Source organism: Levilactobacillus fujinensis, from assembly GCF_003946335.1.
GTDB lineage: Bacteria > Bacillota > Bacilli > Lactobacillales > Lactobacillaceae > Levilactobacillus > Levilactobacillus fujinensis.
Genome location: NZ_RHNX01000001.1, coordinates 115343 through 173013 on the forward strand (window position 1 = coordinate 115343; position 57671 = coordinate 173013).

The 57671-nt window shown below is 47.4% G+C and carries 59 protein-coding genes and 1 tRNA gene (2 of these 60 running past the window's edge); 30 read left to right on the plus strand and 30 right to left on the minus strand.

The features are described from left to right. Positions 1–171, plus strand: the final stretch of a protein-coding gene (locus EKM89_RS00495) for an N-acyl homoserine lactonase family protein (protein ID WP_125685197.1). 651 nt of this gene lie to the left of the window's left edge; the window shows 171 of its 822 coding nt (coding positions 652–822); its start codon lies beyond the left edge, outside the window; the stop codon is at positions 169–171. On the opposite strand, the gene EKM89_RS00500 is transcribed toward EKM89_RS00495, so the two are convergent. The 4 genes from EKM89_RS00500 to EKM89_RS00515 form a co-directional block, all read right to left on the minus strand. Beyond that, positions 158–718 (minus strand): TetR/AcrR family transcriptional regulator, encoded by a 561-nt coding sequence (locus EKM89_RS00500; RefSeq protein ID WP_164510459.1) that lies wholly within the window; start codon positions 716–718, stop codon positions 158–160. The genes EKM89_RS00495 and EKM89_RS00500 overlap by 14 nt on opposite strands. A gap of 365 nt (positions 719–1083) precedes the next feature. Next, the gene (locus tag EKM89_RS00505) at positions 1084–2640 is read right to left on the minus strand and encodes an MFS transporter (protein ID WP_125685199.1); all 1557 of its coding nucleotides are present in this window, start codon (positions 2638–2640) and stop codon (positions 1084–1086) included. Further along, positions 2633–3208 (minus strand): PadR family transcriptional regulator, encoded by a 576-nt coding sequence (locus tag EKM89_RS00510; protein WP_125685200.1) that lies wholly within the window; start codon positions 3206–3208, stop codon positions 2633–2635. Before EKM89_RS00510 ends, EKM89_RS00505 begins: the two co-directional genes overlap by 8 nt. A gap of 302 nt (positions 3209–3510) precedes the next feature. Further along, positions 3511–4089, minus strand: a complete 579-nt coding sequence (locus tag EKM89_RS00515; protein WP_125685201.1) for a TetR/AcrR family transcriptional regulator — start codon at positions 4087–4089, stop codon at positions 3511–3513. Positions 4090–4410: 321 nt separating this feature from the next. Here EKM89_RS00515 and EKM89_RS00520 point away from each other — a divergent pair, with 321 nt between their 5' ends. Then, a complete protein-coding gene (locus EKM89_RS00520) occupies positions 4411–6321 on the plus strand; it encodes an ABC transporter ATP-binding protein/permease (RefSeq protein WP_125685202.1) in 1911 nt (636 codons plus the stop codon). A gap of 154 nt (positions 6322–6475) precedes the next feature. On the opposite strand, the gene EKM89_RS13965 is transcribed toward EKM89_RS00520, so the two are convergent. Then, a complete protein-coding gene (locus tag EKM89_RS13965) occupies positions 6476–6625 on the minus strand; it encodes a hypothetical protein (protein ID WP_164510460.1) in 150 nt (49 codons plus the stop codon). A gap of 157 nt (positions 6626–6782) precedes the next feature. Here EKM89_RS13965 and EKM89_RS00525 point away from each other — a divergent pair, with 157 nt between their 5' ends. Next, positions 6783–7016, plus strand: coding sequence for an AbrB/MazE/SpoVT family DNA-binding domain-containing protein (locus EKM89_RS00525; RefSeq protein WP_125685203.1), 234 nt, complete (start codon positions 6783–6785; stop codon positions 7014–7016). Positions 7017–7204: 188 nt separating this feature from the next. Here the strand turns inward: EKM89_RS00525 and EKM89_RS00530 are convergent, their stop codons facing one another. From EKM89_RS00530 to EKM89_RS00540, 3 genes are all read right to left on the minus strand, one after another. After that, complete coding sequence (locus EKM89_RS00530) at positions 7205–8068, minus strand: aldo/keto reductase (protein WP_225421775.1); 864 nt, start codon at positions 8066–8068, stop codon at positions 7205–7207. A gap of 73 nt (positions 8069–8141) precedes the next feature. Then, positions 8142–8507, minus strand: coding sequence for a MerR family transcriptional regulator (locus EKM89_RS00535; RefSeq protein ID WP_125685204.1), 366 nt, complete (start codon positions 8505–8507; stop codon positions 8142–8144). Positions 8508–8907: 400 nt separating this feature from the next. After that, complete coding sequence (locus EKM89_RS00540) at positions 8908–9783, minus strand: LysR family transcriptional regulator (RefSeq protein ID WP_125685205.1); 876 nt, start codon at positions 9781–9783, stop codon at positions 8908–8910. A gap of 265 nt (positions 9784–10048) precedes the next feature. Between EKM89_RS00540 and EKM89_RS00545 the strand changes: the two genes are divergently transcribed. Then, on the plus strand, positions 10049–10687 hold the full coding sequence (locus EKM89_RS00545; protein ID WP_125685206.1) for an NAD(P)-dependent oxidoreductase: 639 nt from the start codon (positions 10049–10051) through the stop codon (positions 10685–10687). Positions 10688–10831: 144 nt separating this feature from the next. Here EKM89_RS00545 and EKM89_RS00550 read toward each other — a convergent pair whose 3' ends face one another. The 11 genes from EKM89_RS00550 to EKM89_RS00600 form a co-directional block, all read right to left on the minus strand. Continuing rightward, positions 10832–11194, minus strand: coding sequence for a nuclear transport factor 2 family protein (locus tag EKM89_RS00550; RefSeq protein ID WP_125583886.1), 363 nt, complete (start codon positions 11192–11194; stop codon positions 10832–10834). Positions 11195–11319: 125 nt separating this feature from the next. Further along, a complete protein-coding gene (locus EKM89_RS00555) occupies positions 11320–12159 on the minus strand; it encodes an SDR family oxidoreductase (protein WP_125685207.1) in 840 nt (279 codons plus the stop codon). 16 nt (positions 12160–12175) lie between these two features. Continuing rightward, the gene (locus EKM89_RS00560) at positions 12176–12799 is read right to left on the minus strand and encodes an NAD(P)H-binding protein (RefSeq protein WP_125685208.1); all 624 of its coding nucleotides are present in this window, start codon (positions 12797–12799) and stop codon (positions 12176–12178) included. Positions 12800–12906: 107 nt separating this feature from the next. Beyond that, complete coding sequence (locus tag EKM89_RS00565) at positions 12907–13248, minus strand: cyclophilin-like fold protein (protein WP_125583889.1); 342 nt, start codon at positions 13246–13248, stop codon at positions 12907–12909. 252 nt (positions 13249–13500) lie between these two features. Then, positions 13501–15084, minus strand: a complete 1584-nt coding sequence (locus EKM89_RS00570; RefSeq protein ID WP_125685209.1) for a cation:proton antiporter — start codon at positions 15082–15084, stop codon at positions 13501–13503. A 298-nt stretch (positions 15085–15382) separates the two neighbouring features. Continuing rightward, positions 15383–15940 (minus strand): DapH/DapD/GlmU-related protein, encoded by a 558-nt coding sequence (locus tag EKM89_RS00575; protein ID WP_125583891.1) that lies wholly within the window; start codon positions 15938–15940, stop codon positions 15383–15385. After that, entirely contained in the window at positions 15940–16701 is a 762-nt protein-coding gene (locus tag EKM89_RS00580) for a carboxymuconolactone decarboxylase family protein (RefSeq protein ID WP_225421776.1), read from the minus strand. Before EKM89_RS00580 ends, EKM89_RS00575 begins: the two co-directional genes overlap by 1 nt. A 373-nt stretch (positions 16702–17074) precedes the next feature. Further along, positions 17075–17668, minus strand: coding sequence for a TetR/AcrR family transcriptional regulator (locus tag EKM89_RS00585; RefSeq protein ID WP_125685211.1), 594 nt, complete (start codon positions 17666–17668; stop codon positions 17075–17077). 48 nt (positions 17669–17716) lie between these two features. Beyond that, the gene (locus tag EKM89_RS00590; protein WP_191988735.1) at positions 17717–19198 is read right to left on the minus strand and encodes an MFS transporter; all 1482 of its coding nucleotides are present in this window, start codon (positions 19196–19198) and stop codon (positions 17717–17719) included. A gap of 114 nt (positions 19199–19312) precedes the next feature. Then, the gene (locus EKM89_RS00595; RefSeq protein WP_125685213.1) at positions 19313–19978 is read right to left on the minus strand and encodes a flavodoxin family protein; all 666 of its coding nucleotides are present in this window, start codon (positions 19976–19978) and stop codon (positions 19313–19315) included. A 27-nt stretch (positions 19979–20005) separates the two neighbouring features. Next, positions 20006–20869 carry an aldo/keto reductase gene (locus EKM89_RS00600; protein ID WP_125685214.1) on the minus strand — a complete coding sequence of 288 codons (864 nt, stop codon included), beginning with the start codon at positions 20867–20869 and terminating at the stop codon, positions 20006–20008. 349 nt (positions 20870–21218) lie between these two features. Here EKM89_RS00600 and EKM89_RS00605 point away from each other — a divergent pair, with 349 nt between their 5' ends. The 17 genes from EKM89_RS00605 (at position 21219) to EKM89_RS00685 (ending at position 36467) form a co-directional block, all read left to right on the plus strand. Beyond that, positions 21219–21962, plus strand: a complete 744-nt coding sequence (locus EKM89_RS00605; protein ID WP_125685215.1) for an SDR family oxidoreductase — start codon at positions 21219–21221, stop codon at positions 21960–21962. A 137-nt stretch (positions 21963–22099) separates the two neighbouring features. Then, entirely contained in the window at positions 22100–23116 is a 1017-nt protein-coding gene (locus EKM89_RS00610; RefSeq protein WP_125685216.1) for an NAD-dependent epimerase/dehydratase family protein, read from the plus strand. Positions 23117–23215: 99 nt separating this feature from the next. Beyond that, positions 23216–24586 (plus strand): NAD-dependent succinate-semialdehyde dehydrogenase, encoded by a 1371-nt coding sequence (locus tag EKM89_RS00615; RefSeq protein ID WP_125685217.1) that lies wholly within the window; start codon positions 23216–23218, stop codon positions 24584–24586. Between the two features lie 274 nt (positions 24587–24860). Next, the gene (locus tag EKM89_RS00620) at positions 24861–25703 is read left to right on the plus strand and encodes an aldo/keto reductase (RefSeq protein WP_125685218.1); all 843 of its coding nucleotides are present in this window, start codon (positions 24861–24863) and stop codon (positions 25701–25703) included. 279 nt (positions 25704–25982) lie between these two features. Next, on the plus strand, positions 25983–26591 hold the full coding sequence (locus tag EKM89_RS00625; protein ID WP_125685219.1) for a flavodoxin: 609 nt from the start codon (positions 25983–25985) through the stop codon (positions 26589–26591). A 332-nt stretch (positions 26592–26923) separates the two neighbouring features. Further along, positions 26924–27337 (plus strand): MerR family transcriptional regulator, encoded by a 414-nt coding sequence (locus EKM89_RS00630; protein ID WP_125685220.1) that lies wholly within the window; start codon positions 26924–26926, stop codon positions 27335–27337. A gap of 204 nt (positions 27338–27541) precedes the next feature. Further along, positions 27542–28387: an alpha/beta hydrolase gene (locus EKM89_RS00635; RefSeq protein ID WP_225421781.1), complete on the plus strand. Its 846-nt coding sequence runs from the start codon at positions 27542–27544 to the stop codon at positions 28385–28387. A gap of 111 nt (positions 28388–28498) precedes the next feature. Then, positions 28499–29149 carry an NAD(P)H-binding protein gene (locus tag EKM89_RS00640; protein ID WP_125685222.1) on the plus strand — a complete coding sequence of 217 codons (651 nt, stop codon included), beginning with the start codon at positions 28499–28501 and terminating at the stop codon, positions 29147–29149. A gap of 28 nt (positions 29150–29177) precedes the next feature. Beyond that, positions 29178–29594, plus strand: a complete 417-nt coding sequence (locus EKM89_RS00645) for a cupin domain-containing protein (RefSeq protein ID WP_125685223.1) — start codon at positions 29178–29180, stop codon at positions 29592–29594. A 12-nt stretch (positions 29595–29606) separates the two neighbouring features. Further along, positions 29607–29930 (plus strand): carboxymuconolactone decarboxylase family protein, encoded by a 324-nt coding sequence (locus EKM89_RS00650; protein ID WP_125685224.1) that lies wholly within the window; start codon positions 29607–29609, stop codon positions 29928–29930. Between the two features lie 13 nt (positions 29931–29943). Further along, on the plus strand, positions 29944–30945 hold the full coding sequence (locus tag EKM89_RS00655) for an alpha/beta hydrolase (protein WP_125583810.1): 1002 nt from the start codon (positions 29944–29946) through the stop codon (positions 30943–30945). 122 nt (positions 30946–31067) lie between these two features. Continuing rightward, on the plus strand, positions 31068–31862 hold the full coding sequence (locus EKM89_RS00660; RefSeq protein ID WP_225421782.1) for an alpha/beta hydrolase: 795 nt from the start codon (positions 31068–31070) through the stop codon (positions 31860–31862). Positions 31863–32006: 144 nt separating this feature from the next. Then, positions 32007–33593: a cation:proton antiporter gene (locus EKM89_RS00665; RefSeq protein ID WP_125685226.1), complete on the plus strand. Its 1587-nt coding sequence runs from the start codon at positions 32007–32009 to the stop codon at positions 33591–33593. 113 nt (positions 33594–33706) lie between these two features. Then, positions 33707–34165 (plus strand): flavodoxin, encoded by a 459-nt coding sequence (locus tag EKM89_RS00670; RefSeq protein ID WP_125685227.1) that lies wholly within the window; start codon positions 33707–33709, stop codon positions 34163–34165. A gap of 68 nt (positions 34166–34233) precedes the next feature. After that, positions 34234–35262, plus strand: coding sequence for an alpha/beta hydrolase (locus EKM89_RS00675; protein ID WP_125685228.1), 1029 nt, complete (start codon positions 34234–34236; stop codon positions 35260–35262). 135 nt (positions 35263–35397) lie between these two features. Continuing rightward, positions 35398–36030 carry an NAD(P)H-binding protein gene (locus EKM89_RS00680; RefSeq protein WP_125685229.1) on the plus strand — a complete coding sequence of 211 codons (633 nt, stop codon included), beginning with the start codon at positions 35398–35400 and terminating at the stop codon, positions 36028–36030. Between the two features lie 17 nt (positions 36031–36047). Next, positions 36048–36467: a MerR family transcriptional regulator gene (locus tag EKM89_RS00685; protein ID WP_125685230.1), complete on the plus strand. Its 420-nt coding sequence runs from the start codon at positions 36048–36050 to the stop codon at positions 36465–36467. A gap of 120 nt (positions 36468–36587) precedes the next feature. On the opposite strand, the gene EKM89_RS00690 is transcribed toward EKM89_RS00685, so the two are convergent. Together EKM89_RS00690 and EKM89_RS00695 are read right to left on the minus strand one after the other, a co-directional pair. Beyond that, positions 36588–36659, minus strand: a tRNA-Arg gene (locus EKM89_RS00690). A gap of 46 nt (positions 36660–36705) precedes the next feature. Next, positions 36706–37032 carry a hypothetical protein gene (locus tag EKM89_RS00695; protein ID WP_125685231.1) on the minus strand — a complete coding sequence of 109 codons (327 nt, stop codon included), beginning with the start codon at positions 37030–37032 and terminating at the stop codon, positions 36706–36708. 135 nt (positions 37033–37167) lie between these two features. Here EKM89_RS00695 and EKM89_RS00700 point away from each other — a divergent pair, with 135 nt between their 5' ends. The 3 genes from EKM89_RS00700 to EKM89_RS00710 all read left to right on the plus strand — a co-directional run bounded on the left by EKM89_RS00700 (position 37168) and on the right by EKM89_RS00710 (position 39438). Next, positions 37168–37626 (plus strand): MarR family winged helix-turn-helix transcriptional regulator, encoded by a 459-nt coding sequence (locus tag EKM89_RS00700; RefSeq protein ID WP_125685232.1) that lies wholly within the window; start codon positions 37168–37170, stop codon positions 37624–37626. A 28-nt stretch (positions 37627–37654) separates the two neighbouring features. Continuing rightward, a complete protein-coding gene (locus tag EKM89_RS00705) occupies positions 37655–38305 on the plus strand; it encodes an NAD(P)H-hydrate epimerase (protein ID WP_191988736.1) in 651 nt (216 codons plus the stop codon). 578 nt (positions 38306–38883) lie between these two features. Next, positions 38884–39438 carry a M15 family metallopeptidase gene (locus EKM89_RS00710; RefSeq protein WP_125685234.1) on the plus strand — a complete coding sequence of 185 codons (555 nt, stop codon included), beginning with the start codon at positions 38884–38886 and terminating at the stop codon, positions 39436–39438. A 95-nt stretch (positions 39439–39533) separates the two neighbouring features. On the opposite strand, the gene EKM89_RS00715 is transcribed toward EKM89_RS00710, so the two are convergent. Further along, a complete protein-coding gene (locus EKM89_RS00715; RefSeq protein WP_125685235.1) occupies positions 39534–40160 on the minus strand; it encodes an LVIS_2131 family protein in 627 nt (208 codons plus the stop codon). Between the two features lie 149 nt (positions 40161–40309). Between EKM89_RS00715 and EKM89_RS00720 the strand changes: the two genes are divergently transcribed. Beyond that, positions 40310–41266: a linear amide C-N hydrolase gene (locus EKM89_RS00720; protein WP_125685236.1), complete on the plus strand. Its 957-nt coding sequence runs from the start codon at positions 40310–40312 to the stop codon at positions 41264–41266. 149 nt (positions 41267–41415) lie between these two features. Next, positions 41416–41889 carry a C40 family peptidase gene (locus tag EKM89_RS00725; protein ID WP_125685237.1) on the plus strand — a complete coding sequence of 158 codons (474 nt, stop codon included), beginning with the start codon at positions 41416–41418 and terminating at the stop codon, positions 41887–41889. Between the two features lie 1104 nt (positions 41890–42993). Here EKM89_RS00725 and EKM89_RS00730 read toward each other — a convergent pair. Beyond that, a complete protein-coding gene (locus tag EKM89_RS00730; RefSeq protein ID WP_125685238.1) occupies positions 42994–44973 on the minus strand; it encodes a S9 family peptidase in 1980 nt (659 codons plus the stop codon). Positions 44974–45168: 195 nt separating this feature from the next. Between EKM89_RS00730 and EKM89_RS00735 the strand changes: the two genes are divergently transcribed. Beyond that, positions 45169–46098: an oxidoreductase gene (locus EKM89_RS00735; protein WP_125685239.1), complete on the plus strand. Its 930-nt coding sequence runs from the start codon at positions 45169–45171 to the stop codon at positions 46096–46098. 181 nt (positions 46099–46279) lie between these two features. After that, entirely contained in the window at positions 46280–46567 is a 288-nt protein-coding gene (locus EKM89_RS00740; protein ID WP_125685240.1) for a hypothetical protein, read from the plus strand. Between the two features lie 662 nt (positions 46568–47229). On the opposite strand, the gene spx is transcribed toward EKM89_RS00740, so the two are convergent. Beyond that, on the minus strand, positions 47230–47628 hold the full coding sequence (gene spx, locus EKM89_RS00745) for a transcriptional regulator Spx (RefSeq protein ID WP_048734088.1): 399 nt from the start codon (positions 47626–47628) through the stop codon (positions 47230–47232). Positions 47629–48175: 547 nt separating this feature from the next. Between spx and EKM89_RS00750 the strand changes: the two genes are divergently transcribed. After that, positions 48176–50275: a Na+/H+ antiporter gene (locus tag EKM89_RS00750; protein ID WP_125685241.1), complete on the plus strand. Its 2100-nt coding sequence runs from the start codon at positions 48176–48178 to the stop codon at positions 50273–50275. 383 nt (positions 50276–50658) lie between these two features. Further along, on the plus strand, positions 50659–52230 hold the full coding sequence (locus tag EKM89_RS00755; protein WP_125685242.1) for a bifunctional metallophosphatase/5'-nucleotidase: 1572 nt from the start codon (positions 50659–50661) through the stop codon (positions 52228–52230). A gap of 124 nt (positions 52231–52354) precedes the next feature. Here the strand turns inward: EKM89_RS00755 and EKM89_RS00760 are convergent, their stop codons facing one another. From EKM89_RS00760 to EKM89_RS00785, 6 genes are all read right to left on the minus strand, one after another. Beyond that, a complete protein-coding gene (locus EKM89_RS00760) occupies positions 52355–53140 on the minus strand; it encodes a DUF6895 family protein (RefSeq protein ID WP_125685243.1) in 786 nt (261 codons plus the stop codon). Continuing rightward, a complete protein-coding gene (locus EKM89_RS00765) occupies positions 53131–53310 on the minus strand; it encodes a hypothetical protein (RefSeq protein WP_125685244.1) in 180 nt (59 codons plus the stop codon). The genes EKM89_RS00760 and EKM89_RS00765 overlap by 10 nt, the downstream gene beginning before the upstream one ends. 58 nt (positions 53311–53368) lie before the next feature. Continuing rightward, positions 53369–53788, minus strand: a complete 420-nt coding sequence (locus EKM89_RS00770; RefSeq protein WP_125685245.1) for a hypothetical protein — start codon at positions 53786–53788, stop codon at positions 53369–53371. An 18-nt stretch (positions 53789–53806) separates the two neighbouring features. Continuing rightward, positions 53807–55534 carry an ABC transporter ATP-binding protein gene (locus EKM89_RS00775; protein WP_125685246.1) on the minus strand — a complete coding sequence of 576 codons (1728 nt, stop codon included), beginning with the start codon at positions 55532–55534 and terminating at the stop codon, positions 53807–53809. 172 nt (positions 55535–55706) lie between these two features. Next, positions 55707–57311, minus strand: a complete 1605-nt coding sequence (gene rny / locus EKM89_RS00780; protein WP_125685247.1) for a ribonuclease Y — start codon at positions 57309–57311, stop codon at positions 55707–55709. Positions 57312–57493: 182 nt separating this feature from the next. Then, on the minus strand, positions 57494–57671 hold the end of the coding sequence (locus EKM89_RS00785) for a YoaK family protein (RefSeq protein WP_382333228.1). The gene runs 506 nt beyond the window's last position; only the last 178 of its 684 coding nucleotides appear in the window; the start codon falls outside the window, past its right edge; it ends in the stop codon at positions 57494–57496.

Sequence of the window (57671 nt, forward strand, 5' to 3'; positions counted from 1 at the left end):
TATGCTCAAACCGCCATCGATCACCTTTATACGCCGGGAATCGTCATCAATCGTCCACAGGCCCTACAATCAGTTGCTTGGGTTCAGCAAAAATCTCGCGAGCCACAAATACTAGAAACGCTGACTAATCACGATCCCCAGGTTTCTCCCCACACCATTACTTTGGATTGAATTCGTTGGTGAGTAGCAGATTAAAGCTTTCGTTCATAAAAAAGCTGATTTGATCATCCAACCCATTTTCAAGCTCATAACAAATATAGGTCATAGCACTAGTCGCATATATTTCTTGTAGATAGGCTAATGGTACCGGTAGTGTCACTGTCCTTTGATTTAAGTACCCCAGTATAGAGGACCGTAATATTTGTTGGAAACTTTGGGTTAAATCGGCAGTACTGACGTGAATCCGCAATAACACTTGCAACTCATCTTTATATGGCAATAATGCCGTAACCAATGTTGTTAAAGATTGTTTTTCCAGAAAATCATCTTGTCGTTGCGTCATGATTTTCTGAAATCTGGTCGTATATATCATAACTTGCTTTTCTAGCCAATCAAATTTATCCAAATAATACTGATAGAAAGTAGAACGTCCAATTTGTGCTTCCTGACAAATCTCAGCTACTGATAGTCGCTCAAAAGTCTTTGTAATCAACAAACGATAACACGTTTGATCAATCAAACGTAGGGTCTTAACAACCCGGCGATCAGTTTTTTCCATTATGATTACTCCCTCACCATTTCTTGAATTTTTACCTGCCATCTCAAATTAATTCGTAGAAAACGACGTACTCCCCTATAGAACCTTGAGCCTGAGTAAATATAGTCCAGACTGCACGACGATTATCCTACCAATTAATACCATGTTAGAACAAATTCAATATGAAGCAATCAGCCGTTCAAGTCCAATCCCTTCTGATTCCCTAACTGCTTCTTGCACGTTAACGCAATACTCGGTATAGAACTTCACCTCATACTGGCTGCTTTCGGCTTTAAACCGCGATTTCAACTACTACGGTCTCCAGTTAGTACCATACCCGATGCAAAAAAAATCGGCACGGACGAACTCGTCCGGCCGAAAACACCTTAATCCTGTTCAGTGACTGTCCTTTTCCGATTACGCATAAAGATAGCGGCACAAATGCCCCCAACGACTACAATCCCCGCCGATGTCAGTGTGACGGCCCGGGTACCATTGGCGTATGCCTGCCATACGGTCTGTTGAATGGCATGGCCAAATGGCATCTTCGATAGCCGTGCACTGAAGGCAATGCTGTGACCAGAGAACGGCCCCGCACTGACCAGTGCCTTGTGAATACCAGTTGCAGCCGCTTTTGGCATACTGATTTGACCAAAGTGAGCAGTGAGGTACTTCTCGTAAACATTGTTCTGGACCAAGCCGAGGCTTACAATCCCCAACGTCACCCCAATTTGCCGGAAGACATTGATCAGACCAGAGGCCATCCCCATCTCGCGCACCGGTACACCTTCCATTCCGGTACTGTTCAGGAGGGGATTGACCATCCCATTTGTAATCCCCATCAGGATCATTCCCGGCCATAGTTCAGCGAAGGATACCTTCACCGTCATTGCATTAGCCAGCATGAGAAAGCCAATGCCACCTAAGAAAAGACTGCCACTAATCATCCATTTTTTCGAGTAACGGTTGCCTAAATACCCAGTCAGCGGTCCTAAAATCAAGGACCACATGCTAATCGTCAATTGACGGACCCCGGCTTGCAGCGCCGAATAGCCCATATAGTTTTGCATCAAGGCGGTCAGGTACGTGTTGTAGGAATAAATTCCGGCACCCAGCGCTAAGGCTACAATGACCGTCCCCACGAAATGTGGATTTTTGAACATGGCCAAGTTGACCATTGGCTGTTTCAGCCGGCCTTCAACCACGATAAAGAGCACAAAGAACAGAATAGCCGCGCCGAACCATCCCAGCATCTGAGGACTCGTCCAGCTCCAATCCAGATTATTTTCCTTTAGAATCAAACCATAGATGAGGGCAAAGAGACTGCCCGCAGATAGCACCATTCCAGCAAAATCAATCCGATGATTCCGGCTTAGATCCGGCACCTCATCAACATAGATCGACGTTAAAATGATGGCAATAATCCCAATTGGAATGTTCACGTAGAAGATCGACCGCCAGCCAAATTGGGCAACCAAATACCCACCAACCAGGGGACCAGACGCCGAGGATAACCCGATAACGGACCCCAGGATACCGAGAGCCACGCCACGCTTGCTGCCCTTGAAACTCACAGCGACCAGCGCCATAGCCAACGCATTCATCCCGGCACCACCAAGGGCTTGCACACCCCGACCGATGTCCAAGACTAACAGGTTGGGGGCCATCCCATTCACGGCCGATGCCAAGACAAAGATGGCCAGAGAAATCACAAAGATCCGCTTTAATCCAAACATGTCCCCGATCTTAGAAACAATCAGTAACGTCACTCCCAGCACCAGTGAGTAGGCGTTTAACACCCACTGCACATTATTAAATGATTCGTTAAAATCACGTACCATGGTCGGCAACGCCACGTTAACTATCGTGACGTCTAGTAAGGCCATGAAGACCCCTAAGGAAAGGGCCGCTAGTCCAATCCAATTTCGAGTTGATTTAGTCATTTTGATGATCTCCTCCATTTACGTCAGCGGACCCCAAGTCAGCCAACTGCTGATTGGCCCATTTTACTTTTGTTTCGCTACCTGCGATTTGTAGCTCAAGGGACCGAATTCCCCATTTCAAGGCATTAATCCGACTTGTCGGTGCCTTTGCTAAGTTTTCTTGCAAGTGTAGGTAGACCCGTTGATAAATTTCTAAATCCGTTAAGACGGCTGCCTTATATTCATTGAGAATCTGCAGTTGAACGGCCAAGGTCTCACTTGCCATCCCTTTAAATTTAAAATGATAGAGTGACTCGCGTTTTGCGTCAATGGCAACTGGGGTCACCAGCATCTGGTGAAGATGTTCGCGCCCCTGTGCGGTGATCTGGGCCAGGCGCTTCCCCCGTGCATCCTCTTTTGCTGGCACAAAAACAATGTCACCGGCCGTTGCCAGCTTATTCAAGATGGGATACATCACGCCATTAGAAATCTTTCGGCGCGGTACCAAGGTGGTCTCAAGAACCTGTCCCAGCTTGTAACCGGACATATTCCGCGATTCCAAGGTTCCTAATATTAATAGTTCGTACATCTTTTGCCTCCTAGTTGATAGGTCGTAACGACTCATTAAGTATAGGTCTTTTCGACTGGTTGTCAACGTTTAATTAGTGGCAGCGTTTTCAAAAAGATGCCGTCGCTGTTAGTTAGTGGTCAACCTGCTCTTGAAGGGAAAATAGCTTATCCCCCATAACGCAGGGACAGCCATTCCACAACACCTACTCGCTTTTACCGATTAACTAAAATAGCAACGGCAGAGACACCCCTTACGATTGTCTCTGCCGTTGCTATTTGTTATAGAAATTTATTTGGATATATTGGCAACTGACGTCCTCGTTACTTGGTCGTCGCCTGCACCCCACGGATAAAGACAGCCAAACCGTAATCAAAGGCCTCATCCGGATTGGCTAAATCAATCGGTGAGGGAAACTTCGCCGCGAATTCGGCGGGCATTTGCCGCTGAGTGCCCCGGGCAAAATACTGCTCGTCAGCCACGTATGACAGAACAAAGTTATTCCCCATGTTCCCAGCGACCGTCAAATGCTGCTTATCCACTCCCAAGTCCTGCATCAATTTCATGCCCAGCACAATTAATTTTGTTCGGTTAGGCGTAAACGGATAGGTATTTTCAAAAATTTTGGGTGAATCGTTCACCCGCTTCAACTCTTCACGCAAAATATGCGCCAACTGATAAAAGTCACAGTTCTGTACCTTTTCCAAACGTTGACGGATCCGACCGGAAATCAGCTCAGCGATACCTTCCATCAACTCATCTTTATTTTTAAAATGGAAATAAAGCGAGGCGGCCTTCACATCCAGCGCCTTCGCTAGTGTACGCATGGAGAGCTTCTCTAAGCCTTCCTCATTCAGCAACGTAATTGCTGCCAGTTGAATCGTCTGCCGATCAAGTTTCATATCATCGTCTCCAATCTAACGTTGTTAGTTTATGCCACCAGTATACCACGACTTTTTTCCAAGGGGACTTGACAGATAGCCTAACGGTGTTAGAATATGGTCATTAAGCTAACGGTGTTAGGTTAGCCGATGAATTTTAAATTTGGAGGGGTCACAAATGGTTGTTATTATTACGGTTTCAATTATCATGGTTGGTATTTTCTTCACGGCAGTAACGTTAAAAGGTATGGATGCCACGTTCAAACAGTCTCATACGAATAGGAAATAATTTTTTATCCTTAATCTAACAGTGTTAGGCCAAACCATTTCAGGGGGAATTACATGAATTTTTTAGAGATTACCAATATTCACAAGTCATATCACTTAGCGGACGGCACTGCGCTGGCCGTGTTGAACGGTATCAACGCCACGTTTGGTCCCGGCGAGTTCGTTTCCATTGTCGGTGAATCCGGCGGCGGCAAGTCAACGCTAATGAACATCATCGCCGGGTTGGATAGCGATTACACCGGCGACGTCAGCATTAACGGGCACTCACTCAGCCAGATGAACGAACGCGAGCTTGATCAGTATCGCCGCGAAAATATCGGTTTTATTTTTCAATCTTTCAATCTGATCAGTCACCTCACGATTCTGGAAAACGTCTTGGTCGGTCTGGAAATGACCACCCTCCCGCACGCTGATCAAGTCGCAAAAGCCCAGCAGTTGTTGGCCGAAGTTGGCCTGGCCAAGCGCGAAAACGTGTATCCCAACCAGCTTTCCGGCGGTCAAAAGCAACGGGTGGCGATTGCTCGGGCCTTGGCGACCGACCCGCAGATTATTATCGCAGACGAACCGACTGGCGCTTTAGATGAGCAGAACACTCAGGAAATTTTAAAATTGCTGGATAAAATTGCCGCTCATGGGAAGCTGGTGATCGCCGTCACCCACTCCCAGGCCGTCGCCACGCACGGTACGCGAATTGTTCATTTGGATCACGGCATTCTCGACCGCGATGAAATGCTGAAGATGCCCTACAGCGACGCAACTCAGAGTCCCACGTTAAAGAGCCGACACTTGCGTTTTCGCGCAATCATCCAAATGGCCCTGAAGCATATGCAACGCAACTTTGGCACCAATTTACTAATTACGTTGGGCGGCGCGGTTGGCATCTTCAGCGTCGTGCTCATGCTGGCACTCGGCCGGGGCATCGGCGGGTACATCAGCCATGAAATCAGCGGCAATCTGAACCCGACCACCAGCGAGGTGACGCACAAGGTCAAAGACGGCAACACAGCGGCCGTGCAAATGACTGCCAAAGACATGGCGCAACTGAAAGACCTCAGCCACGTCACCCACGTGGAGAAGGGTTTCTTCATGCCCAGCGTCCAGGTCCAGTACCACGGCCGCAACGTGACGACCTCTTACTCCCAGACTTATAATCGGACATTCTTACGGAAAAACCTGATCAAGGGGCAGAATCCGACGCGCACCGACACGATTGTCCTCAGCCGCGACATCGCTAAGAAATACAACAAACACCACTACCAGGCGTTGCTCGGTAAAAAGGTCACGGTGTACGTTAACGCGACCGACGCCCACCAACGTCCCGTCCTGTTAAAGAAAGCCGTCAACGTGGTCGGCTTCACCAAGTCCAGTAACACGGCCGTTCTGAGCTGGCAAACGGTGGCCAACATGGCGAAGGCCCAGAACGTGACGCTCAAACCCACCTTTCTCGCCGTGACTGTCCACCAACTCAAAGACGTCAAATCCTTTGAGGCTCAGGCAAAGAAGCTGAACTATAAGTTGACCGGGGTTGGTTCCTACATTAACACGATCAACCAGTACGTCGCCCTGGCCTCTTACGTGCTTGCAGGAATTGCCGCCATCTCGCTGATTGTTTCCGCTATTATGATTATTGTTGTGCTCTACATTAGCGTTGGTACCCGAACCAAGGAAATTGGGATTCTCCGGGCGTTAGGCGTCCGCAAGGCGGATATTCGAGCACTCTTCGTCTCCGAAGCCATGATTTTAGGCCTCCTGTACAGTGTGCTCGGCCTCCTCTTTGCAGAGCTACTGGGACTCGCAATCAACGCCGCCGCTAAAGGTTTCGTGCACTACAGGATCATTCAAGTCGCTCCTGGCTTCATGCTCTTCGCCATTTTAGTCGGCGTACTCATCAGTTTGGTCGCCGCTTGGGCGCCGGCCCGGAAAGCCGCTAAGTTAGATCCGATTGAAGCATTGTCATACGAATAATAGTATCGGTTGCATTAGGCTGTGGCGAAGGTCACGGCCTTTTTGCTGGCATCAGGTAAAGTGGCCCAAAAGAAAAGACGCCCCGTGAAAATGGCGTCAATGTACTGGTGTTATTGGCAATTATCAGTGCAACTCATTCTGTATTCAGCAAAGCCTAACGTGCGCCCAACCACGAATGAATCAGTTGGGAAAGGCCAATAATGACCAGCACGCCCACGACTTTCAGGACGATTGAAAAGGCCGCGCCGAAGAACAGCCAGGCGCCAATTGCGATTAGCTCACAGGTGAAAATTATATATTTCATGGTCGCTACCACCTTGATTGGGATTTTTTATTGACGTCATTATAACCCAAGTGCTGTGGGCATTGCTAGTTCAGCGGTTTGCAAGGCTAACCAATTACGTTTTGCATCTACATCGGCCATACTCATTCTAAATAGAGAAGGTGGGGGGCACTAACCCATGGCAGCGATTAATGAGCGTGTTTATTTAACAAAATGGGGCAACTCACAAGCAGTTATCATTCCCAACAGTGTGATTAACCAATTACATTTGACGGATGATCAGGAGTTCATACTCACCATTCAGGATAAGTCAATTGTCCTCACGCCAGTTCTAAAACGGCCCAGAGATATTCACGAACTCTTTGCTGGTTGGCAAGATGACGGAAACCGTGACACAGGAAACGGAGATTAACAGTTAAAAACTCGTGCGTTAGTACAATGCTAGCAACTGAGATGCCTGTCGTATCCAAACGGGGCGCTAAAAACTACTGTGCCTGAATTGGCATGGCGGTTTTTTCGTGTACCCTTTTCTGAGCCCATAAAAAGATGGCTGACTCCAATCGGAATCAGCCATCTTTAATTCATATCTGCAATCCACCCTTACGACTGCGCCGTGTCCGGATCAAACTGCATCCCGCCGCTGAATGGGGCTGCATCAATTGCCGCCATCTCTTCGTCGGTTAAGCTGAAGTCAAAGTCATCCAAGTTCGCTGCCATGTGTGCCGGGCTCACGGACTTCGTCAACGGAATAATCTGCTTTTGAATTACCCACCGTAAGATTACTTGGCCCGGTTGCTTCCCGTACTTCGTCGCAATCTGATTGACCGTCGCTTCCGTCAGGACATTACTGTCGGGTCCACCAAACGGACTCCACGCCTCAACCTGAATGTCATTGGCTTGGGCAAATTCAGCCGTAGCCGTTTGGGCAAAACCGGGGTGGTACTCGATTTGGTCCAGCATTGGCTTAATCTCAGTATCCTCAATCAACGCTTGTAAGTGATGATCCAAGAAGTTAGAAACACCAATCGCCTTGATTTTGCCAGCCTTGTAGAGATCCTCCAACGCGCGCCAAGTATCTGCGTTCAGCTCACGCCAGTCATCGTGCCATTTGGCATTGGCTGGCCAATGAATCAGGTAGACGTCCACATAGTCCAAGTCTAATCGTGCCAAGGAATCGTTGAAAGCCTTAACCGTGCCCTCATAGCCCCGGTGCGTGAACCAAGCCTTGGTGCTGACCAGCACATCCGACCGTTGCAGGCCATTTTCGACTATGGCTTCACGAATGCCTTGGCCGACACTAACTTCGTTGCCATAAGCCTCTGCCGTATCAATCAACCGGTAGCCGCTCTTGATGGCATCCTTAACAGCCTTTACCGTATCCGGGCCATCGGGAATGATGGTGCCAAAGCCAACGACTGGAATCTTGTAACCATTGTTTAACGTGTAAGTTGCTGTCATATCCATTTTAATCACCTAATCCTTTTCCGTTTTAATTGAAAACTGTTGAAACATATCTAACGACGGACACTTGTTGCCACTATTGTGTTCGATCATGTACATTCTGACTACCAGCGTTCAAGTGAAAGCGTAGGTAATCAATCGCTGCCACCTGGCTTTCACACTGATGAATCTCGGCCAGCCTTTCCTTTCGTTTGCGCGTCAATAGCCTTAACCGTTGTGCCGTTGTCCGTTGATCCCGCTCGTCAAATTGCAGGTAAGTTGCTACCTCTTCTGCCGTAAACCCCATCGTGTAAAGTGCCGCAATGGTTTGCAGGTAGACAAGATCAGTGTCGCCGTATTGCCGTTTAGCAGGTCCAGTCTCATCACGCCTTATCCAGGTATCGTAATCGTTTAAAACTTGATCAGACAACTGATAGGTTGCTTTTATCGTGTGCCGATCCAATTGCCCTCACCTCACTAATTTTGTCATCCCAAAATTTCAGGGTCCTTTCCTCTAAGACTGAACTGTCTCCATAATCATTCATGACGACTGCTTTAGCTTGCATATTGATTACCGCCATCGCATTTCCTAAGTTGATGACAATAGTGTATCGCCCTTCAGCTGATATGTTAAATGCTTATTTTGACTCATTAGTTATTCATTTCATGTATTTCTTGTAAAACAAAAGCCTGGGACAAAACCCCAGGCTCCTTTGGTATCTCCGAATTTACAGTGCTGAACCGTGGAACAAAAGGCAGCTGACTCCGCTTAAAACTGATAACCAAACAATCCAATCCCAGGATTATTCGGTTATCAGCCTTAATGCTCACCAGCTAATCGCCTTTTGTCCCATTCTTATCACTTAATTCTTCTGCATCTTCTCTTCCCGTACAAATCGAATAAAAGCTGTCGTTACTTGAGCGTGCGGCTGCTGCCCCCGCCAAGCCAACACAGAATTCAACGTCAGCTTGGGCACTAGCGGTACGTAGACTAGATGATCAAAGTGTTGATTCAGCTTTAAACAAATTACAACCCCATGGTTTCGCTGCGCGAGCATCGCAGCGTTGTAAACCAGATTGTAGCGGGCCTTGTTCCCCATTTTAGCCGCATACTCACCGGACCAATTGGCCAACTCATTTTGAACAACCTTATCCAGGATAGTAATCACCGGGGTACCCACGAGATCACCAGGATGAATCGCCTCATAGGACGCAAACTTAGAATCCTCGTGCGCGAGAATTCCCCACTCTTCTTTAGCTGTCATCCGCACGAAATCATACTTGCCGATTTCCACAGGCTCAATCAAGAGGCCCAGATCAATTGTCCCCTGTTCAATCCACCCTTTGATATCATCGTTATTACCGCTGTGGAGGGCGAATTTCACTTTCGGATGTTCCTGCTGAAACCGGTCGATGAGGTCTGCGACTTCTTCCATACTCTGCAGCTCGCTACACCCAATGGCAATCGTTCCCGCCAATTCCTCAGTCTGCTGTAATTCCTCGCGTGCACGCTCTAGCATGTTCACCAAATCCTGTGCGCGTTGCCGGAACAAAAGTCCCTCTCTCGTCAAATAGATGCTGTGATTACTGCGGCGAAACAACTCAACGCCCAGCTCTTCTTCCAAGGATTTTAATTGTCGTGACAAAGTTGGTTGCGTTAAATGAAGCAATGCCGCCGCTCGTGTCACGTTTTCCTCTCTTGCTGTCATCAAGAAATAGTTCAGTACCCGGACATCCATGACCAACACTTCTTTCCCGTATTTACGCCTTGTCAGCGCTTAAATATTTACATTAATTTTATCACAGTTTGATAGATATACGTTTTATGTATCGTGAACATGTACGATAAGCATTTTTATTCTCCCGTCGTGGCGCGTATGCTAATCCTTGTTCTTAAAGGAACGGCAGGCTACCTAGCAATTTTCTTTACGCTAGTCATAGTCGGAACAAACAACGCTGTTAGCAACTTATTTTGCTACTCCCCAACCGAAAGGAAGTTTTATCATGAAAATTGCTGTCATTGGTGCCTACGGAAAAACCGGGCGGGCACTGATTCAAGAAGCCACGAAACGTGGTCATTCTGTCCTCGCCATTGCCCATCGTCAACACGATGACGTCACTTACGACAATCTGCTCATTAAGGATTTAATGGATCTAACCGCGACTGATTTAGCCGGTGTCGAGGCTGTTGTTGACGCCGTTAGTGCTTGGACACCGGAAACATTTGCCATTCACACCACGGGTCTCTCTCACCTGGCACAGATTCTATCCGGAACTGAGACGCGCTACCTGAAGGTTGGCGGCGCCGGCACCCTCTACATCAACGCGGATCACACCAAAATGCTGAAGGACCGCGCGGACTATCCAGCCGATTGGTTACCCCTAGCCGATGCGTTGGTTGCCAGCTTAAGTCGGTTACGTTCGTACTCCAATTTGGCTTGGACCTACGTCACACCGGCTTTCAACTACGATGCCGATGGGGCAGCCACTGGCGTTTACCACGTGGACGGCGAAAATTATTTAGCAAAATCTGACGCGGATAGTTACATTAGCTATGCCGACTACGCCACGGGGATGCTGGATATTATCGAACAAAACACTTATATTCGCCAACGCATCACCTTGGTTGGTGGCGAAGCGTAGTCTAAAAAATACGGTTGATCCCTGGTTGTTAGGGCTAACCGTATTTTTTAAGCTATTGTCGGATTTTTCAAGAAGCATGACTCATTCACCATAGCCAGAATCGGCTTTGAGACAGTCTCACCTACATCAGTACACAGTGCCACTTTAATACGTCGTTACCACCGCACTCATAATTTGCCACTGACCATTTATACGTTGAACGTAGAGATCTGTATTCAGTGGCCATTCAGTCTTTGCGCTGCCGTGAATACTGGCAACCACACGACTTTGTCCAATGATGTGCCAGCCGTGGCTCGTCTCTCGCAGACTGATCTGATCTTCTACAGAAGAATAATAATGCATCGTTCCCTGTTGTAATTCCTGTAACCATTCAACCTTGGGCTGCACGTAGCCCGTCATATGCGTCAGCGTAAAATCTGGTGCTAACAACTTGCCTAACCTCACCGTGTCATCAGCCGCCATCACAGTATTATAGTCACGATAGAGTTTTCGTAATTCCTCATCCATCTTCGGAATCCTCCTTCAGTTAACAATGTCTCATTAGTTACTTCATAAGATCAAAACATCTTATCCACGGTCTTCCACAAAGACACGACCATTTTTTACATACCACGTCATTTAAATCTTAAATACTACTCCCCGGCAGGAAAGTCCGTTGACGCTGCCAAATCAGTCTGCTGTTTAAAATCAGCAACGCGCTTTTCCAGCGTGGAAATCGTATTCTCAAGCGCTTGAGAACCCAAGACCATTCGTAGAGGTGCTGGTTCTTGATCAACACTTTCAACGATTCGACTGGCCATCCGTACCGGGTCTCCGGGAGCAAGACCATTGGCTGGATCAAGCATCTTTTGGAATGCATGTGCCGGATTACCTTCATAGGCTGGCAAGAAGTTCGCAACCTGCGCACTGCCATAACGGAACTCAGTCCGCGCACCACCAGGCTCAACAATCGTGACACCAATGTTAAAACTAGCAACTTCTTGGGCGACGGCTTCCATGAAACCTTCAATCCCAAACTTAGCCGCGTGATACATTGAGTTCCCAGGAAAGGCTACTTGACCACCGTATGAAGAAATTTGAATCAAGCGTCCATGACCTTGCGCCCGCATACTTGGTAAAATCGCACGGACCATTTGGATTGAGCCCGTTAAGTCGGTCGCAATAATCTGGTTCACTTCAGCATCGCTTAATTCTTCAGCCGCACCGAACAAGCCATAACCCGCGTTGTTAACCAACACGTCAATTTGATAGTTTTGCGTTAATTCATCAACTAAATGATGAATGGCCGCAACATCCGTCACATCCAATGACTTGCTCACAAATGTGTCTGGGTATTGGTTCACTAAGTCTTGTACCTTAGCTGCATTCCGAACCGTACCAATGACCGTCTTACCTTGTGCCAAAAGTTGTTCCGTCATTGCGTGACCAAAGCCACTGCTAACACCCGTAATTAACCAAGTTTTATTTTCCATCAGTCTGATCTCCTTTTTATTTCCGATTGATTCCCAAACTGTTTCGCGTGCCCATCGTGGTATCGTGGGCTAACCGGACAACCAAGTCGGCAATACTCTTACGTGAGACATCGTGCCCACCGAATGGTTCGCCTTTTTCTGTCACTTCATAATCCGTATCAGTGCCATTATCAAACCAACCTGGCCGAATCACCGTGTAGTTTAAATCTGAAGCTTCGACGACATCGGCAGCATTCCGATACCCTTGTAACATAGGATTTTCTGCAAGGTTCCCGCCACCGACACTAGCTGGAATTTCATTATAAATACCCATTGAGGCAACGAACAATAGTCGTTTAACATCTGCCTGATCCATGGCCGTCACTAAACTCTTGGCCATCCCCGCTAAGTTACCACTCAAAGCAGCAAAAACCACGTCTTGATCAGCCAAGGCTTCCTGTAGAGCAGCACTGTCAGTCACACTACCGGTAATTGCCCGTTCACGGTCAGCACGCAACTGCCCCAAGCGGCCAGTATTCCGTGCCATTAACGTTAACTGATCATCCGTATTAGCCAGAAAATACCGCCGAGTCACGCTACCCACAGAACCCGTTGCTCCAATAATTAAAACGTTTGTCATAATGAAATTTCTCCACTTCATCTTTGAATAGCCTTAGTCTACAACCTTGAAGTAACTGCAAGGCAAGTACACTGACAAAATAAATTTCAATTTTTCAATCTCTAAGATTCAGTACCAGTCGCCGCGCGTTATTCAATCAACGTTAGCTCTAAGCTGTCCGTTTTCTTCTGCAAAATTGGTAAAAACTCAGTCGGGAAACTACCTAGTCGGCTAACTTGGTACGGCGAAATATCTTGATCACCAAAATTCAATGAAAAGGCCTGCCAATCCTGGAAAAAGTAAATACCACCAGCTGCTACCTTTCCGGTTAAATCCGCCGAGTAGTCAATGGTCGTTGGCAATTGGCCAAAATATTCATGACCCCCATTTAACTTAAAAGTCAGGGTTAAAGGCAATTTCAGTAGCACCTGCTTTTCAAAATCCGGGTTAACCACCAGTGGAAAGCTCTCTTCTTGATAACGTAATTTCATACAAATCACCGCCTATCAGTTAATATAGCTCATCTTACCGCCTTGAAGTTACTGCAAGGCAAGACCTTTTACAATTTTTTTCACCTTTCACAATACCAATCGCGAAAAGCAACGCAATCACAGCAAAAACCGACATCCATACTAAAGATTGGTTATATGAACGAGCTGACAATTTCGGCCCAGTAACCATCCTCACCATTGATCAGCGTTGCTCCCTGGACGCCCATTCGGCGTTTAACCCTCGGCTGATTGCTAAACCAACCGACTATAGGGATCCACTACCAATGCTTCAGCCATCAAAACTTCCGTATAAATATCGTGGAGTAAGCTCACATCAACCACATGCTGTCGTGCTTGTTCGGCCAGAAAAGCCCGTTCACTAGCAAAGGCCTGCATCATTGCCCAGCGCTGATCACGGCTTTGCAAAATACTGACCGCCTCATGATGATTGGTAATCCCACGCCAGCGTCGTAAGAACAACGGTAATGGATTGGTCTTATTTTGATCCTGCAGGTCATAAATGACCGTTACTTTGATTTCCGAATTGAGTTGCAATTTCTCTACACGCGCAATCCCCACAGCGGTCATTTGCTCACGAATTTGGGCCAAGAGGACGGGTTTGCTGAGCACATCACCGTCTCGAGGTAAGAGCCATTTGAACACTAACGTAGGTACCAACATGCTGGCAATAATGACCACAGTTTCTACTAAAATAACCTGTTGGAATTGTGTCGTCGGTATTAAACCCGTAATCGAGAAGGTCATGGCCAAGGTCACTGTTCCGTGAACACCGCCGAACGCAAAGAGCCAGCTATCCTTGACCTGCTTGCCGGCAACAAAAAAGTAGGCATAGATGAATCGGCTGACCAACAAGAACCCATAAATAGCCAATCCCAGCCAAAACCAATTCAGTGAAACGACCATCTGTTGGTGCTGTTCCCGCACGATTCGCTCTAAACTAATGCCCAGAATCACGAAGACACCACCATTTAGAATCTCTACTACAAAATTCATTAATTCCGTCCCAAAATACATCTGCCGCGATGCTGTAAATCGACTCCCATTGGCCTCACTGTTATGTACCAGCCCCGCGACAACCACGGCAATAATGCCGGATACAGCTAATTTTTCCGCAACCAGATAAATAATAACTGGCGTCAACAGGTAGATTAATGTCTGCGAAGAAATTACGTTTGCTTCGCTACGAACCAGGGCCTGACGGAAAAGCATTAATCCGAAAGCCAGCACCATGCCGACAATCGCACCACCAACAGCTGAGAATAATAGTCGGCCAACGTTTTGACCCAAAGATAGCTGACGGGTTTGCCACCACAATAACCCCGCTTGCAATAAAACCAGACCGGTTGCATCGTTAAATAACGACTCCATTTTCAGTTGATTGCCGAGACGCGCACTAAACTTTCGACCAGTCACGACGGATTCGAAGGCCGTGGCGTCGGTTGGCGTACTGATTGCTACCATCACTAAAGCTAGGGGAAAACTTGTTGCTAACGTCCAGTGGATACCTACTGTTGCCACAACAGCTGATCCAATCGCCAGCACAAAGGCCGTGCCCAAGATACTTGAAAAACCCCTACTAACCTTAAGTATCGGGGTAACCTGCCCCTCAAAAAATAGAAGTGGTGCTAAAATTAAAATCATAAAAATTTCATTTTCAAAGCTTAATACCAACTGGTCCAGTGCTGGTACTAGCCCCACAATAACACCTGCCAACAGCGCTAAGTATGTCTTAGAAATTTGCGGAACCCACTGCGCCACTATGTTAGCGATTGCTACGGTAACTAACAAAACAAAAGTTGAGGTAAACAGCTCCATCTTTCCAACCTCCTGATTAGCAAAAAGAGTGACCGGTCTCAAATGGTCACCCTGCTATTAATATGCCGGTTTCCTACCACCAGCCGATTCGTTTCTAGAATTAAGCATTTTTTTATAGTAATGACGTATCGTCAAAAAATTCGTAAACAAGCCCACTAAAAATAGAATAGCATTAACCCGACATCAGGCAAAACTGGCACTCTCAGAATTTCCTAGAAAGTGCCGACCTGGTTAAAATTAGTTGCGCTCACACCCGATAATACTGTCCGTCATTTCGACGCGGGAAAGGTATCAGTATCTACTTCGTATACTTGATTACTTTGGCGGGTACACCAACAGCTACTGCATTGTCGGGGATGTCTTTGGTAACGACTGCCCCGGTGCCAATAATGGCGTTCTCACCAATCGTCACTCCTGGCGCCACATTGACCCGTGCGCCTAGCCAGGCATTCTTTTTGATGTGAATTTCTTTCGTGCTAATCATCCGGATATTGTTGGGCTCATGGTTGTCCGTAAATAATCCAACCCCTGGCCCCATCATCACGCCATCATCAATCGTAATCGTTCCGACAGACATCATCGTCAGATTATGATTTGCGTAAACATTTTTGCCTAAGTTTACGCGGTTACCACAATCAATATACATTGGTGGCGTGAAGAAAGTACCATTCTGCATTTGGCCGTGTAACAAATCATTTTCTAGCGCCACAATTTTTTCACGATTACTTGGACGCGTCGCATTAATTTCATAACACAAGTCGTTGCACCGATCAATTTCACCATGAACTTCTTTTTGATACTGCGCGTCACGAATATCGATCGTCTTTCCCTGACGGAGATCTTCAAAAATAGTCATTACTGATTCTCCTTTTCTGACATAACTTCGTTGACTAACTTCAATGCGGTCAATGTCCGTGGGTACCCAATGAAAGGCAATAATACCGTGATGACATCCAGTAATTGTTGCTTACTGTTGCCCACGTTTTGATTGGCGCTGATATGGCCGCGAACTTGTGGATCTGCACCACCCATAGAAATTAGCATTGAAAAGGTCAATAGTTCTCTAGTCTGCTTATCTAACCCAGTCCGAGTGTAGAAATCACCAAAGCAATTATCAGCTAGGAAGGTTGCGAAGTGTTTTTGATTGCTCGACGCTGTCGCCAGCATCTGATCAACACTGTCACCCACAATCTGACGAGCAGTAGCTAATCCCTTCTCCGCGCGTGTTTCCGGCGTCGTCGTACTTTGTGGTTCTACTGGTAATTGCATACCTTTAGCCTGAAAAACGTCATTAGTGCCATACAAAAAATCAAAAACTTTTCCCAGTCCAGCGTAAGGAACCGCTTGATACACAATTTCTTTAATCTCAATCGGCGTTACGCCAACATTTAAGGCGGCCGTCACCATTGCTTTGTATTCATTCAGGCACTGCATGGCGATTAAGGATGCCAGCGTCACTTTCAACCGGAGCTTCGTTTCCAGGTGGCTGTGCTGTAAGACCTCATCAAACGCAAAATTATCAAAGAGATCGATAAATTCTGGATCGGTCTGTTTTAACGTTGACTTGTGATTAGGGAACATCTCATCATGATTCTGTTGCGCAATTTTATTAGGCATCAAATAGCTTCCTTTCCGATTTCTCGTTCAATAGAATCAGAATAGTCCCTTGCAGTTACTTCAAGGCAAGACTTTTTTTAAATTTGCTCCAAAAGAAAAGACGCCCCATAAGAATGGCGTCAACTCAACGATCTTATTCACTTTTCCGAAAAAGAATGCGCCCCCCGAGGCCTCTACGCCACTCTCTAGGCATCCCCAGAGGTAACCAGAAGCCGCTAGTTCCCCGCATTCTTTGAGAATCGTCGGCCATTCGGAACCAGCAACCAGTTTCAACCTGTCACCAGACTGTCACCAATTTCATGCACGGGCGATGAGCTGTTAGTCATTGGGCTAACAGCTCTTTTTACGACAAGGTAGTCAGCTCAACTCACAATTATACGGCGGTAATGTATGGCTGAATGAGTGGTTCGACCAGTGTCGCACAAAAATTTTGAATTGCCTTCTGCGGGTCGATGCTTTTATTCATCACCCAAGAGAATATCACCCCATACAATTGCATGGATAATACTTGTGCAATCATTTCCACAGGGGTCTCTTTCTCTAGTTGTCCGTGCTGAATTAATTGGGTCAACAACTCACTAACTTTTCCAAAATCATACGTCCATTTGTCATCGGGAGAATTAGGAACTGCCACAAAGCGAATCCAGCCACGGGCACGTTCTACCCCTGCCGCCGCCGTAATCTGCATAAAGTTAGCCAAGTATGCTGAAATGTTTGCGGCCGGCGTCAGTTCATCTGAAATCTCATTGATTTGTGCATTCAGTTGACTGAAATGTTCTCGTTCTAATTCACCAATGATATCTTCTTTTTTAGGAAAATAATTGTAAAAGGTTCCCTTAGCCACGCCACTGGCCGTCGTAATATCCTCCACAAAAACATTTTCATAGCCCCGCTCAACAATCAATTGGTCGGCCGCATCCAATAATTTCCGGCGAGTTGTTTTGGCATTTTCATCGCGTTTAGTCATTTCCAATCACCATTTCCTTTATCCTAACTGGACAGCATCAATCCGCTGTTACTCCCTAATCAGACTAGCATGCCGTCGTAGCAAACGCACATAAATTATCACTAAAATAATGACGACCACCAGGACTAACCCGAGAGCGGTCAGCATAATGTAATGAAGCCCGTTATACATAATCTGCCGCATGGTTGGGAGCAGTGCCTGTGGGAGTTCACCCACCACCTGTGAATTGCTCAACTTATTCAGCATGCCCATCGTCACCTGTCCATGAGACGCTTTAACCCCGGAGTTTAGCGCTTGATTTAAAATAACCCCATAAATTGAGGACATAAACGTCTGGCTTAAGATCCGTACCAGATAAGCAAACGACGTCGCAATCGGCACGTCTTTAATGCCCGCATCGTCTTGAACAGCTACTTGTAGAACGTTGAAACACAATCCGAGACCCAGACCTTCAAAAGCGCCCATGACTAGCAAAAACCAATAATTAGCATGGTTGCCCGCTAGTACCATCCCTAGAAACGCAATCAAAAACGCCCCCGTGCCAAGACTGATAATGCCATAACGACCTAATTTATGCTGGTACAGTGGCCCAATCTCAGAACCCATGAAGTTCGTAATTGACCCGGGAATCTGTGTCATCCCACCAACCAGCGCCGTTAATCCCAGAATTCCCTGTGCCCACATAGGAATATAAATATTGAACGCCACGAACGCGCCCCACAGGATGGAAAATAATGTAAAATCAATCACTAATTTAGAATTTTTAAATAGCCGACTTGGAATGATTGGATCTGCAGCGTACGCCTCAACCCGCCCCATGCCAAGCAGAACGAGTATCCCCACCGCAACTAAACCAATCGTCATCCAAATCGATGTCGTCCCTAACAATTGGATGCCAACTAGAATCAGCGACAATCCTAAAATCATCAAGGTAGCACCCTTATAATCAACAGATGCACGGTTTAAGCGTTCATCTAATTTCAAATAGACTGCCACTAACAAAATCGATAGCACAGCGATTGGTAAATTCAGGAAAAAGACCCAGTGCCAGCTGAAAGCATCGACTAACCAGCCACCAACTAGCGGCCCAATGATAGAAGCCGTGCTAAAGCTAGCGGTCGCAATACCAATCACTTGTGCACGGCGCTTCAGGTTATTAAATATCTGCGCATAAATAATAAAGGGAATCGTATTCATCCCACCGGCACCGATGCCCATTAGGCCCCGTGCCATAATAAACCAAACAATGTTGGGCGCAATTCCCTGCAAGAGGGCACCCACAGCAAAGAGTCCAGTTCCGGCCATGTATGCCAGCTTGTTTCCTTGACGCTCACCGAATTTACTCCATAGGGGCGTCGAAATTGCCATGCCTAAGAGAAAAATCGCAATGATCCAGCCCATATACTGTAGTCCATGGAGGTCACTAATAATGGCTGGCAATGCCGTGTTCACAATCGTGCCATCTAAACCAACCATCCCGTTTGATAGAATTAAGGCAAACGTGACGATCAGTTTTTTATTTCGATTCAACTTTATCATCCCTTCATAACTTCATAAATAGATGCACTAAATATGGCCTTCAGTCATACCTAGTGCATCACTTGTTTAATCCCACTTTCTTTCATCGGGATAGGCGCAACCTGATTATTTGGCTATTCGCGTTAACCACGCAGCTACCTCATCATCAGCTTCATCTACCCGATTACCATCAATCACCAAGGGTACGGTTAGTGAGACCTTGCCAACACCCTTCGTCCCTAAAATATTTTGAATGACGCGGATACTCTCTCCACTACCATAGCCACCTTCAGTTTCAAAGGGGGCAACCTTTTTGCCAGCCAGCGCATCCCCAAAGTCAGTTAAAAATGCCTTCATTGGCTGACTAAGCGTCATTGCCCAGGTCTGGAAGCCCAGATAAACCGTCTCATATTGGCTCAAATCCGGCAGCCTCAACTGTAGCTCTGGCGGGGTGTTACTCTCCCGTTCAAAGTTAGCGCGGTCAAGGGTTTGCATGTAATCTGCCGGATATGGCTGTGCCAGGGTGATTTCAAGCACATCGCTATCCGTGGCCGCCACCAATTTACTGGCTAGTAATTCCGTCGATCCTGAACGTGACCAGTAAATGACGATGCTTTTGGCCGTTGGTGTTAGCTTTCTTACTGGCGGTTGCGCCCGATTGGTGTCCTGGCCATCAGACGGTGTGTATTTACCACCGCCCCAACCAGAATTTTTTCGTTGTAGTTGATTTGCATAGATGTCCGTTCCCGCTAGCTGCCCAACGACTGGACCTAGGTTAGATTGCTTATTCAAAACTCACAACTTCCTTTCAACAAGTCCTTACGCACGCGTATCCAAGTCCTTAAAGTCATCAAAGAATGCCAGCACACCTTTTGCCGTCTCACGTTTGCCAACCACAGTTTTGTTCGCATCTAGCAATGAAATCTGGGCCATCTCAGCCGCCGACAAGTTAAAGTCAAAGACAGCCAGATTTTCACGCATTCTATCCAGATGGCTCGTCTTAGGAATTGACCCAATCCCGCGCTGCAACAGCCAGCGTAAGATAACTTGCCCGACGCTCTTGCCATGAACCTTCGCGATGGCCGTCAATGTCGGATTGTTAAAAATATCAAACTGACCGGCCGCAAATGGTGACCAAGCGACTTGCAAAATATCCTGGCTGTTTAAATAGTCTAGCTCATCTTGCCGTTGATAGAACGGGTGGGTCTCCAAGTAATTTACTTGGGGCTTGATGTCATTGAATTGAATAAAATCGGCTAAGCGATCTTGACGGAAATTATCGACACCCAGTGCCTTAATCTTCCCGGCTTGATACAACTCTTCCATCGCCCGCCAAGCACCGTAATAATCATTGTACGGTTGATGAATAATGTACAAATCAATGTAGTCCAATCCCAAACGTCTTAGTGAACTCTCAAAGCCCAGCTTGGCATCCTCATAGTTCGCATCCGTTAGCCACAATTTTGTCGCAATGAATAGCTCATCACGGGGAGTCCCGGCTCGCCGAATCCCGCGACCAACGGCTTCTTCATTCTCATAAGCCGTTGCCGTATCAATGTAGCGGTATCCCTGCTTTAAGGCCTGGTACACCGCTTCTTCACATTCAGCGACATCCGTTATCCGAAAGACACCTAACCCAATCATAGGCATTTTGACGCCATTATTTAACGTTCTATAGTCCATTTCCATCTCTCCTTAAAATATGACTCGAAGTCATTTCTTATGCTGGGACACATATTATGACTTCAAGTCATTTTTGTCAAATGGACCGTTCCGGCTTTTGAAGTCTCTTCATCTTTACTAGTCGCAAATAAAAATTTGCTGGCAGCAAGCCAAAAAGTTTTTTTGAGAAAGGCTTGACTTAAAGTGTACTTGAAGGTCCATACTCATTTTGAATCAAGGTCACCAAGGATTATGGCAACTCGCAAGAACCCGGCAATTTTTCTTGAATTTGTTGGGAATCATCATTCGTTGACCAAACGATGGACTGCATGTTTTGAAACGACCAGATAATATTAGGAGGAAATTAAATATGACTGTTAAAAATAAAGTAATCGTGATCACTGGTGCTTCATCTGGAATGGGTGAAGCTTCCGCAAAATTATTGGCACAGAATGGGGCAAAGGTTGTCCTAGGTGCTCGCCGTGAAGACCGCTTAGCAGCAATCGTTAAGGATATTGAAGACGCAGGGGGCACCGCAGCCTACCGTGTCACGGACGTTACCAACCAGGAAGACGTCACCGCCTTAGTCCAATTGGCACAGGACAAATTTGGTGGTCTGGACGTCATCTTTAACAATGCCGGCATTATGCCTTCCTCACCAATGAGCGCCCTGCACACGAAAGAATGGGATACGATGATTGACATTAACTTACGTGGTGTCCTCCACGGTGTCGCCGCTGTCATGCCTATCTTCACAGCTCAAAAACACGGCCAAATCATTACGACCTCTTCTGTTGCTGGGATTAAGAGCTTTGCCGGTGCCGGGGTCTATGGCGCGACCAAGTTCGCGGTCCGTAATTTAATGGAAGTCATTCGGATGGAAAGTGCTGAAGAAGGCACCAACATTCGGACAGTGAGTCTTTATCCAGCAGCCATCAACACGGAACTGCTTCATACCATTACGGATGAAGATACCAAGAAAGGCATGGACACCTTCTACAAGCAAGTTGGTATCAGTCCTGAAGCCGTTGCTAAAGTCGTCAACTTCGCCATTGACCAACCCGAAGACGTTAATGTTAATGAATTTACCATTTACCCAACCAAACAAGCTTAATGGCTGGCCAATTTAAACGTTCTGAAATCTAGACTGATTTCAGAACGTTTTTCTAAAACCAGACAGCCTAACGCTAAAGACAATCTGCCTTTCGCTGAAATTGTCTTAGGACTTATTTTGAGTATAGGAGGAAGCACATGCAAAAAAACGATAAAATTGTCATTCTCGGTATCACTGGGTACACCGGTTCATGGTTAGCCAAAACGTTGACCGATGCTGGATACACAAACATTACGGGCACCTATCGTAACGCGGACAAACTGGCAGCCCTAACCGAACTCTTACCCAACATTCACGGTGTCCAAGCTGACTTGTTGGACTCACCCCAGGCGGTCGCAACGGCACTAACTGGGAGCCAGTGGGTCTTCAATAACTCCGCACCGTTCACGGGCCATGAACAATCAACTGCTGATTTTATTGCCACCAAAATTCGAGCCGTCAACAATCTTTTTAAAGCCATTAGCAAAGCTGGCACGGTTCAAAAGCTCGTGCAAATTGGCTCAGCGGCTGCCATTGACATGGGGATTGCCGACCCAACCGTCACAACGATTAATGAAGACACTTGGCCCGACCTCGACCACATGGATACCGCTTACGAGCCCTTTATTAACATGAAGGTTCGTGAGGAACAACGCGTCCGTGACCTGGCTAATATTATTAATTTGCCGGTCACCGTTATCCACCCCACCAACATTGTTGGCCCCAGCTTCACCCCTTGGCAACACGACATGATTTACGCGTATCTGCACGGCAGTCGACAGCTGGTTGATGGCCCCATGGACAGTGTGGACGTTCGTGATATTGCCGGCTTGGAACTAGCTGTCATGAATAATCCTCAGAGCAATGGCACCCGGGTCCTCGGCTTAGGATTCACCAGCACCTATCGTGAACTGGAAACAGTTGTACAGGATACCTTAACGCCTGATCAGGTCACACAACTCTTCAGCAAATTACCGACCTTGATTTCTGCCCAGACGGCCTTGGCCTTATGGCAACCCATCTCCTACACGGCTTTCTACAAAGACCAGGCCTGGCGGTTAAACCCGAAGTCCGTTTTAAAAACGAAGTACCCTGACTTTTATCAGTATCGGCACACCACCGCTGAAACGACTTTTAAACAGGCCATTCACAAAATGCTAAAAGATTTTGCTTAAAGGCTTGCCTTGAAGTCGGCTTCAAGGTTTACGCTATGGTTACTTGCGTGATTCAGCTAACGCAACTCGCAGTTAATAATAGAAAGGAAGCACCAATAAATGGCTTACCAAACGATCAATCCATTTAATAACCAAGTTTTGAATTCATATGAGAACATTTCTGACGATCAGTTGGAAAAAGTTTTAACAGATAGTCATGCACTCTATCTCAAATGGCGCGACGAGCCCAGTGAGACTCGCCGAGACACGTTACACCGGATCGCTACTATGATGCGTTACGAAAAGACCCAGTTAGCCACCACGGTCACCCAAGAAATGGGAAAACTCATTGGTGAATCAGAAGCTGAGGTTGAGCTCTGCGCTGACATCGCCGATTACTTTGCCGACCACGCTGCCGAATTTTTAGCCCGTAAACCGCTCGACACCGTCATTGGCGACGCCTACTATGAAAAGCAGGCACTAGGCGTCTTGTTCATGGTTGAACCTTGGAACTTCCCGTACTACCAAATCATGCGGGTCTTTGCGCCCAACTTCATGATTGGTAATCCCATGCTCTTGAAGCACGCATCAAATACGCCAAGTAGCGCCGAAGCCTTTGTCGATATTATTCGGCGGGCCGGTGCACCAACCGCCAGTTTAACCAACCTGTTTGTCGATTACGACCAAGTAGATAAGGCGATTGCCGACCCTCGAGTCGTGAGTGTTGCTTTAACTGGTTCCGAACGCGGTGGCGCTTCCGTTGCGAAGACTGCTGGTGAAAATTTAAAGAAGTCCACCATGGAACTGGGCGGAAACGATCCATTCATTGTCTTATCAGACGCTGACATGAACAAGGTCAAGCGGGTTGCGCCAGTCGCTCGTCTATCTAATGCCGGTCAAATCTGTGCAGCTTCCAAACGATTTATCGTCATGGCAGATAAGTATGATGAATTTTTAACCATGCTGAAGCAGGCCTTTGAACAGGTTAAGCCTGGTGATCCAATGGACCCAGCAACCACGCTAGCCCCCTTGTCTTCAGCGAAGTCCAAAACCACTTTGCAAAAACAGGTCGATGCCGCGGTTGACGCCGGTGCTACGGTTTTTTATGGCAACCATCCGATTGACTTACCTGGCCAATTCTTCCAGCCAACAATTTTGACGGACATTACGAAGGACAATCCCGCCTACAACCAAGAATTATTTGGCCCTGTGGCTTCCGTCTACAAAGTGAACTCGGAAGAAGAAGCCATTGCTTTAGCCAACGACTCTAGTTATGGTTTAGGCAGTGCCATCTTCACGGAAGACACGAAGCACGCCGACGCCGTTGCACAACAGATTGAGGCCGGCATGACCTTTATCAATCGTGCCTGGGCAACGTTACCCGAGCTCCCATTTGGCGGGGTCAAGAACTCCGGCTACGGTCGGGAAATGTACGAACTGGGTTTTGACGCCTTTGTGAACGAACACCTGGTAGTCAACGCCAAAGATTAAGCATCCTTTTTTAAAATGATCTGACATTAGCGGCATAAATGGCATCCACTGAGGATGGCGATTTATACCGCTATTTTTATGCCAACGTCGCCCCTCGTCGTGTTGCGTCGCTAGGCCTTTAACCTTAGCTTTCCCCTTCGGAAGAACGCCGTCTCACCCATCTAATCAGAGCAAATTGACCTAAAATCCGATTTTTTTTCAAACTTCTATTGCCCTGAAGCTAGCTTTAAGGTTTATGATGAACTCATCAAATTAATTAAAGGAGCGTTTTTTCATGGAAACTGTAAACTTAAATGATGGTAATACGATGCCTGTCTTTGGCTTTGGTGTCTTTCAAATTGCTGATTTATCAGCGGCCGAACAAGCCGTTGTCGATGCCATTCATGCTGGGTATCACTTAATTGATACCGCCCAATCCTATGGCAATGAAGAAGCGGTCGGCAAAGGTATCAAGCGTGCTGGCGTTAAGCGCGAAGACTTGTTTGTTACCTCTAAGCTCTGGGTCACTGACACCGGCTACGACGCAACGAAAAAGGCTTTCGAAACAACTTTAAAGAAACTGCAGCTAGACTACTTGGACCTTTACCTTATTCACCAGCCCTACGGTGACGTTTACGGTTCATGGCGAGCCATGGAAGACCTGCAAAAGGAAGGCAAGATTAAATCCATTGGTCTTTCCAACTTCGACAGCGACCGTCTGATTGACTTAACCTTGTTCAATGACGTTAAGCCTGCCCTGAATCAAATCGAAATCAACCCCTGGAACCAACAACCAACCAGCATTGATTTCATGCGCCAGCAGGACATTCAACCCGAAGCTTGGGCACCATTTGCTGAAGGTAAACACAGCATTTTCACCAATGACGTGTTAAGTGAAATTGCTGCAAACCACAACAAGTCAGTGGGTCAAGTTATTCTGCGGTGGTTAACCCAACGGAAGATTGTTGCCTTAGCTAAGTCCGTCCACCCAGAGCGAATGGCAGAGAATCTCGACATCTTTGACTTCACGTTGACTGATGAAGAATTGAAGGCCATTAGTGGTTTAGACCGAAAAGAAAGCCAATTCTTTGATCACCGTGACCCGGCCGCCGTTGCCCGAATTGCTAGCTTACACTAAGAAAATTGAATACTTAAAATATCTAATAGGCTGTGGCAAGTGTTGCAACCTATTAGATATTTTTAAATTAATAAGTGCCAGAAGACAACTGACTCCGCTTAACGGGAATAACCAACCAATCCAGGACTAGGATTAGCCGGTTATCCCCGTTAACGCTCGTCAGCAAGTGCCTTCTAGCACTTTTTTATTTTTCTTTGAATTCCCCCTTGCCTTGAAGCTAACTACAAGGTTTATGATGAAACACATCAAATACAAATACGCAAAGTGAGGAATTTAATTATGTCAAAAAAAACTATTGTGTCACTCATTCTACTAGCCTTACTCATTTTTGGCGGTGGCTATTATGCCATCCAGCGGATAACCGCTAGCACCCCTGCTACCAGCCAAACGCAAGCCGCGACGACCCATACTTCTAAAAAGAATGGCAAGGCCTTAATTTTATACTATTCCAACTCTGGGACCACCGAAACCGCTGCTAAGTATTTACAGCGGAAGACCGGTGCTGACCTAATTAAGCTCAAATTGTCTCCTGCCTATCCCACAGATTATAGTAAATTAGTGACCGTTGCCAAACGACAAATCGATCGTAATAGCCGGCCCAAAATTACCAATACACCTAACCTAAAGAGTTACAAGACTATCTATTTAGGCTTCCCAACTTGGTATCACCGGCCACCCATGTTTATCAACACTTTTTTTGAAGCCAACGCTCTTCGCGGCAAGACGGTCATTCCGTTTACGACTAGCATGAGCAGTCCAATCAGTGTAAGCACCCCTTACTTGAAGCGCATGGCTAAAGGTAAAGCACTCACATTGCAGCCAGGTTTTCGTGCAAACAATGAGTCGACGATTAACCGCTACCTCAAGCAACATCATTTAATTGATTAATTTGCAAGAAAGCGTTTGCCTTAAAGTCGGCTTTAGGGGTTACCCTATAAACTAAGAGCCTTTACCTCTTGATACTGCCATCTAGCCAAGCACCTTCGTACACACACTTCAGTCTACTACACGGAGGATTGTCTATCGGGCAATCCTTTTTATTTTCCCCTTCCCCTAAGGTAGCGTTCAAGCTGTGTTCGTACTACTGCGCTTCTAGCCGTTGACACGTTCTGACGCTAGACATCACGAACCTATATCAAATAACGACAGATGTAAATATTAGCTGTACTTGTCAGACGTATTACCTAGACAAGTGCCCTGACGGAGGATGGTTTAGAATCATGACAATTCAAGAAGTCGCTAAACTTATGGGTATTTCGCAATCAGCCATTCGCTACTATGATCATCAACAGCTCCTGCCATCGGTCAAACGTGACAAGTACAATAATCGTGTTTTTACTGAGAATGATCTTGCGTGGATCAAAATGGTGATTACCTTACGCGAACTGGGCATGCCCGTGCCCACTATCAGAGAATACGTTCAGCTCTCTGCTGAAGGTAAGCAAACGCTCAGACAGCGACTCAAGATTATGACCGACGAGCAAGAAAGGATTCTGGCTGAACTGGAGAAGGTCCAAGGGCACTATATCATGATCAATCACTGGATTAATCATTATATTGATGTCCTAGTTGATCCTAAACTAGATAAGTTTCCCAAAGGAATTGATCCCATATTTCCGGATCATTTAAAATAACTTTTCTCAGCAAACGACCCGTCTAGCAACAAAGATGGGTCGTTTGTTTTGGCATCAATAGGATACTTCAAGAGCTAAGTTATATTGTAAACGTTTTTCCTTGAAATTAAATCATATCATTTGCCCTCAAGTCGACTTTAAGGTGTATTCTAGCTTCGTTAGTTAAGTCTACTTTCAATAAATTACCGTATTGGAGATGATTTCATTCCCGTAGACAATGTCAACCAAGGACCAACAGCGACTGCTAGCAGGCTCGTTCCGCTAAGCTACCGCAATCAGCAGCAGCAACCGCGCCACGCTTTAATTTATCTACCCGCTGCCTATTTCCAGCTACCATCCCAGCGATTCAACGTGACTTACCTGATGCATGGCTGGAGCATGAATGAGACAACTTTTCTACACGACGCTGCCTTCAGACGGATGCTGGATCAGGGAATGGCCACTGGCGAGTTGCTACCGCAAATCGTGGTGACACCTACCTATTACCCACCAACTAGCGAGCCAACTGGGAGCTGGGAAAATGATGACGGTTACATTACCGATTTTGTTCAAGAAGAGTTGTGCCAATCGCTTTTGCCAGCCGTTGAAACCGCCTACCGGACGTATGCAGCTGGTGGTCAGGCGCAAGACCTAATCGACAGTCGGCAACATCGAGCGTTTGCGGGCTTCTCCATGGGCGCCATCACAACTTGGTCTGTTCTTGAGCAACGGCTAGCCTACTTCGCATACTTCGCCCCTATGGCTGGTGATAGCTGGACCATCACCAATGACGGTGGCCTCTTGCAACCCGACCTAACTGCTAAAAAACTCATAGCAGCTGTGAAGGCCAGCCAACCGGCACCCTTTCACATTGAAGCAACGGTTGGTAGTCAGGACGGCACGCAGAATTCAATGACCCCGCTCATTAACCGATTGCGTCAACTATCCACTAACTTTGATGCCGAACACCTTAGCTACTGGAAAGACCCAAATGGTGGTCACACGTTGGCCTCGGCGACGAATCAATTTGCACATGTGCAAGAAACATTTTTCAAAAAGCCCTTGCCTTGAAGTTAACTACAAGGTTTATGATTTAACACATAGTCACCTAGGGCCATCACGTTGGTCCAAACGACTTGTCATTTTGAACTTAATTTGCCTATAAAAGGAGATTGCTTCTATATGAAAATTTTAGTATTAGGTGCCGCTGGTCAAATTTCTCGCTACTTAACAGATTTGTTACTAAACGAAACGACCGACGAGCTAGTCCTGTATGGTCGTAACATGACCACCCGTTTAAACCAGTACGCAGCGAACGACCGGGTCACCTTGATCAATGGCGACTTCGCGGACGAAGCTGCCTTGACTGCAGCAGCAAAGGGTGTTGACGCCGCTTACCTCAACCATATGCATTTAACTTCAGATGTTCAAAACGTGGTCAAGGCTTTAGATGCTAACCACGTTACAAAATTAATTGGTGCCAATATTCTCGGCATCTACGGCGAAGTTCCTGGCAAATTCGGTCAATGGAACTTAAGCATGGTTGGTGGCCAAGCTGGTGAAGATGCCATGCTAGCAAGTGCCGAGGTTATGGAAGACTCCGACCTTGCCGACTACACTGTTTTACGTCTGACCTGGTTGTTCAATCAAGCCGGTAATGAAAATTACGAACTGATTCCTAAAGGTCAGCCCTTCAAGAACGCCCAAGTCAGTCGCCAAGCGGTTGCCCGGGGAATCGCAACCATTTTACACGATGATAGCGGTCAGTACAGTCGCCAAAGCTTTGGTATTGGCGAACCCGATACCTACTTTGACAAACCATCTTTCTACTAAAACAGGTTAACTTAAGGGAGGCATTCTCATGGCAAAATATGAACAAGAAGTAAAGAACGATATCTTCGGCTTTGGTGACTTAAACACAGCCTTTGCGCAGTACTTTTCCGGTAACAGTTATCTCACCAGCTTAGTGCCACCAACAGACGACGTTGATGTCAGTGTCGCTAGCGTGAATTTTGCACCTGGCGTTCGCAACAATTGGCACAAGCACCACGATGGCTATCAAATCATCCTGGTCACTTCTGGTGAAGGGTGGGCCCAAATTGAGGGTCAACCCGCTCAGAGCCTGAAGCCTGGCGACGTGGTCGTATTTCACGATGGCGTCAAGCATTGGCACGGCGCAAAGAAGGATAGTTGGTTCACACACTTGGCCATTAGCAAGGGGACTACTGAATGGCTCGAACCAGTAACTGACGCAGAATTTGCAGACTTGGATAAGTAGGAGGATTAACTCATGGCAGAAAAACAAACAGCTGGTCGCGATAATTTAGGTGACTTTGCCCCTAAATTTGCAGAACTTAATGATGACGTTTTATTCGGAGAAGTCTGGTCTCGTGAAGGTCAACTCTCAGCCCATGACCGCAGTATGATTACCATTGCCGCACTCATGTCTGGCGGCAACTTTCAACAACTAAAGGCGCATCTAGCACTTGGCAAGGCCCATGGGATTACTAAGGATGAAGTCGTTGAAATCATTACACAGTTAGCCTTCTACTGTGGCTGGCCTAAAGCTTGGACGGCATTTGGTCTGGCTAAAGAAGTTTATACGGAAAAATAAGGAGGAACTGATAATGACAGAAGACTACTTAAAGATTCAAAAACAAGGTGTATTTTCAGCTGGTGGAACCTTCCAACAAGCCGCGGGCACGTTCGATCCTATCAATGGTCAAATGGCCCCAGCTGGCCAAACCCGTCACGCCGATCATGCCAGTGTCCTCTATCAGCTCCCCGTTGATGGTAACGGCCACGCAATGATGTTCCTTCACGGCTATGGTCAATCACGGACCGGTTGGATGTCTACGCCTGATGGCCGTCCTGGTTTCTCTGACATCTTCTTGAAAAAGGGCTACGGCGTTTACCTGATTGATCAACCTAGACGTGGTGAAGCTGGCCAATCATCAGTTGCCACTCAGATTCCCGCGACACCAGATGACCAAAACTGGTTCACCCAGTTCCGTTTAGGCTTATGGCCTAACTTTATTGAAAATACGGCCTTTCCCAAAGACGATGCGTCACTTGACCAATTCTTCCGGCAAATGACACCAGATACCGGTGAGTTTGACATTCCCGTTATTACCTCCGCGCTAGTTGCCGCCTATGAAAAATCCGGACCGGCTGTCTTAGTGAGCCATTCTCAAGGAGGCGTCCCTGGCTGGTTCATCGGTATGGCCAGTGAAAACGTCACCGGGATCATCGCAATTGAACCTGGTACCTTTGTCTTTCCAGAAGATGAAGTGCCAGATATTATTCCAACTAAATACCCGATGCCCGTTCAAGGTGTCGGCGTCCCAGCCAAGGACTTCGCCGAACTAGTCAAGAAACCAATTGCCATTTACTTTGGTGACAACATCCCGTCAGAACCTTCCAACGTTCCGGCTTGGGATTTCTGGCGTGGCGTTAAACAATTAGCAAACGAATTTGTCGCAACGGTTAACCGCCATGGTGGTGATGCCAAGGTCGTTTACTTACCTGATGAAGGCATTCATGGTAATGATCATTTCATGTTTGAAGATTTAAACAACCAAGAAGTTGCCGACCACATGGGCAACTGGATGGCTGAACGCAACCTATAAACAGTAGAATACGAGGAGAATAATTTATGAGCGAATTCGCAGTAGAAAAGGCACCCCTAGAAGAATTTGACAGTACCCCGGTCGTCTTTGAAAATTAAGACTCTCATCTCAAATTAGCTGGGATCGTCTATACACCAGCTAACATGCCAGCCGATGCTAAACTGCCAGCTCTGGTTGTGCAGGGACCCATGGGTGCCACCAAGGAACAGACCCAAAGTTTATACGCGCAATTAATGGCGACTCGGGGCTACTTGACGCTGGTTTATGACTATTCTTATATCGGTGCCAGTCAAGGCCAACCTCGTGGAACTGAAGATCCTGCCATTAAGGCCAGCGATATTCACAGCGCCATTAGCTTTCTGGCCACCTACCCCAACGTGGATGCCGACCGCTTAGGTGCAATTGGTATTTGTGGCTCTGGTGTTTATTTACCATTGGCTGCCCTGAATGAAAACCGATTAAAGGCCATTGCGGTCGTTAACCCCTTCACGATCATTGATACTGTTGAGACTGCACCTAAAGAAGAAATTTTAAAAGAAAAGGCGCTGTACACCAGTACCGGAAAAGCCATCCGTTTAGACTTAATCGAACCTGGCTCTGAGGGCGCTGAATACTACTTCGATCACAAGCGGGGCGCCGCCGTCAACCGGGTCGAATTCGTGTCTTGGTCCCAATTAGACTGGCAACAATTCCACCCAACTGAAATCGTCAAAGACTTACATTTACCATTCTTGATGATTTGCGGGGAGAACGCCTTTACCCGTCCTGGTGCCGAGGTCATGTTCAAGAATGCTGCCAGCACGGACAAACAACTGGTCATCATCCCTAAAGCCCGTCACTTCGACTTATACGATGGTCATGACTACGTGCCAAGTGCCATTGAAAATATCGACACCTTCTTATCAGCTCGTCTCTAGTCTAGCTTTCGCTTAAGAACAACATCCCCCGATGCTGTTCTTTTGCCATCTGCAGATGCACCTACTCCCCCCTGAAATTTCAGCTAGGAACTGCGCCCAACATAGCGTACAGTAAGGGCATCAGTATGAAAGCGGGGAAGTCCCATGAGTCTATTTGTCTCCTTCTTTGTTCTATTAATTGCCGTCGCTGTAAGCAACATCTTGGCCCGGCTGGTTCCTAAAATTTCTAGGACCTATATTAACGTTTTAATGGGAATCGTGGTCGCAGCCATTCCCTTCACAAATCACCTGGTATTGACGTTAAATAGCGACGTCTTTATGCTCATTATCCTAGCGCCCCTCCTGTTCTTCGAAGCACAGCGGACGCCCATCCTGATGGTCCGTAAGCGAATTCCTAGCATACTGGGATCAGCGGGAGTCTTGGCTATTGGGTCAGCAGCCGTGGCGACAGTGATCCTGTCTGGAACCTTTGGCTTAACCCTGCCGATTGCCTTGGTCATGATTGCTATCTGTACGCCCACCGACGCAACGGCCCTGGACTCCGTGACCACCGGACGTACCTTCCCAGCCGCCATTAAGTCTAGCCTGAAAATGGAATCTCTCTTTAACGATGCGTCTGGCATTGTTCTGCTGCAGGCCGCTCTGCTCTGGCGTACAACGGGACACCTAGGCTTACTGCATAATATCGGTGCCTTACTCTGGTCGGCCGGTGGTGGTGCACTTCTTGGTGCCTTACTGGCTGGTGGCTTTGCACTACTCCGCCAATCCATTGTGCGTAGCAGCGTCAACGTGGTCTCTTCGCAAAATCTGTTCTACGTGTTGACACCATTAGTCATTTACTTGATTGCCGAGGAAGCTGGTGTCTCAGGAATTATTGCCGTTGTCACTGCCGGACTGATTCATAACAGCGAGGCAAGTCGTAGCCGGTTCGCTGCGCCCCGCCAGATGCACCTGGGCATTCAGACCATTAATTTTATGGATCAAATTCTAAATGGTTTCGTCTTCGTTATCCTGGGGCTGAACCTGGAACGTATCTTCGCCGCTAACTACACGCAAGTCATCGGGTCCTTTGATTGGCTGCTGATTGGTATCGTGGCCTATCTTGCTCTGTTCATCTGTCGTTGGCTTTATGCACGCTTTTTGGTCGGTGACAAGAGTAATCGCACGGCCACGCTATTCGCTTTGGGTGGTGTTCACGGGACAGTCACGTTAGCCATGACCTTTTCGTTAACAACTAGCCATCTCGGAACAGCCACCTTCAATTTAATTTTACTCGTTGAGACCGTCGTGATTATTCTTAGCATGCTGCTCCCCACCCTAATCTTTCGCTGGTGGCTACCCGTTGATTTGGACGAACGCAATCGTAACCAACAAACCACGGAAGTTCGCCACAAAATGGTTTTAATCGGCGTTGAAGCGGTCCAAAATCTATCTCTGCCAAGTGAAGTCCGTAATTTGGTTATTTACGATATTAAAGATCAGGACCAGCACAATAAGATTGGTTCCTTTGTCACCCAGTGGCGGCGCGCTAGCACGCGGACAGATGTCCTATCGACCCTCCAAAGCGTGGAACAACGGCGAGCCCTAATGGCGGCCTTTACTGCGGAGCGAACTTATCTCTATGATTTAGCGCGACGCCACGTGGTAAGTTCAACTGTTGTTTATGATCTTTATAGCGAAATCCTACTAGCTGAATCACTGGTTTTAGATCCACAAAATCAATTAATCTAGCGGATCTAGGCCTTAGTTGGCAAGTCCCAAATTTTTTAAGATTTCCGCTTGCCTTAAAGTGAACTTCAAGGATTACACTAGGCTCATCAATTAAGGAAAGGAAGTTTTACGTTATGCTAATTCTTTACTATTCCAACTCAGGAACAACCGCTAGGGCGGCGCAACATATTCAAGCCAAAACGAACGGTAAACTCATTGAACTCGACATTAACCCAGCATATCCGACTGAATACGATTTAGTCACTGAAATTTCAAAACAACAGATTGATAGCGATACGCATCCCCAAATTACCAATCTGCCCGATTTAACCGATGAGAAGACCATCTTTATTGGTTTTCCGATCTGGTACCAACGGCCACCAATGTTCGTGAATACTTTCTTCGAGCAAAGTGATTTGAAGGGTAAAACTGTCATTCCATTTGCTACCAGCATGAGCACTCCCATGAGTGCCAACACGGCCTTTCTTGAAGAAATGGCCGAAAACAGCGGTGCCACTTTGCAAGCTGGCTTCCTGGCCAACTCAAACGACACCATTGACCACTACTTGAGTGACCGCGCCTTGCTAAAGTAACCGGCGCCTTCACCTCGTAGGACCTGAAAATTAACTTAATCAACACCTATTTTATTGGAGGGATTCTTATGTCAAAAATGATTTTAACGGATGCTAACGTTGCTGAACTGCCCAAGTTTAACGATAATCCTTGGGGCTTGGTTTATGCGGACGCTATCACTGAAAACAAACCCGGTGAGGTCAACATTCACCCCATCAATTACACGCTAAACGGCTTAAAGATTGCTGCCAACATCTACACGCCAGCAAACTATGACCCGAAGAAGCAGTACCCAGCCTTAACCGTTGCACATCCTAATGGCGGTGTTAAGGAACAGGTTGCCGGCTTATTTGCCCAACGCCTGGCTGAACACGGCTACATCACCATCACTGCCGACGCCTCCTATCAAGGCGGATCGGAAGGTCAACCACGGATGGTCGACAACCCTGCCTACCGGGTAGAAGACATCCATGGGATGGCTGACGCCTTGTCCCTCTTCCCCGGTGTAGACTATGATCGTATGGGGGCCTTTGGTATCTGTGGTGGCGGTGGTTACACCTTACGTGCTGGTCAGACCGATAAGCGGTTTAAAGTGGTCGCAACCCTGTCTGCCTTTAACTCCGGCCTAGTTCGGCGGAACGGCTTCATGGATTCCGAAGCCAACACGATTCAGGAGCGGCTAAAAACCGCTTCAGAAGCACGGGAAAAAGAGGTTCGCGGTGACGGCGTAGATTACACCCCTGATTTGAAGGAAATGGCCCCTGAAGATGCTGCCAAATTACCTTACGATCTCTACAAGGAAGGCTACACCTACTACGCACAAACCCACGCCCACCCAAAGTCTTCTTTCGTTTACACCGTCAGCAGTTTCTTAAACTTAATGACTTACGATGCCTCCGAGAACATGGACTTAGTCAACGTCCCCTTATTGATGATGGCCGGTAAGGCAGCTGATACCTTCTACCTAACCGAAAAGGCCTATGCAAATGCCACGGGAACCTCTGATAAGGAACTCTTCTTAATCGAAGGCGCCCACCACATTGAAACGTATTGGAAGCCAGAATATGTTGAACAAGAATTGAACAAGTTGGTGGACTGGTTAAGCACCCGTCTTTAATCCGATCTTAAAAGTTGCGCTGTTGTTTAATTTATAGCGCAACTTTTTTATTTTTATGACAAAACGCCTTGCCTTGAAGTTAACTTCAAGGTTTATTATCGTATTTGTAATATAATATTAGAGGAGTGATTTAACATGGCAAACGTTTTAATTTTAGGTGGTAACGGTGCAATCGCACGGTTAGTCACCGCCAACCTGACCGCTAACGCCGACAATCATGTGACGTTATACCTACGCAACGCAGATCGGGTCAGCGACTTGGTGAATGCTCAAGTAACTGCTGTAACTGGCGATGTTCTGGACGAGTCTGCCCTGACAACCGCCATGGCCAATCAAGACATCGTGTTCGTTTCCATGGGCGCTACCGGCACCGTTAAGCTGACTGAAACCGTGATTGCGGCCATGCAAGCTGCTGGGGTCGCGCGCGTCATCTCCGTGAATGACCTAGGAATCTACGACGAAGTTCCGGGTAAATTTGGCGAATGGAACAAGCAAATGATTGGGAAGGGCGCCCAAGTAGGGAAAGCTTCCGATGACGCCTTAGTTGCTTCTAACTTGGACTACACCACGTTGCGGCTAGCTTGGTTAAACAACCGTGACAATACGGATTACGAGCTGACACAAAAGGGCGACCCCTTTAAGGGAACCAGTGTCTCCCGTAAGAGTGTGGCCGCTGTCGTCACCAAAATCATTGCCAATCCAACGTTTGCTAGTCGGGCTAGCATTGGTATTGACCAACCTGGCACCGACGGCGATACACCAATGTAACGAAAGGAAAATTGCTGATGAACATTAAACAAGCTGGCGAACTGTTTGGGCTAACGACCGAAACTTTGCGCTACTACGAGCGGGTTGGCGTTATTCCCCAGGTCGCAAGAAACAAGAGTGGCTACCGGGAATTTACGATCAGCGACCTGAACTGGGTCTACCTGGTCACGACCCTGCGCTCGGCTGGACTCTCAATTGAATCTTTAATCGAGTTTTGCCAATTATCCCAACTGAGAGATGGCCAAGATATTGGCGGCGCTCAGAAGCAAGTCCTGCGTGATGAACGCGACGAGCTTGATGACAAGATCGATCATTTAAAAGATGTACGCGCCTTGTTGGATTACAAGTTAGAACATTACGACGACCACGTGGCCAAATTTAATGCTGGCGAACCCGTAGAAAAATTGTGGGAAAATCCACCACGGCATCAGGACTAGACTGTTTTTTAGGAAGGTCATCCACGTTTTGTGGGTGGCTTTTTTTCGTCACCAAAAGAAAAAGGCGCCACATAAGAATGGCGTCAAATCAACGATTCTATTCACTTTTCCGAAAAAGAATGCGCCCCCCGAGAGTCGAACTCGGATCATGAGGACCGAAATCTCATGTGCTATCCATTACACTAAGGGCGCACAACATCTTTATTTTAGTCCTAAATTAGTCCAGTTGACAACTATTTTATCGGCCCCCGGCAGCGCGGATGGCCTCTCGCTCTAAATATTCCTCTGTTGCGTCCGAACTCTTACGGAAATCGGCAATAAATGTCTCTTCCTTTGGCGCGACCGTGGCCATCTGGTCGCCATTGATGTCCGTGACCGTTAGCACGTCTCCCTGCCACGCGGCGGTATCGTAATGGCCATCTTCAATCTGGTCTAATAAATTTTGGAAAATATCCAGAACGGCTTGGCGAATAATCACGTCCTCCGTAACCATTTCTCCCTGTTGCTTCAATTGTAGCTGGCGCATCTGCACTTCATCCATATCAGTCGGTACTTGAATAAACACGGCGGTGCCTCCCATAATTAGTTTTACTGCTATTCTATCACTTCCTACTAAAGAAACGAGTCAAAGCATTATCGTTCCACACAATCTGGTGTAAACTAGGGGTAAGTTAAACAATTACGATTAAGGAGGCGGCTCATGGAAGACTCGATACTCGACTTTACCACGAATCTGGCCATCCTCCATCGCCAATTTCAACGGGCAATGAACCAGATTCTGGAAGCCGACAAAATGCCAGTCAATATCACCGAATTTTATTTGCTAGTTCTCGTTTCGGAAACCAGTCAACTCAATCAACGGAAGGCGGCGTGGACCATGGCCGTCGATGAAGGTCTCATGGCACGGATGGTCCATCATCTGGTCAAGCTCTCGCTCCTACAAAAGGAGACCGACCCCACCGACCGCCGTAACCGCCGCCTCAAATTAACCGCGGATGGTAAAGAATTGGTCAACCAGGCCATTACCGTTCTCCACGATTGGTGGCAACAGGCCACGCCAACCGACAGTAATTTCGATTACGCCGCCATCACCGCTCAGCTCCAATTGCTCTCCAGTCGCGTCTTGCAAGTCGACGACCGGCAATCGGAGAACCACTAGTCGCGTTTTTTCCCAGAAGGAGGAATTTTTGATGAGTAAAGCCATTACTATTGCTGAAGCCCAACGCTACGATGCCCACACCATTAATGAAATCGGCATCCCCGCACTCGTCCTGATGGAACGCGCAGCCTTAGCAACCTTCAACAACATCTTAAACGACGACTTCGACCTCAGCCGAATCGTCGTGGTCGCTGCCACCGGCAACAATGGCGGCGACGGTATCGCCGTTGCCCGATTGCTCAAGGTTCGCGGACTCAACGTTGAAATCTACCTTTTAGGCGATCCCGACAGCGCCACGCCACAGACTAAGCAACAACTCAAAATCGCCGATTATTACAGTATTCCACGGATTACCGACCTTAACCGCATCGTCAACGCCACGTTGATCGTGGATGCCATCTTTGGTGTCGGCCTGTCCCGACTGATCACTGGCAAATTTGCCGATGCCATCAATGCCATTAACGCGGCCGATGCCAAGACCGTTGCTATCGACGTTCCATCTGGCATCAACGCTGATACCGGTGATGTTCTTGGCGTCGCGGTCGTCGCCGACAGCACCACCACCATGGCCTACAACAAGGTTGGTCTTTTAACGACCAGCGGCAAGCAACACAGCGGTACCATTCACGTCGCCGACATCGGCATTTACGCTCAGGACCGGTTGGAGCATGCGCGTTAAGCTAAGTTTGTCATCTCAGCATACCAACTAGCAGTTAAATGCCCTAGTCGTTAACCATTTCATGTAAAATAGAGGGTACGGAAGTGGAGTGACTTTCGTGTTTCCCGACTAAAACAAGCGCCCAACCCTTTGCTTGGTTGGACGTTTTTTTTGCTTTTAGAAACAGATTAGTTAAACCTGGCGCACTGCGGCTGCCAGAGATTCCGCCGTTTGTGGGGACGCTCCGGACTAAGGAACGGTCCGCCGACTTAGATTGCACGCTCCCACAATAAGCGTTGCGTTCCTGAAAATGATTCAAATTGCTTGTTACCGCAGTAACCAGAGAACATCAAAATTACACTGACCTTCAAATTGAAAGCAATAACTACTCTGTCATCGTAATCCTACAGTTTCCATAGAGCTTCCATATCTGTATCTGGCGGCCGGCAAAGCGAAAGCAACGCTGCCACACCAATAATGGTAGCGCTTTATACCACACCACAATTTTTGTCGTTTATTTCCGGCCAAACTGAGCCCTTTCACAAGCTTTTCTTCACAATACCCGGTATACTGGCCCTAACAACTACAGGAGGTGCCCCATGTCATCAATCGAAACTGGCTTTACCAACGTCCAGGCGCTGGACCCCAGCATCCTTGTCGACCTGCGCTACGCCACCCCGGACAACTTTACCCATCACGTAATTTACGACTTCACCACTGCAATTGCACGGACTGGCACGGCTAAGAAATTAGCGGCAGCCAGTGCGGCATTGCGTGAACAGGGTTACCGCTTAAAAATTTGGGACGCCTACCGCCCCGTATCTGCTCAGGAACGCCTCTACGCTGTTTATCCCGATCCTTCGTTCGTGGCTAAGCCCAACCCCAACTTTTCTCATCAAAAAGGGGTGACCTTCGACCTCACGCTCTGTGATGCCGAAGGAAACGAACTGGAAATGCAAACGCCTTTCGACGACTTCACGACCGCCGCACACCGCGACCAACCGCGAACGCCTCTACAGGAAAAGCACTACCAGATTTTGGACCAAGCCATGCGCAATGCCGGTTTCTTCGGCTATGAAAACGAATGGTGGGACTACCGCGACGCGCAAATGGACGACTACGGCCCGGCCGCGGCCAATCCGAATGATTTCTAAGGTTAGTTGTGTTTTGCACCACGTTAGTCACTCCCCCGAGTACGACGAAAAAAGTGAGCCTGAGATGAACGCTCGGACTCACTTTTTGTATTCTCTTATTGGTCTAGCATGAACGAGTGATCCGGAATCCGAATCAACGTGAAGCGACCCGCTAAGCGACCCGCATGCAGGCCCAGACCGTTCACAAATGATTTTTTATAGGTCGTTTCAATGACCCCAACCCACGCCTTTTGGTGACGTTGATCGTACTTGGCTACCTTTTTGGCATCCCATTTATATGCGGACGCCGGCAAGTTGATGGCCTTTTTTCCGTCCGATACGGTGGCATCCGTACTGCTGACCTGGTATTTTTCACCCTCGGTCAAGTATGTATACGTCTGAATCGGCTTGTTGCCCTTACTATTGTTGACCGTCACGTAATAGGATGAGCCGCTGCCATCCCCCGTGTTGATGACCAATGGTTCGTAACGCGTCGTTTGACTGATTCGGTCGCCTAAGTGGTTCACGTTTTGGAAAAAGGTTGTGTAGCTCATGCCCCCAAAGACCAGGAGCCACACCACAAGTTCAATCGTCGAAATGGTAAAGTTGCGCCACGAAAAACTGTGGTGTTCCTTAACAATTAGCTGAATCCGGCGGACACGCATATCGTGCACCATCCAGACCAGCGCGATGAGAATGAGCAGCCAAACGCCCATCCCCACCAAATTCCAAGTTGATTTCATTTTCCCAATTCCCTTCCAATGTTTAAAACCTAATTCGGGTATTTCACTTCTTTACTAGCTTACGAGATTCGTCTCGGGAATACAAGCCACAGTCTCGGCCAATTTACGTTATACTAAGCTTAATATGAAGAAAAAAGAAGGAATCCCTTGTGTGTACTAGTCTAACCTATACCTCCGCCGCGAACCACCATTTTTTTGCGCGCACCATGGATTTTCCCACGACTACCCCCTGGCGGCCAGTCTTTTTACCGCGTAACTACCAGTGGCAAACGGCATTGAATACTACGCGCACCACGCGTTACGCGTTCCTCGGTGGTGGCCGACCCGCCGCCGATTTCTCCGCTTACTTGATGGCTGACGGCGTGAATGAAAGCGGTATCACGTGTGCGGAGCTCTACCTGCCCGGTGCTGTCAATTACGCCGCTGACCCCGTTGCCGGTCAAATCAACCTAACGCCGCAAGACTTTATCAACTGGGCGCTAGGTGAACACGCCACGCTGGCCACCATCGTCGCCGACCTCTCCCGCGTGACCCTAGTCAGTCGTCGGTGGGGACAGGACCGCTACGTCTACCCCTTTCATTGGATCCTAAGCGACCGCAGTGGTCAAACGCTGGTCATCGAGCCGACTGGTGGCCCCTTGACTGCGCAGCGTAATCCTGCGGGCGTGCTGACCAATACCCCCGTGCTGAGCACCCACCTCAAGAACCTTAATGACTTCCTCGGCGTTTCTAGTCCGGAATTTATTGGGGAAACGGTCACTGCCGCCCAGCGTTACTTAACGACTGGTGCTTCCCTGCCCACAGGTACCGTCCCCACGCAACGCTTCATTAGTACCGCTATTCGCCGTTGGGGCGCTTTCCCTTTGGCTGCCACCGATGAAACGGTGACCGGTATTTTCCACTGGTTAGCTGCTGTTATCCTCCCTTACGATGCAGCTCGTCGCCACCAAGCCAACCACAACTACACCCATTACCGGGCAGTAATCGATCTGGACACCTTAACTTACAATTTTATGCCCCGCACGACGAACCGGTTGCAACAAATCACATTAACGTCTGAAATGGCGTCCCACCGGCGTTTTCCTCATGCTTATTCAGCCAATTAACTGTAAATGTTGCAAAGCTTAATCTAACCTTTAATCCGATTGATATTGGTTTGAGACATTTCTGTAACAACTCCCTGATAGTATTAAACACATCGAAAGATATTCAATACGAAAAACAAATTTGAAATTAAGGGAGTTTACTTACATTTATGAAGACGACGTTTACGAACATTATTTTAACTTTACTGGCTACTGTTGCTTTTGCTGTTGCAGGTTTTGAAATCATGCAGCCTACCGATGCTAGTGCCGCAACCATGTCCTACAGCAAGATTCACAAGGTCGCTAAGGCCCAACTGGGCAAACCTTACGGCTGGGGATCAACTGGTTCTTCTAGCTTTGACTGCTCTGGTTTTACCAGCTACGTTTACAAGAAGGGCGCTTCTAAGAGCATTCCTCGGACTGCTCAAGCCCAATACAACAAGTACCAACATGTGAGCTACAAGAACATCAAGAAGGGTGACCTGGTCTTCTTCGGTGGTTCTACGGGGTCCATCTCTCACGTTGGCTTATACGTTGGTAATGGTCGGATGATCGATTCACAAAACCGCGGTGTTGTGACGGAAGCCGTTCACGCCCCATGGTGGCACGCAGTTGGTTACGCCCGTGTCGGTTCCGTTGAATAATTAGCTTTCAAAAACAGTTCCAGCCTTCATAAATGAAATAAACTGTGCCCCCGTCGTACGTCGCGACGGGGGCTTTTTGGTAAAGCGAGAAGCGAGGCGCTTAGGTCCTGAGTATTAACGGGAAGAGAGGTTCCTATTTGGCGCGACCTCTCTCTTCATGTTAAGTGCAGGGACCTGCCTCGTGGAACGCCTTTCAGAAGTCATAGGTGCTCAGAATTGTTCCGCAAAATGCCGTCTAAATCCTAATCACAGCCAGTAAACTAAAGAAGACTTTAGTTGGTATGGGATTAGGTGGTCTCGCTTATACATTAAGTAAGGCTATCGATTATGCATTAGACTTTACCGATGTCGGCCATGCCATTGCAAAGTATCTAGATAAACATGATAAAAAACCAAATAATGGTTACCTAGAATGGTGGTAAGCAATGCATAAAGTTATTCAACTTGTTCCAGTACTAATGATGATAGTAGTTACTTTCTTTGTTGATTTTTATAAGTCCGTACTGCCAACCTGGTTAGTGGTGGGCGCATACATTTTATTATTTTTAATTGTCGCCAACTACGTTTATAGACTTGTAATAAAGAAATAGATTTTACCATAAGTAACCACTGGAAAAAGATGGACGTAACATCCAATTCGGATGTATACGTCCATCTTTTTTATTAGCTATCTGAAAGTTAAAGTGCTCGCATTACTCTTGCGCCAGTGAGGTTTATCGCCGCTAAATTAGTGGAAAATATTGGCACCCCCACTCAGATTGCACACGTTCACTTCAAACACTGAATTACAAATGAGTGCTAGCATTTAGCATAAATCAGTAACGTTTCCATAGGCATAAACACATGCTGCCTCAAACTAACTACGTCAGCCGAGAGGTCGGCAGATATGGGCTCAGGTGCGTCGTTCTACTTAGTCAGTGGGTGGTTTCCCCGCTGGCTTAGTAGAAAACCAAGCTTGGAGCCTCGGTCCTTTCGAGGCTTCAAGTTGTGTTCGCACCGATCCAGCCCACATCTGTCGGCCGGTAAGGCGATAATTAGACTACGTTGCCTAATTTCAACCGCAATATCGTTGTTACAAGAGGCATAATAGCTGTTTTGCAACCTTTAATCTTTTTCCGGCTGCACAGACGGATGCGCCGTAAACCATTCCGTCATGTCGTCGAGTCGTTGAATTCGTAGGCTCGGCAGCCCACTGCGGGACACACCATGGAAACTCTGCGGGTAGCGAATAAAGTCGGCGTCGACGCCGTGACGTTTAATCGCCGTGAAGTATTCCTCCGACTGACTGATAGGGCAACGCATATCCCACTCGCCGTGCAACAAGCGGACCGGCGTCGTCACATTTTGCGCGTAGGCAATCGGCGATTGTTTCCAGTACGAAGCCACGCCCCCCTTGTCAAAGAGGTCCGTGCCCAACTCGATTGGGTTAAAGTAAAACCCAATATCACTGGTCCCAAACAAGCTGATCCAGTTAGTCACCGACCGTTGCGACACGGCCGCAGCGAAGCGGTGCGTGTGCCCAATCGTCCAGAGCGTCATGAACCCACCATACGACCCACCAGCAATGTACTGACGCTGCGGATCCAACGCTGGAAACTTCTCCAACGCCGCATCGAGGCCACTCATCACATCGTGGTAATCGTTCTCACCGTAGTGACCGTTCACGTCGTTCTCATACGCCTGGCCATAGCTGGTCGAACCGCGCGGATTGAAGAAGACGACACCAAACCCACGACTCGCATGAACTTGAAATTCATAGAAGAAGGTCTCACCATAATTAGCGTGCGGCCCGCCGTGAACGTACAACAGAACCGGTTGTGTTGTTGCCCGCGTTTGCGCTGGTAAATACCAGCCGTCTAACGGTTGTCCGTCGGCGGCTTGGTATTCGAAATGTTGTGGGTGCGCGAACTCATGTGTATCTTCATAAGCGGCGTTTGGATCGTAAACGACCTTTTCTTGGCCGCTCACCAAGTCTAATTTCACCAATTCACTCGGCTTATCCTGATAAGAAACGGCAAGAATTACATGTTCGGTATCGATCACGTCAAAATCGACAATCTGCCGGGCCGTATTGTCAACCAATTTCACGGTATCATCCCCAGCCACATACAACTGGCTATGGGCATGAAAGGCCGCCGCAAACACGATATGGTCGTCATCCAACCACCGTGCCAGCTTGCCCTCAGGCTGTTGCACGAAATCCCCAGCAAAGTCTGGCACCAAGTCCGCCTGCAGGTCCGGCGTTAGATTCGTCAACTCGCCGGTCTCCCGATTTGCCACATACAGTTTGGAAACCGTCTGTGACCCAAATTCACCGTCGTTACCGACCAGTGCTAACTGGTGACCGTCCGGTGAAAAGCTAGCATCACTGAAGCGCCCAGTCGGTAACGTTGCCGTTAAATCAACAACATCCCCAGTGGTCACATCGACACAGTAGGCCCCATGCGCAAAGTCGCGGTCGTTTTCGGGGTGGTCATCCTGCAGTATTGCCACGAATCGGCCGTCAGCACTCACGGACGCTAAACTAAAATCATTGGCCTGTTGGAACAACTCCTCGACTACCCCCGTCGCTGGTACGAAACGTCGTAACCGATACGTCACCTCCAGCGGTAACCAGCCATAGCCGTCTGCTTTGTTGATCAGGCGTTCCACGTGTCGCGTCTGGGGAAAGGCTTGCGGACTTGGTAATTTAGGCTGTTCAACCGTTGCGGTCGTCTTAAAGAAGACACTGGACCCATCGGCCGTTGCCAACACCGTATTGACAGCTTCCGCTGGTGTCGTCGTGGTCACCAGCTGCGGTTCGCCACCAGTGATGGGCACTTGAAAGAGTTGCGCCTTGGCATCGTCGACGTTCGCCGCAAAGAAGATTTGGTCGCCCGCCACAGCAGGTTGGACGTTTAATTTGCCATTGACCGCGATAACCTGTTGATGGCCGGCGTCGTCAACGCGGTTAAGTTGGGCGCGGTAGCCGTTACTGGCCTGATCCACACTATTTTCAACGAAGACATACGACTGGCTCGTTGCTAACGGTTGTGACACTGATTTCAATTTAAAAAGATCCTGAGCACTAACACCTTGTGGCATACGCATCGCTCCTCAGCTTAATTTCTCATTATATTCTCATTTGATTGTTTTTCATGTTAGCCTAGTCGTCAACCGATGTCAATTCCTAAGCCGAGTTTAAGTAACATATAGAAGTGATTGACCACACCTGTCAGCCAGTGGCGAACAAAGCATGGTAGACTAAACACAACTACATGACAAGGAGTGTGATTCAATATGAAAATTGCAATTGCGGGCGCTGGCGCCATGGGCTGTCGCTTTGGCGTGAAGCTACAGACTGCTGGCAACGATGTCACCTTGATCGATAACTGGGCTGATCACGTGGCAACGATCAACACGACTGGTCTCACCGTCACTACCGACGAGGGCCCCGATCAGGTCACGACTATGACCGCTGCGGCGCCACAGGACGTCACCGATCATTTTGACCTCATTATTCTCTTCACGAAAGCGATGCAGATGGACCATATGTTGACGGAATTGGGCGACGTGCTGAGTAATCAGCCGGTCGTGTTGACCCTCGCCAACGGTATCGGCAACATCGAAACGATTGAAAAACACGTGCCGAAAAACCGTATCGTGGCGGGAACCACCATCTGGTCCTCCAGTCTCACTGGTCCGGGTCACATCACGGTCACGGGAACTGGCAGCATTTCGCTACAGGCCATCGTCCCCGCCGAATTTCCTGACCTCCCAGATGTGCTGAACACCCTCAACCATGCTGGACTCAACGCGAGTGTGGCCGAGGACGTGTTGGCCGCCATTTGGAAAAAAGCTGGCCTCAATAGTGTATTGAACACCTACTGTACCTTATTCGACTGCAATATTGGCGAGTTTGGTGCCTTGCCTAACTGGCGAACGCTTAACGACGCCGTACTCGATGAGTTCCAAGCTGTGGCGGATGCTGCTAAGATTAATTTCGATGCGCAGGCTGTGACCAACCTCATCGCCGCGCAATTCGACCCGATGACTAACGGTGGCCACTATCCGTCCATGCACCAGGATATGGCCAAGCACCGCCCGACCGAAGTCGATTTTCTGAACGGCTATGTGGCGAAATTAGGCGCCCAACTCGGTGTTCCCGCGCCTATCAATGCCAACCTGGCGCAGCAGATTCATGCCAAGGAAAGTTTACGCGGAATCTAACGGAAAATCCGGAGTACCACGCTCTGTGGTTTTGCTACTATATGTAGAAAAAGTGTCTTTTACCCCCCAATATCTAGTTGTAATTTCTGTTCATTCATCGTAACATAGACTTATACTCATTTTGACCGAACGTAGAAATCAACTAGATTTACGTTCCCCAAGGCTTGGAGGGCTAAAGACGATGGACGTTTTAAGAAGATCACAGACCACGATGCATCCCGGCGGACTAACCGTGGAAAACTTAGCTGGGGAGCACGTTCCGTTTAACTCGCGGAAGATCCACGCGGCGTTAACGGCGCTCACCAACGACCCCACAGTCGTCCACCGGGTTGAAAGCCTGATTGTTGCCCAATTGGCAGGCTTTGACGTCGTTGCGACCGGCACGATTGAATCAACCGTGGTGGAAACGCTGGAACAGCTTGGCTACCAAAATATGGCGCAGAACTATCGGAAGCAGCAACACGCTTAGTGGTATTCTAATATTTTAACTGAGAGATTAAAAGGGTATCGTCGCAAGCAAACAGCTGGCATGATACTCTTTTTTATTACTCAGCATATTTCAATATCCAATCAAAGATTACTTATACTCTAACATTGTGCGTACCACCTAAAATTGCATCCAAGTCGGTGCCGGCGGAGAAAACCATAGCGTTGCTAAACTAAACGCAAAAAAAGACCACCACCACAATCTGCAGCAATGATCTCTCATAATTAATTCTTCCCAAAAAAGCGTGTTTTAACAAAACTCACAACCAATATGGCAAGCGCTAACACTAATGTCGCTTTAAAATCCGTCACAAACTTAAATATCAAAAACAAAAGCAAGCCAACCACTATGCACAAACACAGAATCTCAACAAATTTTTCCATACATCTTATTCTATACTAAGCTATCCATGGTCACAACAACTACCGTCAAACTGCCCAAATTAGAACTCAAGAAACTCGGTAAAAAAAGATAAGCAGGAACGCCAATAACGTGGACCGCTGAAAACTAAAGGATCATTCCTACAAGTCCCACTTAGATGCCTAAACAGCGCCATTCCCTATTCATTCTCATTGTTTAATTCATCAATCGTCTCTAAACAAAAAAAACCGATCAGCACTCCCCCGAGAACTGATCGATCTAGTCTATGAACTTAGTTGTGATTCCAAATGGTGTAATTCCGCCGTCCGCACGTCGCGAGGCAAGAACCGCCGAATTTCTTCTTCGTTGTAGCCCACTTCAAGACGCTTGTCATCAAAAATGATGGGGCGCTTGATTAAATCAGGGTACTTTACAACCAAATCAACCAACTGGCTAACCGAGAGCGTATCTAGGTCAACGTGTAGTTGCTTGAAAACATTCGACCGGGTCGAAATGATGTCTTCACTGCCGTTTTCGGTTAAGCGAAGAATCTGCTTAATTTCGGCTGCGTTCAATGGCTTGGACTTGATGTTCCGTTCTCTGAACGCAATATCATGTCCCTTCAGCCATGCACGGGCCTTCCGACTGGATGCGCTACTTGGCGCAATGTATAAATTGATCATATCTCAGCACTTCCTTATCGTTGGATTGAGTAACGATAGAAAAAAACAATTGACTTCGCTTGGTCACTACTAAATATTTCACTGAATTATCTAGTAGAACCAACTTATATGTTACCACAATTGAATGAATAATCAACCTTTTTTGGAAACTTTCTAAATTACAACCAACATTTTTTAGTGGGTTGGTTGTTGTCCCCAACCATTACCTTTGACCCAATCGAATTTGTGATATTAATTAAAAATTGTGGGATTATCGCCGTTAGTTTCGTCACAAGGTTGTTAAAGTTAGTAAATTATCTCCTGATAAGTCATTTTGATTATCCATTAAATACGCCACGTGTGTCTTTTTCATCGAGATGTATTAATATCCATAATAACAGAATTTATATTCACTTTTAATCGAGATTTTAATCAAAATTCAACACTCCAAACTAACCAATGTGGCTAAACCGGCGTTTCTGCTATGTAAAGATATTCGTTTCCCCCTTTGTTCGCTATTAGTTGTAAAATAAGGGCACTAAATCATTTCCACTGGGAGGAAATTTCTTTGAACGTCTTCTATGCCGTCCTACTGCTAGTGCTCGCGACCATCGTCGCCAACACGCTCTACCCGTATTTTCCCTTGGTTCCACAAGCTTTTTATCAAATTTTTGCTGGTGCCCTCCTATCCCTGGTGCCCCTCTATCACCACTTCATCCTTGAACCTGAAGTGTTTATGTTACTGATTATTGCGCCCCTTATGTTTTATGACGGGAGTAACGCCGACGGTAAGGAACTCCGCAAAAATATCGGATCGATCCTTTCCATGGCGGTCATTCTGGCCATTCTCACGGTCATCTTAATGGGCTACCTGAGTCACGCCATGATTGCCAGCATCCCCTTAGCACTGGCCTTTGCCCTCGCCGCCATCGTCACACCAACCGATGCCGTGGCCGTTTCGTCGATCACCACCAACATCGCGGTCCCCGAACGGGTCATGGGTATGCTGGAACGCGAGTCGCTTTTCAACGACGCTTCCGGTTTGGTGGCCTTCAGTCTCGCCTTGACCGCATTCACAACCGGTAAATTCTCTGTCGGCGGCGGTATCAAACACTTTCTGTTCGTCTTTCTCGGCGGCCTTCTGATTGGCCTGATTCTCGGGGTCATCGCCGTTTGGGCCCGCGTTTATCTGGTTCAAAGTGGGAAAGATTCTGCCAGTGTCATCGTGCCCTACGACGTCCTCGTCCCCTTTCTCATCTACTTGGCTGCCGAACACCTCGGCCTCTCCGGAATTCTAGCCGTCGTTGCTGCTGGATTGATCTACAGTGCCTCTAACAACCAACTGCGCCTCTCCAGTACGCAGTTGCAGCTCGTCTCCCGGTCGACCTGGAGCATCATTACCAGCGTCCTCAACGGCTTTGTTTTCGTCCTATTAGGGGTCTCGCTACCAACCGTCTGGGTAAATATTCAGCAGGACGATACCAAGTCGCTGCCGATCTACTTTTTGTTGGCCGTCACCCTTTACCTGGTCATGCTCGCACTCCGGTACCTCTGGATTCGCTTCGACTGGGCGTTGGTGCACTCCGATAAGTCCGATCGCCGAAAAAATGCGTTGGTCGGGGCCCTCTCCGGCGTTCACGGAACCATCACGCTAGCCATGGCCTTCTCGCTCCCCCTGACATTTAACGGCGCTGCTTTTCCCTTCCGCAATACCATGATTTTTATCGCCGCAGTCGTGATTATCCTGAGTCTGCTGGTTCCCACCATTGTATTGCCATTCGTTTTGCCAAATAAGGAACTGCCCGTGGATCCCGCAGCGGCCCTCAAGGAACGTAAGGCGCTGGTGGCCTATGCGACCGACCGTTTGGCCCAGGAGAGTACGGCCGAACCTGCCGCCACCCAATCCGTGATTGAAATTCTCAATAGCCAAGCCACGGACCAACGACCGGACAAGAAGAAACTCCAAACCATTTTAAATCAAGCCACGCAGGTCGAAGTCAAAACGGTGCAGGCCTTTGCTGATGACGGGACGGTTCCCCAAAGTTTCGCCTCTAGGTATGTCCGCATGCTGGTCCTCAAATCACAAATGAGTAGTAACAATCCATTCGTCAACCTCACCTTGTGGATTCGCTTCGTTTGGCACCGCGTTGCCCACGCTGTCACGCACAGAATGATCCATGGATTGATGCGCAATCGTCGGCGTGACAAGCGTATCGCTCAGCAACGACAACAGTTTCAACAGCGCCCGCACATGCCGGGACAACAAGCGGCGCAGGAACGCCGTATCGCCCGACAAAAGGAACGCGGTCAACGTCGCCCACCACGTAATCAACGTATCAACCAACAACGACGCGAAAATTTCTACAAGATCGAAGCCGGCGTCTACACCAACGTGATTGATTTTCTTACGAGCATTGCCAGCGTCGACAATCAAACCGAGGTCAATACCGTGCGGAACTATTACAACGCCCGTCATCGGCGCATCGACACCAATCAAGATGACAGCCAACAAAACGAATTATTTATTCAAGCCTTCCAGTTTGAGTACACCTACGTCCGCGAACAACGCAACGCCCGTAAGCTTTCACCAGAGCTTGCAGACGAACTCTACCAACAAATTTCAACCGACCAAATGCTTTACATGCAAGAAATTGCGGCGACTGATTGATTTCTCCACGAAGCGTCACATTTTCTTCACAATTAACTGTTATAGTTGTCGCATAACTTACGAATTAACTACGAATAAGTTACAATTTTACTCCTCCAAAAGTAAAAATAACGGGCGGCTCTGCTACGGCGGTCGACCCCACTACTCCAAACGTAGTATAGTATGAAAAACGGCGACGCAGACAATTCCGGTCTGGTCGTCGTTTTTTGTCGGTCAAGCGAAATGAACCGCGAAATTACCCGATTTCAGTTCGCTAAGTTAGAAAACATCTCATAATTGAATGATTTTTGCCACCAGAAATTTACACTCATCGCAAACTAGCTTATAATTTCTTTAACACGTTAAAGATTTGGCGTCTTTTCGCGAATTGGAGGGTGACAGTTATGAAGCTGACAATTTTATCGACGAGCGATACCCACGGGTACGTCTTCCCCACGAACTATGTGAAAAAAGGAAGTCACCAGGGATTTGGCCTGGCGCGCGCTGCCACGGTGATTGCCCGCGAACAAGCCACTGCTCAGGGTCCCGTGGTGACCATCGAGAATGGTGATTTTTTAGAGGGCTCTCCACTGGCCTACTATGTGGCCCGGGTCAAGCCCGACCGCAATCCACAACCGCTCATGAACATTTACAATCAAATTAATTACGACTGCGGTATTCTAGGTAACCATGAGTTCAACTATGGGCAGGAATACTTGCAGGACGCCATTCGTGACGCCAAACGGTCAATCCTGTGCGCAAACATTTTGGACGCTAACGGCAACCCCGAATACGGGCAACCTTATAAGGTCATCGAAAAGAACGGGATTAAAATTGGTGTTCTGGGCTTGACCACCCAAGCCGTCTACAAATGGGAAAAGGCCACCAACATTAGTGGTCTGCAATTCGAATCGGCCTTCATCGCCGCCAAAAAATACGTTCCCATCATCAAAGAACTCGCTGACGTGGTCGTTGTCTGCTATCACGGCGGCTTTGAGCGCGATTTGGTCACGGGTCAACCTAACGACATTCATGTAGGCGAAAACGAAGCCTACCACATCCTAGAGGCCATTCCCGGCATCGATGCTCTGGTCACTGGTCACCAACACCGCCAACTGGCCACCAATGTCTTTGACATTCCAACCACCCAACCCGGTTTCCGGGGTCAAGCCGTCGGTAAAATTACGCTGGACCTCGACCGCGACGCCGATGGCACGGTTCACGTCACCCATCACCATGCCGAATTGGTCAGCGCCGCAGATGCCCCGCTAGATCAAAAAGTCTTGACGGCGGCAACCGACCTCAACAACGAAGTCGGTCATTGGCTCGACCAACCGCTGGGCCACATCAAGGGTGACATGACCTTCACCGATCCCTTTGCCGCTCGGATTCACGAGACGCCATACATCGAATTTATTCAAAAGGTCCAAATGGCGACCATGGGGGCCGATATTTCCGCGACCGCGCTGTTTAACGACGAGGCTCGTGGGTTTGAAAACCCCATCACCATGCGCAATATCATGACCAATTACGTCTATCCCAACGGCCTGTCGCTGCTGAATATCACGGGAGCTGACCTGAAAGCGGCGCTGGAGGTCAGTGCGCGCTACTTCACCGTAAAAGATGGTGAAATTGCTGTGAATCCGGCCTTCGTTCATCCGAAACGCCGGCAGTACAACTACGATATGTACGAAGGTATCGACTACCGGCTAAACGTGGCAAAGCCCATGGGTCACCGGGTCGAAAGCCTAATGTACCACGGTGAACCCGTTACGCCGGAGCAAACGTTACGAATTGCATTGAACCAGTACCGCGCGGTCGGTGGCGGGCACTATGCCATGTACGGTGCGGATAAGATCATCGCCGAAAGTCAGGGCGCGATGAGTGAGATCATCGCGGACTACCTGCAAGAACACCCGACGATAGATGCGACCACAAATGATAACTTTAGTGTGGTCAATGAGCCACAAGATTAAGCTGAAACAATTGAAAAACGGTTATCCTTTCTACCCTGCTATTGTTAGCGAGATTGAAAGGATAACCGTTTTTATTTTGTCGTTCAAAGGGGTTCGGCGCTAAGTCATGAAGATACTGAACGCATTAGTTGCATGATTTGTTTTGTTGCGATTTTAAATATTGACCCAATAAGATTCGGAGAACCAAAGTAGAATGGTACGATGTTGCAAATGAATCACCTTTGGTTTCAAAGATGATGTGCCCTGTTTCACTATCATAAGACTTCGCTAATCTAGTCATACAAACCTTCAAGATATGAGAATTCAGTTCCGAGTCTAAATCACATAAAACATAACCGACTAATACTTCTAATAACACATCGATATCATTATCCATTAACGAGGTCGATAAGCACAAATCAAGAAGATGTTCTAGCTGAACAGTATCAACAGACGACTTCAGCAAATTCTTCTTCCAACCAAAACTAGATCCCCAAAAAATAGTATGCGTAATTTCATAAATAAAATCGCGGTTTCCAAGGACTGCATTTTCACTTGGCACACTCGCCAAATAATTCATTAATCCACGTCGTATCAGAACCTGGATGTACTGACTATGGTCCGTTTGATTTTTCAAATCATAAATAGCTAGTAATTCAATTTGCTCGTAATCTGTCTCGGTTTGAGAAATAACATACTCATGAAGCTCTTTATTTGATAGACTCTTATCAATGCCTCTAGTGAATAATGACTCATAAAGTAAGTCAGCATAGCTTCCAATTGATGCACGATTCAAACAAAACACCTGCATAATATAATATTCCAAAGTTGATTTTTTATTTAAAAGAAACAAGCGTCGATGGTTGTTAATCCAATCGTCAACGCTTGCTTCTAAAAGACCAAATGGAATTCGAGACCTCTCTAATTCCATGCGCTTTCTAGTGCTCCTTTAACTGCAATTTGATTAATCACAATTGCAGGCTCACCATTCTTAAAGTAAGTAAAAACGTGTCCTTCACCATCCCTGTACGTATTGAACGGTAAAGTAATTCCTTTACCATTTCTTTGCAGCTTTAAACTAAATTTCATCATCTTAGTCATAATTTAATTCCTCCCTTATCTAAGATTAACTATGAGTATAATCAGAATTCAGGTAGTGTCAATAACATTGTGTAATCAATTTATCGATTGTTTTTCGCATTTGAAATGACTCACTTTTTTGCTTAGAACTATGACGAATTATATAATCGATTTTTGGAAGAAATATAGTTGACCTCATAAATGAGCTCTGGGACACAACAAATTGAATCAGCATGATATCAAGAGAAGTCAGTACATCATCATTGTACAATTGTAAAATTAAGAGACCATCTAAAATTGAATCTATATTTTTAAGAGATGCCAACTGATTCGTTAGCAAACTTTCCTTTTGAGGAGAAAACTCCAAAATTTCTTGTGCTAATGGTCTTAATATTCTTTCTCGTTGTGGTGAAGCAAACAGATCAATAATCCTTGATGATGTATCTCCAACCGTTGTATTCACAACCTGACTTTGAAGATAACGAATATAGCTTAGCATCTGGCACCCCTCTTTAGTTTATAACAACTGCTCCTCAACATACTGTTTGTAGAGCGCATGCGTCTGAATAAGTTCTTGGTGTGTGCCGGTTCCCGTAACATGTCCTTTTTCGATAAAGAAAATTCTATCCGCATTCTTAACCGTTGCCAGTCGGTGTGCCACAACAATGACGGTCTTATCTTGGCGTAAACGATCAATCGACGTTTCAATCGTACTTTCAGAAGCACTGTCCAGATTAGCCGTGGCTTCATCAAAAATAATAATGGATGCTGGCCGCAAAAAGGCTCTGGCAATCATTAACCTTTGAATCTGACCACCCGAAAGATTTTGCCCTTGCTCTGAAAGGGGTGTATCTAGGCCTTGCGGTAACTGCTTAACAAAATCCGATGCGGACGCGGCGTCTAGGGCCTGCATCAGTTGCGCGTCCGTTGGCTGGCTGAGAAGACCAAACGTTAAATTGTCACGCACCGTCCCAAATAAAATCGAAGTCTCCTGAGAAACGTAAGAAATATTCCGCCGCCAGTCTTTCAGAGAAAGCGTCTTAATGTCCTCTTGACCATAACGAATTGTGCCAGAATCTGTCATATAGAAACGCTCAACCAGTCCTAAAATTGTCGATTTACCGCCGCCACTAGGTCCAACTAACGCAGTAATCTTTCCTGGATCAAAGCTCAGTGATAAATCATTGATTATTTTTTTATCGCTACCGGCATAAGCAAAGTTAACCCCGGTAAAGGTAACCTTGGCATTCGTTCCCTTTGCTAATCGTGTTTGACTCGGATTATCCTTTTCAACAGGTTCATCAAATAGGTCAATTAAGGTCTGCGCCGCGCCATCAGCGGATTTAAACTCCGCAAAAGTGTGACTCATACTAGAAATTGGCGTCATAATTTGGAAAACGTAGAGTAAAAATGACGTCAACGACCCTACTGAAATAATATTCTTAGCAACCAGTGAACCGCCAGAGACGAACACAATGAAAAAGGTTCCCATTAACAACGTATACTCAATTGGATCAATGATTGCACTCAACTTGGTGATGCCCAGATTAGCCCGATATAATGTCTTAATTCGACTAACTAAGCCATCAGAAACATGGTCCTCGGCATTAGACGTCTTAATCAAGTGAATTTCGGATACGCCTTGTTGCAGGTCAGCACTATATTTGCCTAATTCGTTTTGCGTCGCGTGTTGTAAAACTGATTCTTTCTGGGCGATCGGTATTAGTGAAATGGCCATAATCGTAATGGTCAAGCCAATAATGAGCGTCAATATCTTGCTCAGCATAAACAAGATTACGACAGAGCCAATCGTCATAATCGTCCCTGAAACAAAGAAACTAATATTATTACTGATCAAATCATTGATTTTCTGCGTATCACTGCTAATGTGACTGGCAATTTCTCCTGAGCGTGTTTTATCAAAAAACGGAATTGGAAGATGAATCACGTGAGCCGAAACTTCAGCTCTCAAATCACGAACAATTTGTTGCCCGGCAACGCCCAACAAGAAGTTACTTCCAACACTAAATAGCGTTGAGCCAACCAGCAAACCAACAATCAACACCAGCCGACTCGCCGACAAGCCAGTTTTGAAATTGTCGACAAATGTTCGAACTTCCAAGGGCAACACTAGCGAAAATGAAACGCCAAACAAAGTCAACCCAATTCCTGAGACAAATAACAACCACGGAAATTTTATCTTTGAGAATAAGCGAACAACATTACTCTTACTCGAAGACCTCATGCAACTCACACTCCTTCAATTTAGATTAGGGGCAAGTCTACATCTACTGAAAATTTGTGGTTCAAAATGACACTTAGATACTTTATTAACTGTCATAATAAAAAGCGCATGCAGTCCGTTTGGCAAGCTACACTCACTTGCGCAACGACTCCATACGTTAGTTAATCAGCCACTACTCGTTAGCGGCTTTTTTCTTACGCTTCTTTTTCTTCTTTTTCTCATCACCGATGTACTCAACGGCGGCGAGTTGGCGAATCGTGGTGACCTTGATTTTCCCAGGATACGTCAGTTTATCCTCAATTTGCTTAGCGACTTCCTTGGTCAGGTTAGCCGCCGCCTTGTCGTCGAGTTCTTGTGGCTTGACGACGATTCGCAGTTCACGGCCCGCCTGAATAGCATAACTTTCGGCAACACCGGTTTGTTCGTTCGCAATCTGTTCTAACGCCCGTAATCGGTTGATGTAATCCTCAACGGACTCGCTCCGGGCACCCGGACGCGCACCAGAGACGGCATCGGCCGCAGCGACTAGGTCGGACAGTGGTGACGTCTTCTCAACGTCGCCATGGTGGGCCGCAATCGCGTTGATGACGACCTCTTCCTCACCGTACTTTTGGGCAAATTCAGTCCCGATTTCCACGTGGGTCCCTTCGACTTCGTGGTCGATGGCCTTCCCAATATCATGGAGTAAACCGGCCCGCCGTGCTAACCGGGTATTATACCCCAGTCTAGCGGCCATGGCACCAGTTAGCTGAGCCACTTCGATCGAATGCAACAGAACATTTTGACCATAACTGGTTCGGTACTTGAGACGGCCGATCAGTTTCATCAAATCGGGATGCATCCAGCCGACATGTAATAGGCTAACGGTCTGTTCCCCAGTCTCCCAGAGACTGTGATTAACATCCCGCTGTGCATTTTCCACCTGCGTTTCAATCTGGTTAGCCGAAATTCGACGACTGGCAATCAAATTCGTCAGGGCGACCCGGGCCACTTCTCGGCGAATCGGGTCATGTGTACTGATGAATAGGGTCGTGTTGTCGTCCGGAACAAAGATCAAGTCCGTCCCGGTCAACGTTTCCAGCAACCGGATGTGTTGGCCATCGCGACCAATAATTTTACTGCGGATCTCACCGTTCGGCACAACCACTGTATGTTCCATGTGTTCCTTCGGCAAGTCTTGCGGGCCACTCTCCGTCGCCGATAAAACGACATCTTTGGCCCAACGCTCGGCACTGGCAACGGCGTTATCGTTCAGCGCTTTAATTTCCACGTCGCGGTCACGCTTGAGTGCCAATTCGGTATGTTGTAACACCGTATCCTGCGCACCCTTGGTATCCAGTTCCGCCCGATCCGCCAACGTCTTTTCGCGGTCTTCCCGTAACGTTGTCGCCTGATCGTGTGCCAAATGAATGGCTTGGCGTTGGTCGCGGTTGGCCTGACTACGCTCATCTAACATCGCAGTCTGGTCATCCAACCGAACAGTCATCTGCCCCAGCATTTGTTCGCGCTGCTGACGACGTTGTTCACGTACCGCAATGTCGCTCTGTTGCTCGGTCAATTCGTCTTTTACTGATTGCTGATAAGCCAACGTGTCACGGCGACTATCCGCCTGTAGCTTGCTGACCTGTTTCTTAGCCTTCTCGGTTGCCTGAGCAATGATGTCTCGCGCCTGGGCCTGGACCGCCATGAGTTCTTGACGGTGCTGATGTTGCCGCACCAGATAGCCGAGCACTAGCCCAATCACCAAAAGACCGATAATTAGTCCTGTGATTAACAATTTGCTAAGCTCCTTAATTTCACTCCCACAATCATCGTGGGTCCCGTTAATAGGTAATTTCGGGGGAAAGATAACGCAAAATGGCGTTACTGCTGACTTTGAGCCACCCAAATCAAAATAGCGGTCTAGTCTTCACCCGATTCTAGTTAATTATACGCTATTTACGGCCACAACCCAACCAATCATCCGCGCGGCTTTTCCATTGCAACCGGTAAAAATAGCCAGCAGAGGAGAATTAATTTTAAGCCCGTAGCAATCCACAGAACCCCAAGCGCCGTTAACATGGCCAACCAGGCCCCCATGGCACAGCCCAGAATGAAGGTGATCAGGACGAGGGCCCATTTCCCCTGCCGTAACCGA

Bases quoted from the DNA above. Each gene is read 5' to 3' on its own strand.
- EKM89_RS00500 (WP_164510459.1), bottom strand. From the start codon at position 718: ATGGAAAAAACTGATCGCCGGGTTGTTAAGACCCTACGTTTGATTGAT.
- EKM89_RS00505 (WP_125685199.1), bottom strand. From the start codon at position 2,640: ATGACTAAATCAACTCGAAATTGGATTGGACTAGCGGCCCTTTCCTTA.
- EKM89_RS00510 (WP_125685200.1), bottom strand. From the start codon at position 3,208: ATGTACGAACTATTAATATTAGGAACCTTGGAATCGCGGAATATGTCC.
- EKM89_RS00515 (WP_125685201.1), bottom strand. From the start codon at position 4,089: ATGAAACTTGATCGGCAGACGATTCAACTGGCAGCAATTACGTTGCTG.
- EKM89_RS00520 (WP_125685202.1), top strand. From the start codon at position 4,411: ATGAATTTTTTAGAGATTACCAATATTCACAAGTCATATCACTTAGCG.
- EKM89_RS13965 (WP_164510460.1), bottom strand. From the start codon at position 6,625: ATGAAATATATAATTTTCACCTGTGAGCTAATCGCAATTGGCGCCTGG.
- EKM89_RS00525 (WP_125685203.1), top strand. From the start codon at position 6,783: ATGGCAGCGATTAATGAGCGTGTTTATTTAACAAAATGGGGCAACTCA.
- EKM89_RS00530 (WP_225421775.1), bottom strand. From the start codon at position 8,068: ATGGATATGACAGCAACTTACACGTTAAACAATGGTTACAAGATTCCA.
- EKM89_RS00540 (WP_125685205.1), bottom strand. From the start codon at position 9,783: ATGGATGTCCGGGTACTGAACTATTTCTTGATGACAGCAAGAGAGGAA.
- EKM89_RS00545 (WP_125685206.1), top strand. From the start codon at position 10,049: ATGAAAATTGCTGTCATTGGTGCCTACGGAAAAACCGGGCGGGCACTG.
- EKM89_RS00550 (WP_125583886.1), bottom strand. From the start codon at position 11,194: ATGGATGAGGAATTACGAAAACTCTATCGTGACTATAATACTGTGATG.
- EKM89_RS00555 (WP_125685207.1), bottom strand. From the start codon at position 12,159: ATGGAAAATAAAACTTGGTTAATTACGGGTGTTAGCAGTGGCTTTGGT.
- EKM89_RS00560 (WP_125685208.1), bottom strand. From the start codon at position 12,799: ATGAAGTGGAGAAATTTCATTATGACAAACGTTTTAATTATTGGAGCA.
- EKM89_RS00565 (WP_125583889.1), bottom strand. From the start codon at position 13,248: ATGAAATTACGTTATCAAGAAGAGAGCTTTCCACTGGTGGTTAACCCG.
- EKM89_RS00570 (WP_125685209.1), bottom strand. From the start codon at position 15,084: ATGGAGCTGTTTACCTCAACTTTTGTTTTGTTAGTTACCGTAGCAATC.
- EKM89_RS00575 (WP_125583891.1), bottom strand. From the start codon at position 15,940: ATGACTATTTTTGAAGATCTCCGTCAGGGAAAGACGATCGATATTCGT.
- EKM89_RS00580 (WP_225421776.1), bottom strand. From the start codon at position 16,701: ATGCCTAATAAAATTGCGCAACAGAATCATGATGAGATGTTCCCTAAT.
- EKM89_RS00585 (WP_125685211.1), bottom strand. From the start codon at position 17,668: ATGACTAAACGCGATGAAAATGCCAAAACAACTCGCCGGAAATTATTG.
- EKM89_RS00600 (WP_125685214.1), bottom strand. From the start codon at position 20,869: ATGGACTATAGAACGTTAAATAATGGCGTCAAAATGCCTATGATTGGG.
- EKM89_RS00605 (WP_125685215.1), top strand. From the start codon at position 21,219: ATGACTGTTAAAAATAAAGTAATCGTGATCACTGGTGCTTCATCTGGA.
- EKM89_RS00610 (WP_125685216.1), top strand. From the start codon at position 22,100: ATGCAAAAAAACGATAAAATTGTCATTCTCGGTATCACTGGGTACACC.
- EKM89_RS00615 (WP_125685217.1), top strand. From the start codon at position 23,216: ATGGCTTACCAAACGATCAATCCATTTAATAACCAAGTTTTGAATTCA.
- EKM89_RS00620 (WP_125685218.1), top strand. From the start codon at position 24,861: ATGGAAACTGTAAACTTAAATGATGGTAATACGATGCCTGTCTTTGGC.
- EKM89_RS00625 (WP_125685219.1), top strand. From the start codon at position 25,983: ATGTCAAAAAAAACTATTGTGTCACTCATTCTACTAGCCTTACTCATT.
- EKM89_RS00630 (WP_125685220.1), top strand. From the start codon at position 26,924: ATGACAATTCAAGAAGTCGCTAAACTTATGGGTATTTCGCAATCAGCC.
- EKM89_RS00640 (WP_125685222.1), top strand. From the start codon at position 28,499: ATGAAAATTTTAGTATTAGGTGCCGCTGGTCAAATTTCTCGCTACTTA.
- EKM89_RS00645 (WP_125685223.1), top strand. From the start codon at position 29,178: ATGGCAAAATATGAACAAGAAGTAAAGAACGATATCTTCGGCTTTGGT.
- EKM89_RS00650 (WP_125685224.1), top strand. From the start codon at position 29,607: ATGGCAGAAAAACAAACAGCTGGTCGCGATAATTTAGGTGACTTTGCC.
- EKM89_RS00655 (WP_125583810.1), top strand. From the start codon at position 29,944: ATGACAGAAGACTACTTAAAGATTCAAAAACAAGGTGTATTTTCAGCT.
- EKM89_RS00665 (WP_125685226.1), top strand. From the start codon at position 32,007: ATGAGTCTATTTGTCTCCTTCTTTGTTCTATTAATTGCCGTCGCTGTA.
- EKM89_RS00670 (WP_125685227.1), top strand. From the start codon at position 33,707: ATGCTAATTCTTTACTATTCCAACTCAGGAACAACCGCTAGGGCGGCG.
- EKM89_RS00675 (WP_125685228.1), top strand. From the start codon at position 34,234: ATGTCAAAAATGATTTTAACGGATGCTAACGTTGCTGAACTGCCCAAG.
- EKM89_RS00680 (WP_125685229.1), top strand. From the start codon at position 35,398: ATGGCAAACGTTTTAATTTTAGGTGGTAACGGTGCAATCGCACGGTTA.
- EKM89_RS00685 (WP_125685230.1), top strand. From the start codon at position 36,048: ATGAACATTAAACAAGCTGGCGAACTGTTTGGGCTAACGACCGAAACT.
- EKM89_RS00700 (WP_125685232.1), top strand. From the start codon at position 37,168: ATGGAAGACTCGATACTCGACTTTACCACGAATCTGGCCATCCTCCAT.
- EKM89_RS00710 (WP_125685234.1), top strand. From the start codon at position 38,884: ATGTCATCAATCGAAACTGGCTTTACCAACGTCCAGGCGCTGGACCCC.
- EKM89_RS00715 (WP_125685235.1), bottom strand. From the start codon at position 40,160: ATGAAATCAACTTGGAATTTGGTGGGGATGGGCGTTTGGCTGCTCATT.
- EKM89_RS00725 (WP_125685237.1), top strand. From the start codon at position 41,416: ATGAAGACGACGTTTACGAACATTATTTTAACTTTACTGGCTACTGTT.
- EKM89_RS00730 (WP_125685238.1), bottom strand. From the start codon at position 44,973: ATGCCACAAGGTGTTAGTGCTCAGGATCTTTTTAAATTGAAATCAGTG.
- EKM89_RS00735 (WP_125685239.1), top strand. From the start codon at position 45,169: ATGAAAATTGCAATTGCGGGCGCTGGCGCCATGGGCTGTCGCTTTGGC.
- EKM89_RS00740 (WP_125685240.1), top strand. From the start codon at position 46,280: ATGGACGTTTTAAGAAGATCACAGACCACGATGCATCCCGGCGGACTA.
- spx (WP_048734088.1), bottom strand. From the start codon at position 47,628: ATGATCAATTTATACATTGCGCCAAGTAGCGCATCCAGTCGGAAGGCC.
- EKM89_RS00755 (WP_125685242.1), top strand. From the start codon at position 50,659: ATGAAGCTGACAATTTTATCGACGAGCGATACCCACGGGTACGTCTTC.
- EKM89_RS00760 (WP_125685243.1), bottom strand. From the start codon at position 53,140: ATGGAATTAGAGAGGTCTCGAATTCCATTTGGTCTTTTAGAAGCAAGC.
- EKM89_RS00765 (WP_125685244.1), bottom strand. From the start codon at position 53,310: ATGACTAAGATGATGAAATTTAGTTTAAAGCTGCAAAGAAATGGTAAA.
- EKM89_RS00770 (WP_125685245.1), bottom strand. From the start codon at position 53,788: ATGCTAAGCTATATTCGTTATCTTCAAAGTCAGGTTGTGAATACAACG.
- EKM89_RS00775 (WP_125685246.1), bottom strand. From the start codon at position 55,534: ATGAGGTCTTCGAGTAAGAGTAATGTTGTTCGCTTATTCTCAAAGATA.